General features: G+C 41.9%; 48 protein-coding genes and 1 pseudogene. 37 read left to right on the top strand and 12 right to left on the bottom strand.

What is annotated here, in order from left to right; translation table 11 throughout:
• The 3 genes and pseudogenes from I1A59_RS02545 to I1A59_RS02535 form a co-directional block, all read right to left on the bottom strand.
• Positions 1-349: pseudogene (locus tag I1A59_RS02545) on the bottom strand (IS4 family transposase); the annotation flags it as partial.
• Positions 350-365: 16 nt separating this feature from the next.
• Positions 366-878: a hypothetical protein gene (locus I1A59_RS02540; RefSeq protein ID WP_196091250.1), complete on the bottom strand. Its 513-nt coding sequence runs from the start codon at positions 876-878 to the stop codon at positions 366-368.
• A gap of 101 nt (positions 879-979) precedes the next feature.
• Positions 980-2,656, bottom strand: a complete 1,677-nt coding sequence (locus I1A59_RS02535; RefSeq protein ID WP_196091249.1) for an NFACT RNA binding domain-containing protein — start codon at positions 2,654-2,656, stop codon at positions 980-982.
• A gap of 186 nt (positions 2,657-2,842) precedes the next feature.
• On the opposite strand from I1A59_RS02535, the gene trpX reads away from it, so the two are divergent.
• Entirely contained in the window at positions 2,843-3,856 is a 1,014-nt protein-coding gene (gene trpX, locus I1A59_RS02530) for a tryptophan ABC transporter substrate-binding protein (protein WP_196091248.1), read from the top strand.
• Between the two features lie 561 nt (positions 3,857-4,417).
• On the opposite strand, the gene I1A59_RS02525 is transcribed toward trpX, so the two are convergent.
• The gene (locus tag I1A59_RS02525) at positions 4,418-5,176 is read right to left on the bottom strand and encodes an ATP-binding cassette domain-containing protein (protein WP_196091247.1); all 759 of its coding nucleotides are present in this window, start codon (positions 5,174-5,176) and stop codon (positions 4,418-4,420) included.
• Positions 5,173-6,039, bottom strand: coding sequence for an ABC transporter permease (locus I1A59_RS02520; RefSeq protein ID WP_196091246.1), 867 nt, complete (start codon positions 6,037-6,039; stop codon positions 5,173-5,175). Before I1A59_RS02520 ends, I1A59_RS02525 begins: the two co-directional genes overlap by 4 nt.
• Before the next feature lie 344 nt (positions 6,040-6,383).
• Between I1A59_RS02520 and I1A59_RS02515 the strand changes: the two genes are divergently transcribed.
• The 7 genes from I1A59_RS02515 to I1A59_RS02485 all read left to right on the top strand — a co-directional run bounded on the left by I1A59_RS02515 (position 6,384) and on the right by I1A59_RS02485 (position 17,821).
• Entirely contained in the window at positions 6,384-8,045 is a 1,662-nt protein-coding gene (locus I1A59_RS02515) for a ribonuclease J (RefSeq protein WP_196091245.1), read from the top strand.
• A 10-nt stretch (positions 8,046-8,055) separates the two neighbouring features.
• Complete coding sequence (locus tag I1A59_RS02510; RefSeq protein WP_196091244.1) at positions 8,056-8,832, top strand: alpha/beta hydrolase family protein; 777 nt, start codon at positions 8,056-8,058, stop codon at positions 8,830-8,832.
• A 51-nt stretch (positions 8,833-8,883) separates the two neighbouring features.
• Positions 8,884-9,561 (top strand): matrixin family metalloprotease, encoded by a 678-nt coding sequence (locus tag I1A59_RS02505; RefSeq protein ID WP_247644751.1) that lies wholly within the window; start codon positions 8,884-8,886, stop codon positions 9,559-9,561.
• Positions 9,562-9,763: 202 nt separating this feature from the next.
• Positions 9,764-11,698 carry a site-specific DNA-methyltransferase gene (locus I1A59_RS02500; RefSeq protein WP_196091243.1) on the top strand — a complete coding sequence of 645 codons (1,935 nt, stop codon included), beginning with the start codon at positions 9,764-9,766 and terminating at the stop codon, positions 11,696-11,698.
• A 3-nt stretch (positions 11,699-11,701) separates the two neighbouring features.
• Entirely contained in the window at positions 11,702-14,338 is a 2,637-nt protein-coding gene (locus I1A59_RS02495) for a DEAD/DEAH box helicase family protein (protein ID WP_196091242.1), read from the top strand.
• 15 nt (positions 14,339-14,353) lie between these two features.
• On the top strand, positions 14,354-15,835 hold the full coding sequence (locus I1A59_RS02490; protein ID WP_196091241.1) for an ATP-binding protein: 1,482 nt from the start codon (positions 14,354-14,356) through the stop codon (positions 15,833-15,835).
• A gap of 93 nt (positions 15,836-15,928) precedes the next feature.
• Positions 15,929-17,821: an ABC-F family ATP-binding cassette domain-containing protein gene (locus I1A59_RS02485; protein ID WP_196091240.1), complete on the top strand. Its 1,893-nt coding sequence runs from the start codon at positions 15,929-15,931 to the stop codon at positions 17,819-17,821.
• Between the two features lie 757 nt (positions 17,822-18,578).
• Here I1A59_RS02485 and I1A59_RS02480 read toward each other — a convergent pair.
• From I1A59_RS02480 to I1A59_RS02470, 3 genes are read right to left on the bottom strand one after another with little or no spacing between them, the layout of a single operon-like run.
• Positions 18,579-18,833, bottom strand: coding sequence for a LapA family protein (locus tag I1A59_RS02480; RefSeq protein ID WP_196091239.1), 255 nt, complete (start codon positions 18,831-18,833; stop codon positions 18,579-18,581).
• A gap of 8 nt (positions 18,834-18,841) precedes the next feature.
• Entirely contained in the window at positions 18,842-19,630 is a 789-nt protein-coding gene (gatD, locus tag I1A59_RS02475; protein WP_196091238.1) for a lipid II isoglutaminyl synthase subunit GatD, read from the bottom strand.
• Positions 19,630-20,970: a Mur ligase family protein gene (locus I1A59_RS02470; RefSeq protein ID WP_196091237.1), complete on the bottom strand. Its 1,341-nt coding sequence runs from the start codon at positions 20,968-20,970 to the stop codon at positions 19,630-19,632. Before I1A59_RS02470 ends, gatD begins: the two co-directional genes overlap by 1 nt.
• A 120-nt stretch (positions 20,971-21,090) precedes the next feature.
• Between I1A59_RS02470 and cdaA the strand changes: the two genes are divergently transcribed.
• The 7 genes from cdaA to I1A59_RS02435 all read left to right on the top strand — a co-directional run bounded on the left by cdaA (position 21,091) and on the right by I1A59_RS02435 (position 28,164).
• Positions 21,091-21,936, top strand: a complete 846-nt coding sequence (gene cdaA, locus I1A59_RS02465) for a diadenylate cyclase CdaA (RefSeq protein ID WP_196091236.1) — start codon at positions 21,091-21,093, stop codon at positions 21,934-21,936.
• Complete coding sequence (locus tag I1A59_RS02460; protein WP_196091235.1) at positions 21,933-22,637, top strand: CdaR family protein; 705 nt, start codon at positions 21,933-21,935, stop codon at positions 22,635-22,637. Before cdaA ends, I1A59_RS02460 begins: the two co-directional genes overlap by 4 nt.
• Positions 22,638-22,640: 3 nt before the next feature.
• Complete coding sequence (glmM, locus tag I1A59_RS02455) at positions 22,641-23,996, top strand: phosphoglucosamine mutase (protein ID WP_196091234.1); 1,356 nt, start codon at positions 22,641-22,643, stop codon at positions 23,994-23,996.
• Between the two features lie 258 nt (positions 23,997-24,254).
• A complete protein-coding gene (locus I1A59_RS02450; RefSeq protein WP_196091233.1) occupies positions 24,255-24,383 on the top strand; it encodes a DUF4044 domain-containing protein in 129 nt (42 codons plus the stop codon).
• 66 nt (positions 24,384-24,449) lie between these two features.
• Entirely contained in the window at positions 24,450-25,763 is a 1,314-nt protein-coding gene (gene obgE, locus I1A59_RS02445; RefSeq protein WP_196091232.1) for a GTPase ObgE, read from the top strand.
• 9 nt (positions 25,764-25,772) lie between these two features.
• Positions 25,773-25,922 carry a hypothetical protein gene (locus tag I1A59_RS02440; RefSeq protein ID WP_196091231.1) on the top strand — a complete coding sequence of 50 codons (150 nt, stop codon included), beginning with the start codon at positions 25,773-25,775 and terminating at the stop codon, positions 25,920-25,922.
• Between the two features lie 160 nt (positions 25,923-26,082).
• Entirely contained in the window at positions 26,083-28,164 is a 2,082-nt protein-coding gene (locus tag I1A59_RS02435; RefSeq protein ID WP_196091230.1) for an SH3 domain-containing protein, read from the top strand.
• 244 nt (positions 28,165-28,408) lie between these two features.
• Here the strand turns inward: I1A59_RS02435 and I1A59_RS02430 are convergent, their stop codons facing one another.
• On the bottom strand, positions 28,409-29,152 hold the full coding sequence (locus I1A59_RS02430) for an amino acid ABC transporter ATP-binding protein (protein WP_196091229.1): 744 nt from the start codon (positions 29,150-29,152) through the stop codon (positions 28,409-28,411).
• On the bottom strand, positions 29,149-31,335 hold the full coding sequence (locus I1A59_RS02425; RefSeq protein ID WP_196091228.1) for an ABC transporter substrate-binding protein/permease: 2,187 nt from the start codon (positions 31,333-31,335) through the stop codon (positions 29,149-29,151). Before I1A59_RS02425 ends, I1A59_RS02430 begins: the two co-directional genes overlap by 4 nt.
• A 146-nt stretch (positions 31,336-31,481) precedes the next feature.
• Between I1A59_RS02425 and uvrB the strand changes: the two genes are divergently transcribed.
• The 18 genes from uvrB (at position 31,482) to I1A59_RS02335 (ending at position 52,847) form a co-directional block, all read left to right on the top strand.
• Positions 31,482-33,470: an excinuclease ABC subunit UvrB gene (gene uvrB, locus I1A59_RS02420; RefSeq protein ID WP_196091227.1), complete on the top strand. Its 1,989-nt coding sequence runs from the start codon at positions 31,482-31,484 to the stop codon at positions 33,468-33,470.
• 104 nt (positions 33,471-33,574) lie between these two features.
• Positions 33,575-35,227 (top strand): DNA polymerase III subunit gamma/tau, encoded by a 1,653-nt coding sequence (gene dnaX, locus I1A59_RS02415; RefSeq protein WP_196091226.1) that lies wholly within the window; start codon positions 33,575-33,577, stop codon positions 35,225-35,227.
• Positions 35,228-35,829: 602 nt separating this feature from the next.
• Positions 35,830-38,934 carry a DNA polymerase III subunit alpha gene (locus I1A59_RS02410; RefSeq protein WP_196091225.1) on the top strand — a complete coding sequence of 1,035 codons (3,105 nt, stop codon included), beginning with the start codon at positions 35,830-35,832 and terminating at the stop codon, positions 38,932-38,934.
• 65 nt (positions 38,935-38,999) lie between these two features.
• Positions 39,000-40,022, top strand: coding sequence for a 6-phosphofructokinase (pfkA, locus tag I1A59_RS02405; RefSeq protein WP_196091224.1), 1,023 nt, complete (start codon positions 39,000-39,002; stop codon positions 40,020-40,022).
• Positions 40,023-40,062: 40 nt separating this feature from the next.
• Positions 40,063-41,565: a pyruvate kinase gene (gene pyk / locus I1A59_RS02400; protein ID WP_196091223.1), complete on the top strand. Its 1,503-nt coding sequence runs from the start codon at positions 40,063-40,065 to the stop codon at positions 41,563-41,565.
• A gap of 284 nt (positions 41,566-41,849) precedes the next feature.
• Positions 41,850-42,014 (top strand): hypothetical protein, encoded by a 165-nt coding sequence (locus tag I1A59_RS02395; protein ID WP_196091222.1) that lies wholly within the window; start codon positions 41,850-41,852, stop codon positions 42,012-42,014.
• A 5-nt stretch (positions 42,015-42,019) separates the two neighbouring features.
• A complete protein-coding gene (locus I1A59_RS02390; protein WP_196091221.1) occupies positions 42,020-42,628 on the top strand; it encodes a GNAT family N-acetyltransferase in 609 nt (202 codons plus the stop codon).
• 23 nt (positions 42,629-42,651) lie between these two features.
• The gene (locus I1A59_RS02385; RefSeq protein ID WP_196091220.1) at positions 42,652-42,972 is read left to right on the top strand and encodes a putative heavy metal-binding protein; all 321 of its coding nucleotides are present in this window, start codon (positions 42,652-42,654) and stop codon (positions 42,970-42,972) included.
• A gap of 210 nt (positions 42,973-43,182) precedes the next feature.
• On the top strand, positions 43,183-45,675 hold the full coding sequence (locus tag I1A59_RS02380; RefSeq protein ID WP_196091219.1) for a bifunctional 2',3'-cyclic-nucleotide 2'-phosphodiesterase/3'-nucleotidase: 2,493 nt from the start codon (positions 43,183-43,185) through the stop codon (positions 45,673-45,675).
• 148 nt (positions 45,676-45,823) lie between these two features.
• Positions 45,824-46,384, top strand: a complete 561-nt coding sequence (gene lepB, locus I1A59_RS02375) for a signal peptidase I (protein WP_196091218.1) — start codon at positions 45,824-45,826, stop codon at positions 46,382-46,384.
• A gap of 3 nt (positions 46,385-46,387) precedes the next feature.
• The gene (locus I1A59_RS02370) at positions 46,388-47,029 is read left to right on the top strand and encodes an amino acid ABC transporter permease (protein ID WP_196091217.1); all 642 of its coding nucleotides are present in this window, start codon (positions 46,388-46,390) and stop codon (positions 47,027-47,029) included.
• Between the two features lie 9 nt (positions 47,030-47,038).
• Positions 47,039-47,668 carry an amino acid ABC transporter ATP-binding protein gene (locus I1A59_RS02365; RefSeq protein ID WP_196091216.1) on the top strand — a complete coding sequence of 210 codons (630 nt, stop codon included), beginning with the start codon at positions 47,039-47,041 and terminating at the stop codon, positions 47,666-47,668.
• A gap of 11 nt (positions 47,669-47,679) precedes the next feature.
• Entirely contained in the window at positions 47,680-48,519 is an 840-nt protein-coding gene (locus tag I1A59_RS02360) for an amino acid ABC transporter substrate-binding protein (protein ID WP_196091215.1), read from the top strand.
• 159 nt (positions 48,520-48,678) lie between these two features.
• The gene (locus I1A59_RS02355) at positions 48,679-48,933 is read left to right on the top strand and encodes a bacteriocin (RefSeq protein WP_196091214.1); all 255 of its coding nucleotides are present in this window, start codon (positions 48,679-48,681) and stop codon (positions 48,931-48,933) included.
• Position 48,934: 1 nt separating this feature from the next.
• Positions 48,935-49,141, top strand: coding sequence for a bacteriocin BlpN (locus I1A59_RS02350; protein WP_196091213.1), 207 nt, complete (start codon positions 48,935-48,937; stop codon positions 49,139-49,141).
• Between the two features lie 917 nt (positions 49,142-50,058).
• Positions 50,059-50,448 (top strand): hypothetical protein, encoded by a 390-nt coding sequence (locus I1A59_RS02345; RefSeq protein WP_196091212.1) that lies wholly within the window; start codon positions 50,059-50,061, stop codon positions 50,446-50,448.
• A gap of 308 nt (positions 50,449-50,756) precedes the next feature.
• A complete protein-coding gene (locus I1A59_RS02340) occupies positions 50,757-51,494 on the top strand; it encodes a response regulator transcription factor (RefSeq protein WP_196091211.1) in 738 nt (245 codons plus the stop codon).
• Positions 51,495-51,506: 12 nt separating this feature from the next.
• On the top strand, positions 51,507-52,847 hold the full coding sequence (locus tag I1A59_RS02335; protein ID WP_196091210.1) for a GHKL domain-containing protein: 1,341 nt from the start codon (positions 51,507-51,509) through the stop codon (positions 52,845-52,847).
• 40 nt (positions 52,848-52,887) lie between these two features.
• Here I1A59_RS02335 and I1A59_RS02330 read toward each other — a convergent pair whose 3' ends face one another.
• Entirely contained in the window at positions 52,888-53,031 is a 144-nt protein-coding gene (locus I1A59_RS02330; RefSeq protein ID WP_196091209.1) for a hypothetical protein, read from the bottom strand.
• Positions 53,032-53,068: 37 nt separating this feature from the next.
• A complete protein-coding gene (locus tag I1A59_RS02325; RefSeq protein ID WP_196091208.1) occupies positions 53,069-55,219 on the bottom strand; it encodes a peptide cleavage/export ABC transporter in 2,151 nt (716 codons plus the stop codon).
• Between the two features lie 287 nt (positions 55,220-55,506).
• Here I1A59_RS02325 and I1A59_RS02320 point away from each other — a divergent pair, with 287 nt between their 5' ends.
• From I1A59_RS02320 to I1A59_RS02305, 4 genes are all read left to right on the top strand, one after another.
• Complete coding sequence (locus I1A59_RS02320) at positions 55,507-55,665, top strand: hypothetical protein (protein WP_196091207.1); 159 nt, start codon at positions 55,507-55,509, stop codon at positions 55,663-55,665.
• A 45-nt stretch (positions 55,666-55,710) separates the two neighbouring features.
• Entirely contained in the window at positions 55,711-55,869 is a 159-nt protein-coding gene (locus I1A59_RS02315; RefSeq protein ID WP_196091206.1) for a hypothetical protein, read from the top strand.
• 108 nt (positions 55,870-55,977) lie between these two features.
• Entirely contained in the window at positions 55,978-56,226 is a 249-nt protein-coding gene (locus I1A59_RS02310) for a Blp family class II bacteriocin (protein ID WP_196091205.1), read from the top strand.
• 22 nt (positions 56,227-56,248) lie between these two features.
• Entirely contained in the window at positions 56,249-56,443 is a 195-nt protein-coding gene (locus I1A59_RS02305; protein ID WP_196091204.1) for a TmhB bacteriocin enhancer peptide, read from the top strand.
• Positions 56,444-57,022: the final 579 nt, after the last annotated feature.

The raw sequence follows: 57,022 nt of genomic DNA, 5'->3' as shown, positions 1-57,022 counted from the left end.
TTGTAACAAGAACCTCATATTTTCCTTCACTTATCGGAAACTTTAAAATCCGAAAATGCAGTTCATAAAATTGAGGATCACTTCCATAACTAATAGAGTCCGAGAGGGAATCAAATCTGGAATTATGGGGTACAAATCGATATTTTTTTGGAGACTGTTTATAAAGATTTTTCATCTGTTTTGTCTGATTCCTAGACAATTTGATGGCAACTTCTTTTTCAATTGAGGTATCCGGTAAATGAAATCTTGATGCAAAAGATTCCAGACCATTCTGGACACGGATAATATATTTCCATCCTTTTTGCTCAAAATGTACCATAAGGTTGTAACTTTCATATCCTCTATCCATGATTACCAGAGCTGTTTCAAAAGGGAGACACCTCCATCATATCAATGACCGCTTGTCGCTCATCTACGCTTCTTTTATCTTGCACGATGACATCAGTATAAATACCTGTGTTAAGGTCATAAAATGCGTTCAGATGAATCAGGTTATACGGCTTATTTCCTTCACCAACTTGAAAAGAGGTTTTTGGATTTCTAGGAATATTCACGTCACTTCCATCTGCAGCTAGAATAGGGATTGAGTCATTTATAGGGATTTTTAAGGTGAATTCTTTGAATATTTTATGGAAAGCAATTGATTTTATCTTGTAGCGAGCTTGTACAAAAGCAGATTCCGTGATCCAAATATCAGCATCTAACAATTCTTTAGAAATAGATTTCCCGGACATGCCAAGGATTAGCTTCACCGTTTTATCGAGAGACAGTTCCCTATTACGAGTAAAATCAGATGGGTTTTGAATCAAACTTTCTCTATCTCGCTTTATCACAGCAGTAATACTATTTCGTAGTTGCTTCTTTACTTGATTTGGCATTCTATCCACCTCCTTGAGCCTAAGTATAGCAAAAAAAAGATTTCGAAAGCTCGATTTAAGAGCTTTCGAAATCCTTAACTTAATGACATTGGGCCCGAAGGTCAACCTTTTTTCGCTGCTTGACGCATGGATTCAATTTTTTCAGGATCTGGAGTGACGCGAAGGGTGGTTTGTCCGGTATAGGTGACAAAACCTGGGCGGCCACCTTTGGGTTTGTGAAGTTTTTTAACCGGCAGCATGTCGACTTGGATTAGGTTGGAATGGCGAGCCTTAGAATAATAAGCTGCTAGTTCGGCAGCATCTGTCTTAACTTCATCGGACGGGGCTGTGTTATTGGTGATGATCACGTGGCTGCCAGGGATGTCCTTGGCGTGGAACCAGAGTTGGTCTTTCTTAGCCAGTTTGAAGGTCAGTTTATCATTTTGCAGGTTGTTGCGACCAACCAAAATCAGGGTTTCCTGATCGCTCGCCAAGTAAGCTTCCGGCTTTTGCCGGCGAGCACGTTTGTCTTGACGACTTCGTTTGAAGAGGCCAGCAGTTACTAGCTCTTCCCGCAGTTCGGGGATGTCTTCGAGTCGCGCTTCACCGAGTAAAAATTGGACGCCTTCCAGGTAGTTGGCCCATTCTTGGCTCTCTTCAATTTGTTGGTTGAGATGGCGAATGGCTTCCTTAAATTTCTGATAGCGCTTGAAGTAGCGTTGAGCATTTTGATTGGGCGTTAGGGCTTTGTCCAAGGAAATAGTGATTGGCTCGTCGGTATAGTAGTTGTGCAAGGTTACTTGGTCTTGGTCATTTGGAACTTGACTGAGATAGGTGGTCAAGAGCTCTCCTTTTTGGCGATAGGATTCCGCCTTATCGGTGTCTGCCAATTCCTTTTCCAATTTTTCCAATTTGTCCAGAGTCTTTTTCAATTCTGAATCCACCCGACGAATAAGTTCGCCAGCCTGTTGTTGAACCCGATCTTTTTCGGCTTTTTCGGCAAAAAAGAAATCCAAGGTTTCAGATAAGGAGGAGAAGGACTGGTCTAAAGAGTCTGGAAAGGGAATTGAGGAGAAGGATTTTGTTGTCAAGCGTCCCTGACTTGGAGTCTGAAAGAAATGGCGGAAAGCATCGAGACGGGTCGAAGGAGGATCCTCCAACAGACTTTCTAGAGCTTGTGCAGTGTCCCGCCCCAATCCTTGAAATTGACCTTGTAGGGTCTTAGACTTGAGGTCAGTAGTCTGTAAGAAGGCGAAAAGTTCTTGGTCCTCAATGGTAAATGGATTGGCCCGCTCATCTGCTGGGGGTTGAATTGCCTGAGCGCCAGGGAGGATGGTTCGATAGGAGTTTTGACCAAAGCCAACGTGTTTAATAGCTTCTAAAATTTTATTCTGGGACTGGTCCATTAATAAGATATTGCTGTGTTTTCCCATGAGCTCAATTTGCAAGACGGCCGCTTGACTGTCTCCAATTTCATCTTTATTTTGAGTGGTGATTCGGAGAACTCGATCGTTTTCAACTTGTTGGATATCTTGGATAATGGCCCCTTGCAGATGCTTACGGAGCACCATGATAAAGGTAGAAGGACTGCTTGGGTTTTCAAAGGTCTGCTGGGTGAGTTGAATTCGGTTCATTGTCGGATGGACCGAAATCAGTAGGCGATGGTTCTTACCCTGGGACCGGATTTGGAGTAGAAGCTCTTGGGCAAAGGGTTGATTAATTTTTTGAATACGTCCGCCAATTAATTGAGTTGCTAATTCTTGTCTCATATGGTGGAGAAAAAATCCGTCAAAAGACATAGGAACCTCCTTGATTCTAGTCTTTTGATTATAGCAAAAAAAGTGCCAATAGAAAAAACTCTGACTTGACTTTTGCGTTATTCTTGCATAAACTGGGAGTAATTGATGCTGCTTGCACTTCGAATGAATGTTACTTATTTTTGAGATGTGTAAGTCTATGTTTAACGGAGATGAGAAGGAGAATCTATGAAAAATAAAGCCTTATTGACGACCTTGTTGGCCTTTTTTGTACTCCTCGGAGTAGGAGTAGGGCAAGAACTAGGATGGTTCTCCTTTACAGGTCAGAGCCCAGCTGCCAAGGCAAAATTGGGAGTTCTTCAATTTGTTAGCCACCCTTCCTTGGACGAAATTTACCAAGGAATTCAGGCTGGATTGGAAGAAGAGGGCTATGGGGAAGAGAAGTTGGATATCCAATTTCTCAATGGCCAAGCAGACCAGAGCAAGTTGACCTTGATGAGTCAACAATTGATTGAGGGAGGAAATCAGGTCCTCTTGGGAATTGCGACACCGGCGGTCCAATCCTTGGCCAATGCGAGTAAAGATTTGCCAATTATCATGGGAGCTGTTTCGGATCCAGTTGGTGCTAAATTAGTAGAAGATCCAGAACATCCAGGTGGCCTAGTGACAGGGGTTTCAGACCAAAACCCAGCAGTCCAACAGGTGGCTCTCATAAAGGAGCTAACACCTAATGTAAAAAAAGTTGGAGCCCTCTACTCTAGTGGCGAAGACAATTCTAAGTCGCAAGTTGCGGAGTTTAAAGAAGCTGCTGAAAAAGCAGGTTTAGAAGTCGTGGAACAGGCTGTTCCCTCGACCAATGAGCTCAATCAGGCTGTTGGAGTTTTAACCAGAAAAGTCGATGCCATTTGGGTTCCAATTGATAACACCATCGCCTCAGCCTTCTCCACGGTTGTAGCCGCAAATCAATCGGCTAAACTCCCTCTCTATCCAAGTGCAGGCGCAATGGTTGAAGCGGGTGGACTAGCTTCGGTTGTAGTGGATCAATTTGAACTTGGTCGAGCTACTGGAAAAATGACAGCTCGTGTTCTCAAGGGAGAAAAACCAGGGGACATTCCTGTTGAATTTTTCTCTCAAGGGAAACCAGTCCTTAATACCCAAGTTGCTCAAGAACTTGGGATTCGTATCCCAGAAGATATTAAAAAGGATGCTCAATTAGTGGAGACCAGTCAAACAGAAGAATGATTCTTTTGTTGGGACTGGACAAATAATACTCGAAACAATTCGAAATCTGAAAAGGCAATCCGATGAAGACAGAACTGAGGGTTCGGCGAAGAGGATTAACACATTCAGATTTTGAAATGTAATGAGTATAGTCTTTTAGTTTGCTTTTAGTACAAGGCAGCGAGTCGCAGGCAGTACTAAAGTACGGCAAGACGAGCTAACACAGTAACAAAAGATAAACTAAAAGAGTATATCATTTATTTGCAGAGGTTGGTACTATCTAGTCCAGCCTCTTTTTTCAACCAAAAAACCCAGCCTGTCATGGTACGACGGGCTGAGTTTTGAGGGATGCACATGTTATCCAAGGTTAATAGCATTGGGAAATTTAGATGATTTCTGCCTGTGTTTTTTATTAGGGAAGTAAGTTATAAGGAAACACAGGTAGAGAGGCGGGATAACATGTAACACCAGGTTAGCTATTATTGAAAGTAACGCTTGTTCATTGGAATCATCCCCTTCAATAAGCTATATTCAGTATACTATATTTTTCAAAAACCTACAATGATTTTAGGGGTGAATTTTTTAATCAAAGAATTGATAATAATCTTGAAGGCTTAGTTGAGCCTTTTCTTCTTGATTGAGGTCTTTGATGATGCGTCCGTTTTCAAGGATGAGCAGTCGGTTACCGTAGTGGAAAGCATCTTCCATACTGTGTGTAATCATAAGGCTAGTCAGATGCATTTCCTCAACAAATTGTTGGGTCAATTTCATCAAGTCCTTACTGGTCTTAGGATCCAGGGCAGCCGTATGCTCGTCCAGCAAAAGGAGATCTGGTTTTTTCAAGGTAGCCATTAGCAGGCTGAGGGCCTGCCGTTGGCCGCCAGATAAGCTCTGGACTTCGGTGTCCAGGTGTTGGTCCAGACCGTTGGGGATTTTTTTCAGCAACTCCTTGAAATAATTCAATTTTTCCTTGAGTTTCCGAGGGCTGAGGTTACGGTTTTCCCCTCGGTAGTAAGCAATCAACATGTTTTCAGCCAGGGTCATCCGCGGCGCTGTCCCCATTTTGGGATCTTGAAAGACCCGAGAAATGTATTGGGCCCGTTTGGCGGGACTCCAGTTGGTGACATCTGTATCGTGGATGAGAATTTTTCCACTGGTCAGGGGCAGAGTTCCTGCGATAACATTGAAGAGCGTTGATTTTCCAGCACCATTTCCCCCTAAAACTGTTATGAAATCTCCTTCATAGATGCTTAAAGAGACCTGGTCGAGGATGACGCGCTCCTCTTCCAGTCCATTTTGAATGACCTTAGTGGCATCCTGTAGTTCAATAATTTTTTTCATGCGTTCAATCGAACTCCTTTCAAAATGGATTTCCGAAGTTGAGGGACAATAAGGCAGAAAGCCAAAATAAGGGCATTGTAAAGGCGAAGATAGTTGGTGTTAAAGCCAAGTGCTAGTACCACCCAAATGAGGATTTGGTAAATAACAGCCCCCAGACCAATCGAAAGGAGGCGTTCCGGGAGGGTCACATTCTTAAAGAGGACTTCTCCGATAATAATGCTCGCCAAACCAATTACGATGATCCCGATTCCACGAGAAATATCTGCATACCCTTCCTGTTGCGCAACCAAGGCTCCAGCAAGACCAATCATGGCATTGGAAAGAATCAAGCCCATGACCTCCATCCGAGGTGTCTCAATCCCAAAACTCTGGGCCATGTCGGGATTGTCCCCCGTTGCAATAAAAGCCTGACCTAGGCGGGTATTGAGAAAATAAATGATGGCAGCTAAGAGCAGACTGAAAACCACAAGTCCCAGTACCACATTATTGATTCGATCTGTAAAGGGGAGGCAGGACTGGAGTAGGGATTGATTGAGCAGGCCTAGATTAGACCGCCCCATGACCATGAGCATGATGGAATGACAGGAGGTCATGACTAAAATTCCTGCCAAAATAATGGGAATCCGCCCCTTGGTATAGAGCATACCTGTGATAAAGCCAGCCAAAGCTCCAGCTCCGGCAGCGGCTAGAGTGGCCAATAAAGGATTCACCCCCGTAGTGATCAGACTGACTGCGACCGCTCCTCCTAGTGGAAAGCTTCCCTCCGTTGTCATATCCGGGAATTTGAGAATCCGAAATGTGAGGTAGAGGCCCATTCCTAAAACGGCCCATAACAAGCCTTGTGAGATAACAGATAGAATCATAGACTCCAACCTTTCTTTTTTAATCTGCTTCCATTGTACCAAAAAGTATACAGCGAGAGTGGACGGTCTGTCTAATACTCATTAAATTTCAAAATCTGACCTTGTCAAGCCTGACGATGAACTTATTGATTGCATGCTTTGAACAATCTACACCGGCTTTCCTAGCCATCTCTTTGAAAGATTCGAGACTTCCAATTTTGAAGGAAGTTAAGTATAAATCATCTACTTTTACGGATTGGGCAAGGAATGGAATAGAAAAAAAGGGCAAAATATAGTATAATGGGGAGGTTCATCACAGGGTGAAATAACTACAATTTATGAAAAATCTATTTAAAGGAGGATTTATGTCAGACATTAAAATTACGGCTCTTGGCGGAGTTCGTGAGAACGGAAAAAACTTTTATTGGGCAGAAATTGATGAAGCCATTTTCATTTTAGATGCCGGCCTTAAATATCCAGAGAATGAGCAGCTTGGAGTGGATGTGGTCATTCCCAACCTAGATTATTTAATTGATAACAGCGATCGGATTGCTGGGGTCTTCCTAACCCACGGACACGCCGATGCCATTGGGGCTCTTCCCTACCTCTTAGCGGAAGTTCAGGTTCCTGTTTTTGGATCCGAGTTGACTATCGAATTGGCCAAGCTTTTTGTCAAGCGCAACGACCGAGTGAAGAAATTCAATGATTACCATGTCATTGATGAAGATACCGAGATTGATTTTGGGCAGGCGACAGTGTCCTTCTTCCGGACCACACACTCCATTCCTGAGAGCTTAGGAATTGTCTTGAAGACGGACCAAGGTCAGATTGTTTATACTGGTGACTTTAAATTTGATCAAGCCGCTAGCCCAGCCTATGCTACTGATTTTGGTCGTTTGGCGGAAATTGGCAAAGAAGGGGTTTTGGCTCTCTTAAGTGATTCCGCTAACGCGGATTCCAGTATCCAAGTGGCTAGTTACAGTGAGGTGGGCGAGGAAATTTCACAAACCATCGCGGATTGGGAAGGTCGGATTATTGTCGCAGCTGTTGCCAGCAACCTTTCCCGCATCCAACAGGTGTTTGATGCTGCTGTTGAAACGGACCGCAAGGTGGTCTTGACTGGTTTTGACATTGAAAACATTGTTCGGACAGCTATCCGCTTGAAAAAATTGACCTTAGAAGACGACAAGGTTTTGGTTAAGCCTAAGGATATGGGTCAGTATGCTCCGGAAGAATTGATTATTCTGGAGACAGGACGGATGGGAGAGCCCATCAATGGACTTCAGAAAATGGCTCAGGGACGACACCGTTATGTTGAGATTACAGATGGCGATTTGGTCTATATTGTAACCACTCCTTCTGTGGCCAAGGAAGCAGTTGTAGCCCGTGTTGAGAATATGATTTACCAAGCGGGTGGTGTGGTTCGTTTGATTACCCAGAACTTGCGCGTGTCTGGTCATGGGAATTCGCGCGACCTACAACTCATGCTTAGCCTCTTGAAACCCCGCTACCTCTTCCCTGTTCAAGGAGAATACCGCGATTTGGTTGCCCACGCCAAAGCAGCCATGGAGTTGGGAATGTCCTCCAATCATATTTTCCTTATGAAAAAAGGGGATCAATTGGAATGGGACGGACAAGACTTTGTCTTTGCAGGATCTGTTCCAGCTGCAGATGTCTTGATTGATGGAAACGCCATTGGGGATGTTGGCAATGTGGTTCTTCGGGATCGCAAGGTCTTGTCAGAAGATGGCATCTTTATTGTTGCCATTACTGTAAACCGCAAGCAGAAGAAGATTGTGGCAAAGGCCAAGGTTCATACACGAGGCTTTGTCTATGTCAAGAAGAGTCGGGATATCTTGCGTGAGTCAGCAGAATTGGTCAATCAAACGGTTGAAGAATATTTGAACCAACCAAACTTTGATTGGGCTGAACTAAAAGGAGCGGTTCGGGATAATCTATCCAAGTACCTCTTTGAACAAAGCAAGCGTCGTCCAGCGGTCTTGCCTGTTGTGATGGAAGTGAAATAGGAGAACATACGTGGCACTATTGCATTTTCAATATAAATCTGAAGTCTTGTCTATGAGCGTGGCAGTCAATTTGCTTTATCCAGACACTGCTTTGTATAACACTGAGATAGAGGACATTCCAGCCCTCTATCTTTTACATGGAATGAGTGGTGACGAGAACACTTGGCTGCGCCGAACTAGTATTGAGCGCTATGTCCGGAATACCAATTTAATTGTAGTCTTTCCGGATACCCATGATGGTTGGTACACCAACACCCCCTATGGCTATGACTATTTTGACGCCATCGCACTTGAATTGCCACAAGTCCTAGCCAAGCTCATTCCGAAAATGACTCGCAAGCGGGAGAAAACTTTTGTTGCAGGTTTGTCTATGGGGGGCTATGGAGCTATGAAACTGGCTTTGCAGACCAATCGTTTTTCCTATGCGGCCAGTCTATCAGGATCTTTAGATTTTCAAGATCTTGAGTCCCTAGTAGACGACTTCAGAGGGAGGACCTACTGGCAAGGAGTGTTTGGTCATCAAGTTTTTGACCAGGAGCACCCTGCCAATCTTCTGACCTGGTTAGAAGAAGCCGACCGAAAAACTAAACTCTTTATCTGGTGTGGTGAACAGGATTTTCTCTTCCCTGCTAACCAGCGAACCAAGCAAATTCTTGAGAAGGCAGGATTTGATTTAAGGTATAGCTCTAGCCCTGGGAAACACGAATGGTATTACTGGGATCAACAAATTCAAGAAGTCTTGAAATGGTTGCCAATCGATTATCAAGAAGAAGAGCGGTTGAGTTAAGTTATTTTTTAGCCTCCTGGTTTATACTATAGGGTCTAAGGAGGTGGAAATTTGTTTCTTATACGTTTTATTTGGAGATTCATCTCCACAATCTTCCACTTGATTTTTTCTTTGGTGAAGATGGTTGTTTGGACCATTAGTCTGGCTCTCATTCTTCTCTTTGTGGGACAATGGGTTACAGGTGGACAGTTACCTGTTTCGAGTTATGTGACAGAGCTGCCCCAACGATTTTTGAACAATCCAACTCAAATTCCTACGGATTTGACAACATCCAATTCGGATGAGCGTCATCGTTGGGATCAAAATCAGGCCTTGGTCTATATTTCCACAGAAGATAGCACCATGGTGTCTGCCTATCGCGATGCCATGCGCCAATGGAACCAAACGGGAGTCTTTCAATTTATTGAGACGGACGATGCTAGTCTGGCTCAAATCGAAGCGGGTGTTTATAACGATTCCCAGGTTTCAGCAGCAGGAGAAACGGAATCTCAAACCAATGTCTTGACCAATCGTTTGAACAAGGCCAAGGTGGGACTAAATGCCCATTACTTGTCCAATCCTTATTATGGATATAGCTATGAACGGGTGGTTAATACAGCTGCCCATGAATTAGGGCACGCCATTGGCTTGGACCATACTGACGAAGAATCCGTCATGCAACCAGCCGGTTCCTTCTATTCCATTCAAGACAGGGACATTGAAGTGGTTCGCCAACTTTATCAAGATTAAAGAAAGATACATTGACCTGGGAAAAGCTCCCAGGTTTTTTGATGTTTTGGTAATAATCCAGGGAATTTTGATTTGAACTTACGTTGGAAGTGCTATAATTATAATAAATAAAAAAGCGAAGGGTATACCCTTCATTTATTACATATGTAATAAATGAATACTCTGTAGCCTGTAGCTTTACTAAGTTGAAAGGTTGCTAAAAATGAAACAGGAATTAGAACGACTTCTATTGCAAAATGAGGATTTTATGGTGGAGAATTCACTAAACAAAAATAAATTAGCAGAATTGGCTAGACAATATAATTCTGACCTCCTAAATTTGTTAATGAGTAACGAGAAAATCTCACAACATTTCTTTTCTAAACTAGATACGAAAGTTTTTGTATTTAAAAAGGATGTGTTTTTACAATTTTTGAATAATAAAGAATTTCTTCCAAATAGTTTTACTGCATATAAGTCCAAAATTGGTTTGGCGACTGGAGATAAATTTATTTCGGAAAATCAAGAAGTTGTCCTGAATTTTCCCTACAAAGATTGTGTTCTTGAGGGGGGACAGACTAAAGACGATGCAAAACGTCAGGAAATCTTCTTTAATGAAACTCTGGCACCTGCTGAAATCAATCGTCTTTTGGATGATAAGGTCTTGACCAACTTCAAACGGTATGATGAAACTGGTGAGCACGAAGTAGAAGTACTCAATGATACCGATAACTTCATCATCAAAGGTAATAACCTCATTGCCCTTCACAGCCTCAAGAAACGCTTTGCAGGGAAGGTCAAACTCATTTATATTGACCCGCCTTATAATACAGGTAGCGACTCTTTTGGATATAATGATAGTTTTAATAGAAGTACATGGCTAACTTTTATGAAAAACCGTCTATCTATTGCCAAGGATTTACTAGAAAATGATGGAATACTGATTGTCCAAATTAGCTTCCATGAATTTCCATATCTCCGAGTAATGATGGATGAGCTCTTTGCTGAAGAAAATCATAAGATGGATGTTAATGTTCTCGTACGCCATCCGCAAAGAAGCTTAACAAGTGACAAAGAATTTAATGATGTTTTGGAATATGCATTGATATATAGTAAATCTGAAAATTTCAAGTTACCAAAACAAAAAATAGTTAAAACAATCGACGATTACCAATATGACTTTGATTTTCCTGAAAGTCCGCATGACAGTTTTCAAGTTGGAGACAAAACTATAAATGTTTACTTACCTGATGATGTTACAATTGTTAGAGCTAAAGGTCATATTGGTGGTTTAAAATCAATGTCAATTCGAGGTAGTATTCGAGAAAAAAATTCTAGTGGGCGATTCTATGTTGCTCATCTAGAAAAATTAATTGCTAAGTATCCTGAAGGAACCATTTTTACTGTCCCAGATATGGGGGATGATGGACGGGATTTTAGAATTTTTGAACTTCCAAAAAATGGGAATAAAAATGGATTTTACTATCCTGGGAAACCGCTGGGAAGCGAATACACATTAAAGCCTTATCCTAACTTTGTGGATTTTGTTCAGCAATATAACTCAGTGAACTCTGAGGGGGATGTACCTTTTAGAAATGGAAAAAAACCAGAAGAATATATTAAGTACTATATTGAAATGTTTACGGAGGATGGAGATATTGTCCTGGACTACCACCTTGGCTCAGGAACAACAGCAGCTGTCGCCCACAAGATGAACCGACAGTATATCGGTATCGAGCAGATGGATTATATTGAGACTGTTTCGGTGGAGCGACTGAAAAAGGTTATCGCTGGTGAACAAGGTGGCATCTCCAAAGCTGTCAACTGGTCTGGTGGGGGTAGCTTTGTCTATGCTGAACTGAAAAACGACGCTCAAGATTTCAAAAATGCGATTTTTGAGGCGACAACACCGGAAGAACTATTTGAACTTTTTGAGCTTGCGAAAAAATCTTCCTTCTTATCCTATCTCATCGACCCTAAAAAGTTGAAAAAGAATGAGTTTGAAAAATTTTCCTTGGCGGAACAAAAACAAATCTTGTCTGAAATCATTGATAATAATAACCTATATGTGAATTATTCTGATATTGATGATAGTGATTATCAGATTTCAGCAGCGGATAAAAAGCTCAATCACTCTTTCTACGGAAAGGAAAAATAAGCTATGACCTTTATCTACGAAAACTATGATACAGTCAGTCGGTCTGGCTTTAAGGACTTTCGGTCTGATTTGCCAGATTATCTCATGAAAAATTTGAAGCACCCCTTACGACCTTATCAGCAGGAAGCTATTGGACGTTATCTTCACTACAAAACAGATAATAATCGAGTCATTCCCGAGCAAGTTCTTTACAATATGGCGACGGGTTCTGGTAAAACTCTATTGATGGCGGCGGTTATCTTGGAGAAATACCAGCAAGGTGAGCGAAATTTTATTTTCTTTGTGAATAACGATAATATCCTGACGAAAACAAAGGATAACTTCATAGAAAGTGCTTCTGGTAAGTATCTTTTTGCTGAAAAAATTGTCATGGATGGACAAATCGTGACAGTGCGTGAAGTAACGGATTTTTCAGATAGCCGTGATGATAGTATTAATATTGTCTTTACTACTATCCAAAAGCTTCACCAAGATCTTAATACTCCTCGGGAGAATCGCTTGTCCTATGAGCAGTTTAAGGATATTTCGATTGTAATGTTGGCGGATGAAGCTCACCACTTGAATGCTGGTTTGAGTAAGTCGGAGAAAGATGACAATACTAGTTGGACTAGTACGATTGAAACGATTCAAAAGACTGCTAAAAAGTCCAGTATCTTTGAGTTTACTGCGACAATTGATCTAACAAACCAAGTGATAGCTCAAAAATATCAAAATTCCCTGTTGTTTAAGTACTCTTTGAAAGAGTTTCGTTTAGATAAATACTCCAAAGATGTACTCTTTCACTTAGTGGATGGTGATGTCAATCTTCGAATGCTTCAGGCAATCATCGTCAGCCAATACCGCAAGAAAATAGCCTTGAAAAACGGAATTAACTTAAAACCCTTAGTTATGTTTAAGTCGCAGAAAATTGCAGAAAGTCAAGAAAATTTGGATTCGTTTTTAGGTGTGTTGGATAGTCTTACTCCGGCTGATATTCAGATACAACGTGACCTCGTTTCAGAGTTGGAAGAAAAATCTAGTATTTTGAAAAAAGCTTTCTCCTTTTTCGAAAAAGTTGGCATTTCAGATGCTGATTTGATAGCAGAGCTTCAAGAAGATTTTCGAAAAGAACGCTTACTCTTAGTTGACGGCAAAAACAAGAATAAAGATAGTCTCAACCTCCTCAACACCTTAGAGCTACCAACAAATGAAGTCCGTGCAATTTTTGCAGTTGATATGCTTAATGAAGGGTGGGATGTACTCAATCTTTTTGATATTGTCAGACTTTACGATACTCGTGATGGAAAGACCACCAAAAAAGGATTTGTCGCTGGTAAGACTACAAATACAGAAAAGCAGTTAATTGGGAGAGGAGCTCGTTATTATCCGTTTGTTGTTGATAATAATTTGGCCGAGAAATATATACGTAAGTTTGATGATAATGAAAACAAAGAACTTCGTGTAATTGAACAACTCCATTATCATTCCTCTAATAATCCTCGTTACATTTCAGAACTAAAACAGGTTCTACGAGAATCTGGGATTTTCGATGATCAAAACCTAGAAGAACGTGAATTGAAATTGAAAGAATCTTTCAAAAAATCAAGAACTTATACGGATGGTGTTGTTTGGATGAATAAAAAACTTTCTTACAAGCAGATTCTTGAAGAACGCCAAGAGAGTTTATTTGATACGAACTTTATTCCGAAGTATTTTGAAGTTAAATTGCCAATACAAGTTGTGCAAGATATTGAAGCTTTTGGAGAAGTAGCTTACGTGACAGAATCTCTAGAATCTATTACCTTTAAATTTGATAAAGTTATTAGCAGTAATATTGCCAGGGCAGCTATTAATCGGAATAGTAAATTTAGCTTTGAAAACTTACAAAAGTCTATTGTTGGTCTTGGAAGTGTTTCTGACTTTATAAAGATACTTTCTAATACTGAAATACGAGTAGAGTCACAATATCAAATGATATCAGATTTCACTCCAGATGATAAACTTTTCATTACTGAAAAGCTATTACAAGCGATTGAGGAGGATATGGTCGTTATTGAAGAACGATTTTATGGTTCGGGTGAATTTGAGCAATATAAGATTAAAGAATTATTTGAAGATAATATATTGCGAAAATACACTATTAATCGACAAAATCAAGCTGAATTTGGTTTATCGCAAAAAAATCCAGCAGAAACTCAATATTTTGAAGACATAGATAATCTAGACTGGTACGCTTATAATGATAATTTTGGGACTAGTGAAGAAAAACTTCTAGTTCGTTTGATTAAAGATTTAATGACTGAACTCGAGGAAAAATGGACTGATATATATTTGTTACGAAATGAAAAAGCGGTGAGAATCTATAGTTTCGATAAGGGTCGAGCATTTGAACCAGATTTTCTTATGTTTGCTAATGATAAGAAGAATGGTAATGTTTCGTGGCAGATTTTCATTGAACCTAAAGGAAGTCAGTTTTTGGATGCTAATAATACTTTTAACAATAGTAAGGAAGGTTGGAAGCAGGAGTTTTTACAACAAATTTCTGAACGTGATGAAGCTAGAACTCTTATCGATGATAGCCGTTATCGTATTGTAGGATTGCCATTCTTTAATGAGAAGGAATCTAAAGAAGAGGTAAAGAAACGATTACGATTACTCTGATCTGGAGGTAAAAATATGTACATTTCTAAAATTAAATTAGAAAACTTTAAGAGTTTTAGTGGGGAGCATACAGTAAAGTTTTCTGAGGGGATTAATTTTTTTGTAGGTAATAATAATTGTGGGAAAACAACGATTTTTAAGGCAATAGAGTTTATACAAAGTGGCAAATATAAGTTAGATTTCATAACAAAGGGTTTAGAAGATAAAAATGTTGCTGTTGAAATTGAGTTTAAAGGAAGCGACCTTCATGAAATTATAAAAGATGAAAATTTAAACTTAAATAAATATAGTGATTATGTAATTGATAATGGAGATAGTACTTATAGTCTTCGGGTTTTGAGAACATCGCAAGAATGTGAAATAAAACAGGGAAAAAGAAAAGTGGCTTTAGATATATCTAAGGTGAGGGTTTATAATCCGAATTCAACAGAATCTGAAGAAATAAAGAAATTTGAAAATCCAACAGGAATTGATAAAACTATAACAGCATTATTTGATGCTCAGTTTATTTATTCGGATATAAAAAATGAGGACTACCAAGATTTTGGCAAGACTAAAATAATTGGTAAAATAATTAATGATATAACAAAAGATTTTCAGAAAGGTGATACCTGGAAACAATTTCAAGATGCCCATAAAAAGACTTTTGGAGATAATGGCTTGGGTAGAATTCTCGAAGGGGTTGCGAATAACATCTCCTCCGTGTTAAAAGAGCAATATGGAGATGGTGAAGTTCAATTTAATTTTGGATTACCAGAAATTGACAATTTCTTCAAAACGGGTAGTCTGCTCCTATCGGATAATGGTATTTCAACTTCAGTTTCGGAAAAAGGTACTGGAATGCAGCGTGCATTAGCTTTAAGTTTGATTCAAGTTTATGCTGGTGTTCTAGATAATAAAGAAGAGACAGTATCTAAGCCAATTATGTTTTTTATCGATGAGCCTGAGACATTTTTACATCCAAAGGCACAGGATAAACTTATAGAGTCGCTCAATAAAATTTCTGAAAAATATCAAGTTTTTATAACCACTCATTCTCCTTATTTATTGAAAAAATTTGATTGTAGAACTCAACAAATCAATATTTTTTCCAAGAATGATGAAGGGGGGAATTATGTATCAGATAAGCGAGAGTTAAATTTTTTCGGAGCTTCGTCACCAACTATTGGAGAGATAAACTATATCGCTTTTGGGGTAAATAGCGTAGAGTTTCATAATGAATTATATGGCTTTATTCAAGCTAAAGCAATAGACGAAGATGAAGATAATTACTTTGAAAAAAGTTTTGAACAATGGCTCGTCAATAAAGGCTTAATCCAAAACAAAAACTATTGTCGTTTATTAAAAGTAGGAGGAACTAGACAAGAATTTAAGACTCTTCCGACTTTCATTCGAAATATCATTCATCATCCAGAAAATCGAAATAATAAGTATACAGAAGAGGAATTGGAAGAGTCTACAGAATTACTTTTAAAGATTTTAGAAAGTTTAGTTTAAAAAACAGTATATTTTTAAATTGAGTAATTTGTTTTGGGATATGGATGTTATTATCATTTTGGACTGCTTTACGAGCTGTGCTATAATGGTTTTATGATTATTATGCAAGCGAGTAAGGTGGAACGTTCCTTTGCGGGAGACGTTCTCTTTCAAAATATTACTTTTCAGATTGGTGACCGTGACCGAATTGCCCTTGTGGGCCGTAATGGTGCCGGTAAGTCCACCTTGTTAAAAATTTTAGTAGGGGTGGAGGAAGCTACCTCGGGTGAGATTAGTCGCAAAAAGGACTTGTCCCTATCCTATCTGTCTCAGTCATCTTCCTTGGATTCCAACTTGTCTATTTACGAGGAAATGCTTAAGGTTTTTGAAGACCTGCGACAGGATGAGCAAACGCTGCGAGAACTGGAAGCAGAGATGGGCCAGGTGACAGGAGCGGAGCTAACTTCGTTAATGAGCCGTTATGATCAGTTGTCTGAGAATTTTCGACAGGCCGGTGGTTTTCAGTATGAGGCCAAGATTCGTTCCATCCTGAATGGTTTTCAATTCGATGAGAGCATGTGGTCCATGCCTATTTCGGATTTATCGGGTGGACAGAAGACACGGTTAGCTTTGGCGAAAATGCTCTTGGAAGAGCCGCAGCTCTTGGTTTTGGACGAACCAACCAACCACTTAGACATTGAGACCATTGCCTGGCTGGAAAATTATTTGACCAATTACCAAGGGGCTCTCTTGATTGTCAGTCATGACCGCTATTTCTTGGATAAGGTGGCGAATATCACTTGGGATTTGCGACCAAATTCTTTGGATCGTTATGTGGGAAATTACACCAAGTTTGTACAAGAAAAAGCCCAAAGGTTGGAAACTCAACGCAAGGAGTATGAGAAGCAGCAGAAGGAAATTGCTGCTCTGGAAGACTTTGTAGCCAAAAATCTGGTGCGAGCTTCGACTACCAAACGGGCCCAGTCTCGTCGGAAAAAATTGGAAAAAATGGATCGACTGGAAAAACCAGAAGGTCAGGAAAAAGCTGCCCACATCGCCTTTCCAATTGAACGCCCATCCGGGAATGTGGTCTTGACACTGGAAGAAGCAGCCATTGGTTATGAGGGTCAAGTGCTGTCCCAGCCGATTTCACTGGATTTACGGAAATACACAGCGGTCGCTGTTGTTGGTCCCAATGGAGTTGGGAAGACGACCCTCTTAAAATCCTTAAAAGGAGATTTGCCATTTATTCAGGGACAAGCACGCCTGGGGACGAATGTTGATTTTGGTTACTACGATCAGAATCAGGAGACCTTAAGTACCCGCAATACTGTTTTAGAGGAACTTTGGAATGATTTTCCGCAGAGTCCGGAGTTGGAGATTCGCAACCGTCTTGGTTCCTTCCTCTTTTCCGGGGATGATGTTCAAAAAACGGTAGGCATGCTTTCAGGTGGAGAACGCTCACGTCTGCTGTTGGCCAAACTCTCCATGGAAAAAAATAATTTCCTAGTCCTGGATGAACCGACCAACCATTTGGACATCGAGAGCAAAGAAGCTTTAGAACAGGCATTGATTGATTTTGAGGGAACCTTGCTCTTCGTGAGTCATGACCGTTACTTCATCAATCGCATTGCTGACCAAGTGCTGGAGCTAAGTCCAGAAGGTTCCCGACTTTTCCTTGGAGATTATGATTACTATCTTGAAAAGAAAAAGGAATTGGAGGTGCTAGCACAAGAAGCGGAGCCGGAGTTTGTTGAGGCTAAGGAGGCCAACAATCTCTCCTATGAGGAGCAAAAAGAGAGTCAAAAGGAGATTCGCCGACGCCAGCGGCGCATTGAAGAATTGGAGCGGCGAATGGAAGAGCTGAGCCGTATCCAAGCGGAGATTCAAGCAAGCATGCTGGAGAGCAATGACCCGGACCAGCTCATTCAATTGCAGGCCGAATTAGAACAAGCCCAGGCCGAGGAAGAAGAGGCATTGGAAGAGTGGGCAGAGTTGGGAGAATAAAATGTCAACATCAGAATAGACCTGATGAATTTACACTCGAAACAGTCCGAAATCTGAAACGGATTGTACTCCAGGAATTGGATTACAATTTATAGGTAATGAAGAGAGTGAGACAGAACGATTTTTACAAATATACTCTTTTAGTTTATCTTTTATTACTATGTTAGCTCGTCTTGCCGTACTTTAGTACTGTCTGCGACTCGCTGCCTTGTACTAAAAGCAAACTAAAAGACTATAAAATCGTTCGTTACAAGTCTTTGTTTCAAGTTGTAAGCTGAAACGGTTTCTCCCCAAACCGTTTCACACTCACCTCCGGTCTACAGGCATGTTGAATGCCTTTAGAGTTTCTAAATGAAATGAACGAAGTTCATGTCAATGTTGATTCGGTTACTTTCGGAGGTCAAAGAGTCAGGAATTGACTCTTTGAGTATCTGGATAAGAGAACATGAGATGTTCTAGCACTAAAAGCGAACAATTGGTATTTGCTTCGCTCTCCTATCTACTACCTCAAACAGCCTTTTAGCTGTTTGACCAATCAACCACTGCGTCAAAGTGAATTCACTAAGTAAAATAGGAAGGTTGAGACTTTTGTCCCAACCTCCATCAATCCGATGAAGATCATTCAACAGGTCTGGGAGACCTGTTGAATGTGATCAATAAGGCGTGCAAGGTCCGCGATCAATCAGTTCGGCGATGAGGCTTGACAAAGTCGGATTTTAGTATAAAGATAAGAAATAAGCCAGTCAATGCGACTGGCTTATTTCTTATCTTCGATTTTTGGAGTTTCTTCTCTGTTTTTCTTCATTTCTTTGACCGTTTTTTTACTTGGGCGGCTATAAAGCAGGGTGACGAGAGCACCGAGGATGAAGGAGAAGAGGATCACCAAAATCAAGGGGAGTTGGACTTTCGTGATGAGGAAGGAAACTTCCACCTCTTGAATATTACTGATGGAGAGCAGGGCAATCAAGAGGACGGAAAGTAGGGATAGATAGTAACGAAATTTCTGATTCATAAAATCTCCTAGTTGCTAAATTCAGCTTTGGATTTGGTATCGCTGAATTCTTGCGAGACTTCAAGGCCGAGAATGTCTTCAAAGTCGGCCAGTTGAATGTCGGGGTATTTCTGTTTGAGGGCCGTTGTAATCATACGATAAGCTAGATTAGCATTCCGAGAGAGGATAGGGCCATGGAAATAAGAACCGTAGACATTTCGATAGTGGACGCCTTCGCCTTCCTTGGTTTCATTATTGCCATTTCCATAAATGACCTTGCCTAGTGGCTTTTCATCATCTGCCAAGAAGGTTCGCCCCTGATGGTTTTCAAATCCGTAATAGGTTTCATTAAATTCCTCGTTACGGATTTTGATATCTCCGATAAAGCGATTGTTTTCTTGGTTCAACGTATAATGGCCCATGACCCCGATCCCTTCGATCCGCCGCCCAGAGGCTTCGATGTAATATTGACCGAGGAGTTGGAAACCGCCACAGATAGCTAAGACCACTCCGTCTTTGTCGTGGATGAAACGGTCAATACCATCTCTCTTGAGGGGGAGATCCTTGGATACAATCGCTTGTTCATAGTCCTGACCGCCTCCAAAGAAGACGATATCGTAGTCTTCAGGATTAAAGGGATCATCCAACGAAACAATTTCTACTGTTGCGGCAGCACCTAATTTTTCTGCCACATACTTAAGCATGAGAACATTGCCGTTATCCCCATAGGTATTCATCAAGTCTCCATAGAGGTGAGCGATGCGAATTTGGTAGGGATAGTCTTGGGGATTGGCACTTTGCAAAGAAACATAGGTCATTAGTTCATCTCCTTGGAAACAAGATGTTGGCTAGCCAAAAGTTCACGCATTTCTAGCATAGCGGTATAGGTTGCAAGAATATAGGCGCGTGGGGCTTCTTGTTGTTTGATAGCTTCTACTAAATCTTTGAGTTGGTCTAGCTCTGTCATCTGACTTTCAGGATAGCCAGCAACCCGAATACGGCGGCTAATCTCAGCGTGGCGGACACCACCCGTGAAGACATGTGGAACATCCATCTCTTGAATCCGTTCGAACTCGGCATCCCAGATCCAGCTAGTATCAATGCCATCAGCGTAGTTGGCATTGAGTAGGAAGGACATGGTGAAGGGCCCCGGTGCTAATTGAATCATTTCCAGAGCTTGTGTCGCACCAACAGGGTTTTTAATCAGCACAAGCGTACATTCCTTGTCCCCAATCTTAAAGGTTTCCTGCCGGCCAAAAACAGCTTTACTCTTGTCGAAACCTGCACGAATGGTGTCTGCAGGAATTTTGTAAAACTCCGCAACGGCTACGGCAGCTAAGGCATTATAAATATTGTAGAGACCACCAATGTTGATGCTGTACTCCTGGTCATCAATTTTAAAGCGGGAAGATTTCTCGCTTAGCTCCACCAACTCTGTCAAACGATAGTCTAGAGGCTTACGCGCAAAGGAACAGTTGGGACAGAAATAGTTCCCCAAGTTGGCGTAGGTAATCATCTTGTACTGTAAGATGTGCTGACACTTGGGACAGAGAATTCCTTCCGTATTGTAGTGAGCCAGATGAGCCTCTTCTTCCAAGTGGTCAAAACCAAAAGAGAGAATCGGGTTTGGCAAATCCACAGATTGAAAAATAGGGCTATCTCCGTTGACCAAGACAGTAGCCTCAGGCGCTTTTTTGATACCATCTAAAATGAATTGGTAAGTGGTGTAGATTTCTCCAAACCGGTCCATCTGATCTCGAAAAATATTACTGAGGACAAACAGGGACGGTTGGATATAATCACAGATTTTCGGAACACTGGCTTCATCAACTTCCAAAACAGCAATTTTCTTTCCATTTTTCTTTGGACTTTTGAGGAAAGTTGTGGTAATCCCGGTAATCATATTGGCTCCACTGGTGTTGGTCAGCACTTGGCCAAAGGCTTCTGATAGGATTCCAACAATCAGCGAAGTGGTTAGTGTTTTTCCGTTGGTTCCGGTTACCAAGACAATCTCATAGTCCTTGGCTAGTTGGTCCAAAATATGGGGGTCAAATTTAAGGGCAAGTTTTCCTGGCAGAGTGGAACCCCGACCAAGCATTTTTAAGGCAGTCGCACTCGTTTTTCCTGCTGCCATTCCAAGTAGTGTATTTAGTTTCATGAGATTATTTTATCATAAAAATCAGGATATGAAGCGGCTTGCGGTCTTGGTTCGCATGGCAAATCATGGTATAATTGTAAAGTTAATGTCGATCGATGAAAGGGAATGGAGGCTCAGGGCATGAATTTTAGGTATTTGGTAGATCCCCAATATTGGCAAAGCTTTTTCTCCAGCCCGTGGACCATTTTTGTACAACTTCTGGATATTGCTCTGGTGGCAGTGGCTCTCTATTTTGCCATTAAAGCTTTAGCAGGAACCAAAATCATGACCTTGGTTCGGGGGGTGCTTCTCTTTGTGGCCTTGCAGGTCCTAGCCAATTTGGTTGGTTTGACAACAGTTGCTTGGTTGATGAATCAGGTCGTCACTTATGGAGTTATTGCTGCTGTCGTTATTTTTGTTCCTGAAATCCGGACAGGTTTGGAACGTCTAGGGCGCACCTTGGATTTATTCAACATGCGGACCCATACATCGGAGGAAAAAGCGATTGATGCCTTGATGAAGGCGGTAACCTATATGTGCCCTCGGAAGATTGGGGCTTTAATTGCCCTAGAAGGGGCTCAAACCCTACAGGCTTACACGGCAACCGGAATTCCATTGGGGTCGGAAATCAGTGGGGAGCTCCTGATTAACATCTTTATCCCCAATACCCCTTTGCATGATGGAGCCGTTATTATCTCGGAAAATAAAATTGCAGCGGCTTCTGCCTATTTACCTTTGTCCGAATCAGGCAAAATTCCAAAGAACTTTGGAACCCGACATCGGGCAGCCGTGGGGCTTTCAGAGGTAAGCGACGCCTTAACAGTGATTGTATCGGAAGAAACGGGGGAAATTTCTTATACACGGAATGGAACCTTGGTTCATGATGTTAGTCCAGCAGAATTACGAGCGGTCCTGGAAGATTTTTACACTGTAGAGGAAGAAGGGAAGGATGGCCTGTCACAATGGTTAGGGAGGAAAAAAAGATGAAGCTTAATCGATCTTTCTTATATGCCTTACTTGCGACGTTCTTGTCATTGATTCTCTTTTTTTACGCGTCGTCCAGTCAGTATCAGACCCAGGCTAAAACCAGCGGAGATATTGCGACAGAGACCTATACCAATACCATCAAAGGGGTGCCCTTGGTCCTTCGCTATGACTCGGACAAGTACTTTGTATCTGGCTTTGCATCTGAGGTTACAGTGGACTTATCGTCCTCTAACCGGGTGCTCTTATCGACAGAAACACAAGAATCCTCGCGGACCTTCCGGGTAGTGGCTGATCTAACCAATGAGTCGCCTGGTTTGGTTGAAGTCCCTGTTACGATTGAGCACCTGACCAGTGGAGTGACTGCAAAGGTTGAACCAGAATCCATCAGCGGGACTATCGGTTTAAAAAAATCCAAGACTTTTAAGGTGGATTTAGCTAGCTTCTTAAGTCAAATTCCAGGTGGTGCTAGCTTGATGGTTGCAGATGATGACAAAGAAGTATCTGTGACAAGTAATGAAGAGCTATTAGCTCAAATTTCCGCTGTTCAAATGGTATTACCAGAAGACTGGGATCAAACCAAGAACTATAATGGTGAAGTGAGTTTACAAGCAGTAGATGCCAATGGGGAAATTGTCCCAAGTGTGATTGAGCCAGAGACAATTTCCATTCGCATTCAATTAAAAACTGAGGAGAAAAAATAAATCATGGGAAAATACTTTGGAACAGATGGTGTTCGTGGAGAAGCCAATATTGAACTAACGCCTGAATTAGCCTTTCGCTTAGGCCGCTTTGGTGGTTATGTTTTGAGCCAGCATGAAGAAGCGACCCCTCGTGTCTTTGTGGGACGGGATACTCGCATCTCTGGTGAAATGTTAGAGAATGCTTTAATTGCAGGGCTTCTCTCAGTTGGCATCCAGGTTTATAAACTCGGTGTGATTGCTACACCTGGGATTGCCTATTTGGTTCGGACAGAGAAGGCAAGTGCCGGAGTTATGATTTCTGCTAGCCACAACCCTGCCCAAGACAACGGAATTAAATTCTTTGGGGGCGATGGCTTTAAGTTGGATGATGAACGAGAATTGGAAATCGAGGCTCTCTTGGATGCTCCAGAAGATAAACTTCCACGGCCAAGTGCCCAAGGTTTGGGACATGTGATGGATTACCCAGAAGGTCTCCGGAAATACCAAGAGTTTCTCGTTTCCACAGGTACTCAATTGGAGGGTCTGCATGTAGCCTTGGATACAGCTAATGGAGCTGCTTCTACTAGTGCTCGTCAAGTCTTTGCAGATCTTGGAGCCCAACTAAGTGTGATCGGCGAAAAACCAGATGGTCTGAATATCAATGACCAAATTGGTTCTACCCATCCTGAAAAACTGCAAGAACTGGTTGTGGAAAAAGGAGCCGATCTTGGTCTGGCCTTTGATGGTGACTCCGATCGTTTGATTGCCGTTGATGAAAAAGGTCAAATTGTGGATGGTGATAAAATCATGTTTATCCTTGGTCAAGCTCTAGCTCAAGAAGGCAAGTTGGCTAAGAATAACATTGTGACCACTGTTATGTCTAATCTTGGATTCCACAAGGCTCTTGAAGCCCATGGAATTGACAAGGCTGTGACCGCTGTAGGGGACCGCTATGTCGTTGAAGAAATGCGCCGCTCCGGCTTTAACCTTGGTGGGGAGCAATCAGGGCATGTCATTTTGATGGACTATAACACGACAGGTGATGGCCAATTGACAGGGGTACAATTAACTAAGATTCTCAAAGAATCCGGTAAGACCTTGTCCGAATTAGCTGAACAAGTAACCATCTATCCACAAAAACTAGTGAACATTCGTGTGGATAACAAAATGAAAGATCAGGCTATGGAAGTTCCAGCTATTGCGGCCATTGTTGCGAAGATGGAAGAGGAAATGGCTGGCAATGGTCGTATCTTGGTTCGCCCAAGTGGAACAGAGCCACTTCTTCGGGTTATGGCAGAAGCGCCAACGGATGCAGAGGTTGACTATTACGTGGATACCATTGCAGCGGTTGTGCAAGAGGAAATTGGTATAGAAGCCTAGTTTCTCCTTGTTTTGCTAGGGGAAGCGTGATAGAATGAAACTAATAATACTCATTAAATTTTAAATTTTGACGTTGTCAAGCCTCCTTGATGAACTGATTGATTGCGTACTTTGCATGCTTTATCAATAATGTTCAACAGGTCTCCCAGCCCTGTTGAACAACCTTCATCGGCTTTCCTAGTCATTTCTTTGAAATTTTTCGAGTATTCTGATTTTGAAGATAGATAAGCAAGTATTTAAGTAGAAGAAGGAGTTATCATGGCGTTTGGTGACACAGGGAAACGGAAAAAATCTGCCTTTGAAAAATTAACCATGTTGGTTGTGATTATTATGGTTCTCGTAACAGTTGGAGCTATTTTCATGACGGCTATCTCTGCAATTATCTAGGAGTCAAAGACCGTGGAAGCCTAGGGGCAACCGTGGTCTTTTTTACCATGTAGGAGGAATTGGAAGATGAGTATGTTTTTAGATACTGCCAAAATTAAGGTGAAGGCAGGAAAAGGTGGCGATGGCATGGTAGCCTTCCGTCGCGAAAAATATGTCCCTAATGGAGGTCCTTGGGGCGGCGATGGAGGTCGCGGTGGCGATGTTATCTTTAAAGTAGATGAGGGTCTGCGGACCTTGATGGACTTCCGCTACAATCGTCATTTCAAAGCCCAAGCGGGTGAGAAAGGGATGAACAAAGGGATGCACGGTCGTGGAGCCGAGGACTTGTATGTTGCAGTACCTCCAGGGACAACTGTGCGAGACTTGGAATCTGGAAAGGTTTTGGCGGATTTGATTGAACAAGACCAAGTGTTCATCGTGGCGAAAGGTGGTCGCGGTGGTCGAGGGAATATCCGTTTTGCGACCCCTCGGAATCCAGCTCCAGAAATTTCTGAGAACGGGGAGCCTGGCCAAGAGCGAGAGTTATTGCTGGAATTGAAAATTTTGGCAGATGTCGGTTTGGTCGGTTTTCCATCAGTAGGAAAATCCACCTTGCTCTCAGTCATTACTGCTGCCAAACCTAAGATTGGTGCCTATCACTTTACGACCATTGTTCCAAATCTAGGGATGGTTCAGACCCCAAGTGGGGATTCTTATGCAGTAGCGGATCTTCCTGGATTGATTGAAGGGGCTAGTCAAGGAGTTGGGCTTGGAACCCAGTTCCTGCGTCACATTGAGCGGACGCGCGTGATTTGGCATGTCATTGATATGAGTGCGAGCGAAGGACGAGACCCTTACGAAGACTATTTGGCTATCAACAAGGAGTTGGAGTCTTACAATCTTCGTCTGATGGAACGGCCTCAGATTATTGTAGCCAATAAGATGGATATGCCAGACAGTGAGGAAAACCTTAGAACCTTTAAGAAAAAATTGGCAACCAACTATGATGAATTCGATGAGTTACCAATGATTTTCCCCATTTCCGGAATTAGTAAAAAAGGATTAGGTCCACTATTGGATGCCAGTGCAGATCTCTTGGCTAAAACTCCAGAGTTTCTTCTATATGATAGTAATGACATGTATCAAGAAGAAGCTTATTATGGATTTGACCAAGAAGAAGCGGCCTTTGAAATTTCGCGGGATGATGATGCTACATGGGTCTTGTCTGGAGCCAAGTTAGAAAAACTCTTTACCATGACTAACTTTGATCGAGACGAAGCGGTTATGAAGTTTGCTCGTCAATTGCGTGGTATGGGTGTTGATGAGGCCCTTCGCGAACGCGGGGCCCGCGATGGTGACTTGGTCCGCATCGGGAATTTTGAGTTCGAGTTTGTGGACTAGGAGGTTCTTGTGGGAGATAAGCCGATATCTTTTAAGGATGCTGATGGGAACTTTGTTTCAGCGGCAGATGTCTGGAACGAAGAGAAGTTGGAAGCCCTTTTTAATACGCTGAATCCCAATCGGAAACTTCGATTGGAGCGACAAGAGAAGGATGAATAATCATTTTGAGACCCGAAAGGGTCTTTTTTTTTGAAAAAATATTTCAAAAAACACATAAATAGGTGACAAAATTGTAAAACTTTGTTACAATTAACATACAAGGTAACAAAAATGTAATATTTGTTACAAAAAAGATTCCTTGAGATCAAGCGGGAGGTTAATGATGAAAGCCAAAGATTTGTGGAACCCAGTTCAACGTTATTCTATTCGTAAATACAGTGTCGGTGTTGCTTCGATTGCGATTGGGACTGTGCTTTTAGGAGCGGGTTCTACAGTCGCGGCTGACCAAGTTTCTGTGGAAGCACCTCTCGCTGTCACTCAGCAAGAGGTAGAGGGGGAACAAACTCAATCTCCAGTAGATGCGGTCTATGCTGCACCAGCTCAGCTTCAACCTCGTGCTATGCTTTTGACTGCGGACCAGGTGCAGGAATTTCCTGAACAGCCTGCTCAAGACTTGGCTCCAACTGGTTCCTATACCTTTGCGGAAACTGTTGGGGTAAAGAATGAATTGTCCGCTAAAGCTGAGATAGAATTTTACTTCCAAGCGGGAGATCAGGTTCGCTATGACCAGTTGCATAACCAAGAAGGCTATCAATGGTTGTCCTATAAATCCTATAGTGGACAACGGCGCTATGCTCCGATTGGTGTTCTCAATGCAGCACCTGTTGCTCCTCAAGTAGAAGAAAAACCAGAAGTAGAGGCAACTGCACCTTTAGCTGCTTCTGGTACTTATAAATTCGATGGCCGCTACGGCATCAAAAAAGAAGCACGAGTAGCCAGCCCGGATGTTGCCTACTACGACAAAGGTAGCTCTGTAGACTACGACAAGGTCTTAGAAGCAGATGGCCACCGTTGGCTCAGCTACCTCAGCTACAGCGGCAACCGCCATTACATTGCGATTGAAAAGCTGGTGGCAGCACCAAAAGTAGAAGCTAAACCTCAAGCGAAGCCAGAAACCAAGCCAGAAGTACCAAGCACATCTGCAGTGGGTATCCCCTCTTCTGGAACTTTCCGTTTTGATGGCCGCTATGGCATCAAAAAAGAAGCGCGAATAGCCAGCCCGGATGTTGCCTACTACGACAAAGGTGGCTCAGTAAACTATGACAAGGTCTTAGAAGCCGATGGCCACCGTTGGCTCAGCTACCTCAGCTATAGCGGCAACCGCTATTACATCGCGATTGAAAAGCTGGTGGCAGCACCAAAAGTAGAAGCTAAACCTCAAGCGAAGCCAGAAACCAAGCCAGAAGTACCAAGCACATCTGCAGTGGGTATCCCCTCTTCTGGAACTTTCCGTTTTGATGGCCGCTATGGCATCAAAAAAGAAGCGCGAATAGCCAGTCCGGATATTGCCTACTACGACAAAGGTGGCTCAGTAAACTATGACAAGGTCTTAGAAGCCGATGGCCACCGTTGGCTCAGCTACCTCAGCTATAGCGGCAACCGCTATTACATAGCGATTGAAAAGCTGGCGGCAGCACCAAAGGCTGAAGTCAAACCAGAAACCAAACCAGAAGAACCAAACACATCTGCAGTGGGTATCCCCTCTTCTGGAACTTTCCGTTTTGATGGTCGCTTTGGTATCAAAAAAGAAGCACGAGTAGCAAGTCCTGATGTTGCCTACTACGACAAAGGTAGCTCTGTAAACTACGACAAGGTCTTAGAAGCCGATGGCCACCGTTGGCTCAGCTACCTCAGCTATAGCGGCAACCGCTATTACATCGCGATTGAAAAGCTGGCGGCAGCACCAAAGGCTGAAGTCAAACCAGAAATCAAACCAGAAGAACCAAACACATCTCCAGTGGGTATCCCCTCTTCTGGAACTTTCCGTTTTGATGGCCGCTATGGTATCAAAAAAGAAGCACGAGTAGCCAGCCCGGATGTTGCCTACTACGACAAAGGTGGCTCAGTAAACTATGACAAGGTCTTAGAAGCAGATGGCCACCGTTGGCTCAGCTACCTCAGCTATAGCGGCAACCGCTATTACATCGCGATTGAAAAGCTGGCGGCAGCACCAAAGGCTGAAGTCAAACCAACCCTGCATCAAGGTCTTCCATCAGCCGGTACTTATACCTTTGGAGCAGAAGCATTGGTTAAAAATCAAGCTCAAATGTCTGCCCCAGCTGTAGCTCTTTATGAAAAAGGGATGTCTGTGAACTATGACAAGATTGTTCAAGCTGAGGGCCGCAATTGGCTCAGCTACATCTCAGGCTCAGGCATTCGTCGCTATGTAGCCCTTCCTTAGTAAAAATTTGATATCCCAAAACCCCCATGGAATTACCGATTCCATGGGGGTTTTGGGATTAATATACTTTGAAAATCAATCTTAAACTCATTGCATTTCAAAATCTGAATGTGTTAATCTTCTTCGCCGAACTATAGTTCAGCCTTCATCAGATTGATGGCAAGCGATGCTTGCTTCATTACCTATAAATTTTAATCCAATTCCTGGATTAAAATTCGTTTCAGATTTCGAACTGTTTCGAGTATTAAACGTTCAAGACTTTATCAAGGAAGTCTTTCAAACGTGGGTGTTGTGGGTTATCGAAGATTTCGTCTGGTCGTCCATCTTCGAGGAATTCACCGTCAGCGGTGAAGATAACCCGGTTGGCAACTTGGCGGGCAAATCCCATCTCGTGGGTAACAATGATCATGGTCATTCCTTGCTCAGCCAAGTCTTTCATAACATTCAAGACATCTCCGACCATTTCTGGGTCAAGAGCGGAGGTTGGTTCGTCAAAGAGCATGATTTCTGGTTTCATAGCCAAACCACGCGCAATGGCCACCCGTTGCTTCTGTCCTCCTGACAGGCTGTCAGGCATGGCATCCGCTTTTTCAGCTAGCCCGACTTTTTCCAAGAGTTCCATTCCCAAACTTTTGGCTTCTTCCAGTGACATACGTTTGTGTTCAACCGGCGCGAAGGTAATGTTTTCAAGAACGGTCATGTGTGGAAAGAGGTTGAAGTGCTGGAAGACCATTCCGATATCTTCCCGAACTTTGTCCACATCTGTTGTCGGAAGCGTGAGGTCTTGGCCATTTACAGTAATGTGCCCACTGGTTGCTTCCTCCAGCAGGTTGAGGCTGCGGAGGAAGGTTGACTTACCAGAACCAGAAGGGCCGATGATGCAGACTACATCTCCTTCATAGAATTGAGTGGTGATGCCTTTTAGAACCTCATTTTTTCCGTAGTACTTGTGAAGATCATTTACATCTATTTTCAATTGTTTACTCATTTACTGGTCCTCTTTTCTAGATGTTTCGCTAGGCGAGTGAGAGAAGTAATCAAGATGAGGTAAATCACAGCTAGGATTGCGTACATCCGGAAGCTTTGGTAGTTCCGTGCGATGATAATTTTACCTGTTTGGAAGAGCTCAACCAATCCGATTGCGGATACGATGGTTGTATCTTTTAGGGCAATAACAAACTGGTTGATGAAGTTTGGAAGCATAATCTTAGCAGCTTGGGGAAGAATGATCTTCCGCATAGTCTTGCTGTAAGAGATACCCAAACTGCGGCTGGCTTCCATCTGACCGGCGGGAACGGCTTGAATACCACCCCGTACAATCTCGGCGATATAAGCACCAGAGTTCAGTGACAAAGCAATCACACCGGCTACAAAGTCATTGATGGGTGACTGTTGACCCGTCATGCTTTCAATCAAGTTGGGGATACCCCAGAAAATGAATGCAGCAAGGATCATCAATGGAATTCCGCGAATCACATCGACAAAAATTGTAGCGGCAGTGCGCAAAGCAGGAACTGGGCTAACACTAAACATTCCGAAGATGATACCGATGACCATGGCAATGGCAAAGGAAATCAAAGTCAAGGAAATGGTAATCCATAGACCGTTTAGCAATTGCTTGTAGTTGTTTTGGAGCAAGCCCCAGATAGTTGTTTCGTCAACCGTAGAAGATTGATTGCTGCTTGCAGTTGACTCACCTAGGTATTTATCGAGGAGTTTTTCATATTCCCCATTTGCTTTCAAGTTGGCCAAACCATTGTTGAACATCTCGATCAATTCAGGGTTGGTTCCTTTTTTAACGGCGAAGCCGTATTGACCCACTGGGATTCCAGCGATTGGAGTAGCCAAGTCTTGGCCTTGGTTGATAGCATATTTGATGATGGGTTCATCATCCATGATGGCATCTACGGAGCCAGCATTTAAACTATCGTACATAGATGCAGCTTCTGAGAAGACTTTAATGTCGTAGCCGTACTTATCTTTGTTTTCGGTCAAGAAGTCGTGAGAAGCGGTACCGTTTTTCACCCCAACGGTTTTTCCTTTGAGGTCTTCATAGGAAGCGATGTCGCTGTTTTTCTTAACTCCAATAATGGCATTGGCAATGTAGTAAGGGTCGGAGAAGTCAAAAGTCTTCTTCCGTTCATCCGTAATGGACATTCCAGCTTCGATTCCGTCTGCTTGTCCTGCTTGAACTGCGTTTACCGCTGCATCAAATCCAGGGTTGGTGACAGAAATAGTGAAGCCTTGATCTTTAGCGATTGCTTGAATCAACTCCATATCGATTCCAGTGTACTCGTTGGAATCATTTTGGAAAACAAATGGTGCGAAGGAAGAGTCGCTGACAATCTTGTATTCGCTCTTGACCGGAGTTGCAGTTTGGCCGGCAGGTGTAGAGGTTTCAGGGATATTGGCAGCTACAGAGTTGCTTGAACCACCAGTCCATGTGTTGATGATTTGTTCTAGGCTACCATCTTCTTTCATTTCAGCTAGCGCTTCATTGAATTCCTCAACAAGGTATTCCTTATCGCTGCCTTTTTTAACACCGAAGGCAAAGCTTCCAACGGGTTCTCCGTCCATTAGAATTTCCAAGTTTTGACCTTGGTCGATGGCGTATTGGAGAACAGGTTTGTCATCCATGATGGCGTCAACAGCACCAGCCTGGAGGCTGTTGTTCATCAAATCTCCAGTGTCGAAGGTTTTGATTTCGTAGCCATACTTGTCTTTGTTGTCTTCAAGGAAGCGTTGAGCGGCGGTACCGTTTTTGACTCCAACGGTTTTGCCTTTGAGCTGGTTATAGTCTGAAATTCCTTTTCCCTTTAGGGTTGCGATAACCACCTTGGTATCGTAATAGGTGTCAGACATGGTGAACACTTTTTTACGTTCTTCGGTTGCGGTCATCCCTGCCATGATGGCATCGGCTTGGCCGGCTTGAACCGCATTAACAGCCGCATCGAAGCCAGGATAACTTTGTTCGTAGTTCCATCCTTTTTTCTCTGCGACTGCCTTGATGATATCGACGTCGATTCCTTTATAGACTTGATCTGAATCTTTAAATTCAAATGGTGCATAAGCGGTATCTGATACAATCTTAATGGTATCAGCTGCCTGCACGCCGCTTGTTACAAATAGTGGAAACAGAAGTAACAAGAGACTTAGAAGTTTTTTCTTCATTTCGGCATCTCCTTTTAGAATATTTTCAAATTATACCAAAAAGGACCAGAGGATGCAAATCGAGTGGGTTTTATGTCAGAACTTCTGACATATCAAAGTCAAGATTTCCCTGCCAAAAGATGGTAAAATAGGAGATGAGGTGTACTATGATTGAAAGAATAGAAGATAATCAATTTAAGCTGGTATCTAAGTACCAACCGTCTGGGGATCAACCCCAGGCGATAGAAGATCTTGTTGACAACATTGAAGGTGGAGAGAAGGCCCAAATCCTAATGGGAGCCACTGGTACGGGGAAAACCTACACCATGAGTCAGGTAATTGCCAAGGTTAATAAACCGACTCTGGTGATCGCCCACAATAAAACCTTGGCCGGTCAGCTTTATGGGGAGTTCAAGGAATTCTTCCCAGAGAATGCAGTCGAGTACTTTGTTTCTTACTATGATTACTACCAACCTGAAGCCTATGTGCCATCCAGCGATACTTATATCGAGAAAGATAGCTCCGTCAATGATGAGATCGACAAGCTTCGCCACTCAGCCACTTCGGCTCTACTGGAGCGGAACGATGTCATTGTCGTAGCTTCTGTTTCCTGTATCTATGGTTTGGGTTCCCCAAAAGAATATGCGGACAAGGTTGTCAGTTTACGGCCAGGTCAACTCATTTCACGAGACCAACTTCTCAATGATTTGGTAGAGATTCAGTTTGAACGCAATGACATTGATTTCCAACGGGGCCGTTTCCGGGTTCGGGGAGACGTGGTTGAAGTTTTCCCTGCCAGTCGTGATGAACATGCCTTTCGTGTTGAATTTTTTGGCGATGAAATCGACCGGATTCGTGAAATTGAAGCTCTTACCGGTCAGGTTTTGGGGGAGGTTGATCATCTAGCCATTTATCCCGCGACTCACTTCGTGACCAACGACCAGCATTTGGAGATGGCTATCGCCAAGATTCAAGCAGAGTTAGAAGAGCAGCTAGCCCTATTTGAGAAGGAAGGGAAGCTTCTTGAAGCGCAGCGTTTGAAACAAAGAACGGATTATGACATTGAAATGTTGCGTGAAATGGGCTATACCAATGGGGTGGAGAACTATTCACGGCATATGGATGGTCGTTCGGAAGGGGAGCCGCCTTATACCCTCTTGGATTTCTTCCCAGAAGACTTCCTAATTATGATTGATGAGTCGCACATGACCATGGGGCAAATTAAGGGGATGTACAATGGGGACCGCTCACGCAAGGAGATGTTGGTGAACCATGGCTTCCGTCTGCCAAGTGCCCTTGATAACCGTCCGCTGCGGCGGGAAGAATTTGAGCAGCACGTTCATCAAATTGTCTATGTCTCTGCGACCCCGGGAGATTACGAGATGGAGGAGACCGAAACAATTGTCGAGCAAATCATTCGGCCAACGGGACTATTGGATCCAGAAGTTGAGGTGCGTCCAACTCATGGGCAAATGGAGGATCTCCTAGGAGAAATTCATGAACGCGTTGCTAAGAACGAACGGATCTTCATAACCACACTTACCAAGAAAATGGCGGAAGATTTGACGGACTACCTCAAGGAAATGGGAGTCAAAGTCAAGTATATGCACTCGGATATCAAGACTTTGGAACGGACGGAGATTATCCGCGACCTGCGATTGGGAGTGTTTGATGTTCTGATAGGAATCAACTTGCTTCGGGAAGGGATTGACGTTCCGGAGGTTAGCTTGGTGGCTATTTTGGATGCCGACAAAGAAGGGTTTCTTCGCAATGAACGGGGGCTTATCCAGACCATCGGTCGGGCTGCCCGTAATAGCGAGGGGCACGTGATTATGTATGCCGACACCGAAACGGAATCCATGAAAAAAGCCATGAAAGAAACCGCTCGCCGTCGGGCCATCCAGATGGAATACAATGAAAAACATGGCATTGTTCCACAAACCATCAAGAAAGAAATTCGCGATCTGATCAGTGTCACCAAGGCCGCTCTACCAGAGCAAGAGGAGACACCAGATTTCGAAAGCATGAACAAAAAAGAACGCAAAGAAGCGATCAAGAAATTGGAAGAACAGATGCAGGAAGCAGCTGGTATTCTTGATTTCGAGTTGGCGGCACAAATTCGCGATATGATTCTGGAAATCAAGGCTCTGGATTAAGCCGAGTGAAATCTAAGTGTGATAAAACTAGGGATTGTCAATTTTTGAAGATTAGCAGTATCTGAGCTTATTAAATAGGAAGAAAAAAGAAAAGGAGGAAGCCGGTGTACCAAGCCCTCTATCGTAAATATCGTAGCCAGACTTTCTCAGAAATGGTGGGACAACCTGTTGTCTCTCAAAGTTTACGGCAGGCAGTGGCAACAGGGAAAATCAGCCATGCCTATCTGTTTTCAGGTCCCAGAGGAACGGGGAAAACCTCTGCTGCCAAGATTTTTGCCAAGGCCATGAATTGTCCCAATCAAACCGATGGGGAACCCTGTAACCATTGTGACATGTGTCAGGCGATTACCCGGGGCAGCTTAGAGGATGTCATTGAAATTGACGCGGCCAGTAATAACGGGGTAGATGAGATTCGGGATATTCGAGACAAGTCTACCTATGCGGCTAGTCTAGCTCAATATAAGGTTTACATTATTGATGAGGTCCACATGCTGTCGACCGGAGCTTTTAATGCTCTCCTCAAGACCTTGGAAGAGCCCAGTCCTGGCTTGGTCTTTATCCTTGCGACGACAGAATTGCATAAAATCCCAGCGACTATCCTCTCTCGGGTTCAGCGTTTTGAATTCAAGGCCATCAAAGAAGCTGATATCGTGGGACACCTTGATTGGATTCTCGATCAAGAAGGTATTGGCGCCGAGCAAGGAGCCCTTAGCCTCATTGCGCGCCGAGCTGAGGGAGGAATGCGGGATGCCCTTTCATTATTGGATCAAGCCTTGAGTCTTCTGGATGGTTCGGTCTTGAGTTTAGACTTGGTTGAAGAAGTCACGGGCTCCGTCAGTCTCCGGGCTCTGGATTCTTATGTAGCAGCTCTCCGCCTCCAAAATCTGGAAGAGGCTATGGATCATTTGCATACCATCCTTGATAGTGGGAAGCAGCCAGCTCGCTTCCTCGATGACCTCTTAGCGTATCTACGCGACCTTCTTTTAAGTCAATCAGGCCTTAGCTTTGCGGATCGCTCTCCCCTGTTTTTGGACAATCAAGAGTTGGAGCGCCCCCGCCTTTTGGATATGCTGGGGACCCTTCTCCAGGCCAACCAGACCTTGCGTCAGCTGAGCCAAGCTCGCTTAGCCCTGGAGATGATCACCGTTCAGTTGATTGACGGTCCAGCGGAAGAAAAGGAAGCCGGTCCCCAAGTGGCCCGGCTCCAAGCAGAGCTCGTGACCCTAAAAGAAGAAGTGATCCAGCTCAAAAGGATGGGAATCAGTCAATCTCAACCAGCAAAGGTTCCTCAAAGCGCGGCCCGCCCAGAAGCCAAGGTGAAAATTGATAAAACTCGCTTCACGAAAATTCTGGAAGAGGCTGTCGAAAATCCAGTTTTGGCTCGTGCCAACCTGACCAAATTGCAAGAGGCCTGGGGAGAAATCATCGAACGTCTATCAGGGGCTGACAAGGCCTTGTTAGAAGGTTCACAGCCTGTGGCAGCCAATGAACATCATGCCATCCTGGCCTTTGAATCAGCCTTTAATGCTGAACAGACCATGAAACGGGATAATCTCAATGTGACCTTCGGCAATATTCTCAGTCAGGCTGCTGGTTTCTCACCAGAAATTCTAGCGATTTCAATGGAAGATTGGCAGCAACTCCGGCAGGATTTTGCAGCGAAGAACCGCCAACAAAAGCAAGAAGAGAAGGAAGAATCTCCAATTCCGGAACAATTTTCATTTCTAGCGTCACAAGTTGTGATTAAAGATGATTAATACTCGAAATAGTTCGAAATCTGAAATGAATATTAGACTTCCTGCAAAACAGTGACGGAACTTGAGATTCATCGAAGTTATCACTTGAAAAAAGACTGAGTCGCAAGATATTTCAGTGTGGTTATGCGATATTTCCTGCTATGAAATTGGATCAAATACATTAGTTCCGCAAGAAGTCTATGAATCCAGGAATTGGATTCATATTTATAGGGAATAAAGCAAACATCGCTTGCCTTCAATCCGATGAAGATCGTCCAACAGGTCTGGGAGACCTGTTGAATCTTATCAATATAGTCTTTTAGTTTACTTTTAGTACAAGGCAGCGAGTCGTAGACAGTACTGAAGTACGGCAAGACGAGCTAACACAGTAATAAAAGATAAACTAAAAGAGTATAAGGCGAGCAAGGTAGACAATCAATTAGTTCTCAGTTAATAGAGTCTGAAAGAATAGGTATAAAAATCAAGATAGGCTGGGGCAAAAGTCTCAACCTTTCTATTTTAGTTAGTGAAGTCACTTTGACGCAGTGGAGCATAAATGAGAAAGAAAGCTCCGATGAGCTTGGTCAGGTCTTGGTTTTTGAAGAGTATGCATGGAGGAGTCTATGATTCAGTTAGATACACGATCCGTATATAGTTTTTTAGAAAGTAATCTGACCTTGAGCTCCTATGTAGCCAGAGCTAGGGATTTGGGTTACCAGAGTCTTGGTTTAATGGATCAGGACAATCTGTATGGGGCGTATGCCTTTTTAGAAATCGCTGAGCAAGCTGGTCTTCAAGCCTTAATAGGGATGAGTTTGACGACGCGTGTGGCCGAGCAAATGGTAGACTTGCGCCTACTGGCTCTTTCTACAAAGGGCTATCAGAATTTGCTCAAATTAGCGACTCAACGGAATCTAGGGAAAACAGCTTGGGAAGACTTGGTGGAATATACCCAAGATCTAGCCATCATTCGTCCCTACCAGCCAGATCAAGAGGACCTAGACCTTGGTCTTCCCTACTTTTTAGGCCTAGCTTTGGATAGTCCCCTTCCTGAAAGTGACCGCCCCTTGCTTCCGCTTCCTACCGTTCGGTATTTGGACTCTCAGGATTTGGAAGTTTTGCAGGTTATGGAGGCTATCAAGGCCAATCAAACATTGGTGGGTACCCCAGTTCCCTATCGCGGTCAAGGGTTGCTTCCAGCTCGCGAAGTTAAAGAAGCCTTTCAAACACGTTTTCCAGGTGCCTGGGAGAATCTAGCGCAGCTGGTTGATGGAATCCACTATGATTTGGATCGGAGTCTGAAATTGCCTCGCTTTAATCCTCAAAGACCTGCTGTGGAGGAATTGCGAGAGCGAGCGATGGCAGGTTTAGAAGCTAAGGGATTAGTGGAAACAGCCTATTTACAACGCTTGGATGAGGAATTAGCCGTTATCCATGAAATGGGCTTTGACGATTATTTCTTGATCGTCTGGGATCTGTTGGCTTTTGGCCGACGGCAAGGCTATTACATGGGGATGGGGCGTGGATCCGCAGTAGGAAGTTTAGTTGCCTATGCCTTGGACATCACGGGAATTGATCCGGTTGCCAAAAACTTGATCTTCGAGCGTTTTTTGAACCGAGAACGTTTCAGTATGCCGGATATTGATATTGATATCCCCGATATTCACCGGCCGGATTTTCTTCGCTATGTGCGGGATCGATACGGAAGCATGCACGCGGCACAGATTGTGACCTATTCTACCTTCGGAGCCAAGCAGGCCTTACGGGATGTCTTAAAACGGATTGGTTTGCCAGAGTTTGAGATTTCGGGCCTGACCAAGCAAATTCGTTTTGGAGAAAGTTTGCGCCAGGTGTCAGAACGGAGTCTGTCTTTCCGTAGACAATTTCAGGAACGGCCAGAGTTGGGCCGAGCGCTGCAACTGGCTATGCGACTAGAAGGCTTACCTCGGCAGACTTCGGTTCACGCGGCTGGGGTGGTGATGAGTGACGCAGATTTAACGGACTTTATCCCCCTAAAATTTGCGGAGGATATCTACATTACCCAGTATGATGCGGGAGCCATTGAGGATAATGGCTTGCTCAAGATGGATTTCTTGGGTCTACGAAATCTTACTTATGTCGAACGCATGCGGGATTTACTACTCAAGCTAGAGAGAATTGCATTAGAGCCAGCTCAGATTCCACTGGAGGATCCGGAAACCCTCAACTTGTTTGCGGCTGGGCGTACCAAGGGGATTTTCCAGTTTGAACAACCAGGTGCGATAAATCTTTTACGCCGGGTGCAACCTCAATCCTTTGAAGAAGTGGTTGCGACCACCAGTCTGAACCGACCGGGTGCCAGTGATTATATTGATAATTTTGTGGCTCGGAAACATGGTCGGGAAGCGGTAGCCTCGGTGGATCCAGCAGTGGCGGATATTCTGGCCCCGACCTACGGTATTATGCTTTACCAGGAACAGGTGATGCAGGTGGCCCAACGCTTTGCGGGTTTTAGTCTCGGGAAAGCCGATTTGTTACGGCGGGCCATGGGGAAAAAGAAACCGGAAGAAATGCACGCCATGGAGGCTGATTTTGTTGAAGGCGCCCTGCAGCAAGGCTATGACCGGGAGCGGGCTAAAGCTCTATTTGCGGTTATGGAGAAGTTTGCCGGTTATGGCTTTAACCGCAGTCACGCCTATGCTTACTCCGCCCTGGCCTTTCAGTTGGCCTATTTTAAAACCCATTATCCCCATATCTTTTTCCAGGTTCTTTTAAGTTCTGGCAACCAAACCTATCTGGAAGACGCTTTGGATGCCGGGTTCCAGATGCAGCCCTTAACCATTAATAGTATTTCACGCCGGGATCGGTTCCAGCATGGTGCTATTTACTTGGGGCTGGACCGCATCAAGGGCCTTCCGAAAGATTTCCAGAATTGGATTTTGGAGCAACAACCTTTTGCCGATTTGGAGGACTTCTTCCTTCGTATGCCCCACAATTACCAGAAAACCGATTTTCTCAAGCCTTTGATCCAGATTGGCCTTTTTGATCAGATGGCTCCCAACCGGGCCACCCTCTTGACCAACCTGGATCGCCTCCTTTTCTTCTACCAAGAGTTGGGTAGCCTTTTTGCAGATTCTAGCTATTCTTGGGAGGAAGTTGCTGATTTTTCTTCTTTAGAAAAATATCGAATGGAAGTGGAACTGTTAGGCGTGGGTCTGAGCCCTCATCCCTTAAAGGACTATCTTCAGGAAGCGGGGGCCGGGATAGATCGCATCGCCGACCTGCAAGTTGGGCGTACGGTAGAAATTCTGGCGGAGGTTTTGAATATCAGGGTTATTCGCACCAAAAAAGGCGAGCAGATGGCCTTTGTCCAAGTCACCGATACCCGCAATAAAATAGAAGTCATTGTCTTCCCAGAGGCTTTTCGAAAATTCAAGGACCTCTTACAAGAAGGAAGCTTGTTAAGGATCCGCGGGAAGGTGCAGGATAAGGATGGGCGGAAGCAGATTCTCCTAAATCAGGCTGAAATGCTGACCAAGGAGCAATTCTGGATCCTACTCCAAGATCATGAGCTGGATCAAGAAGTTGCCCAAATTTTGAAGGTACATCCAGGTCCCATACCGGTTATTTTACGTTATCAGCAAGGGAAGGAAACCTTGCAATTAGAAGGAGGCGTTTCCAAATCAGATCAACTGGTAAATGCCCTCGCTCCCTATGCTCTGAAAACGGTTTTTCTAGAAAAACGCTAGAATTTTAAAGTTCCCTGTGCTATAATGCTTACGAATGTAAATATATGAGAAGGAGCTCAAGCAGAATGAAACGTATTGCTGTTTTGACCAGTGGTGGTGACGCCCCTGGTATGAATGCTGCTATTCGTGCAGTGGTTCGTCAAGCAATCTCTGAAGGAATGGAAGTTTACGGTATCCAGGAAGGTTATGCTGGAATGGTTGCTGGAAAATTCATCGAATTGGATGCAGCTTCTGTAGGAAACATTGTTGGTCGTGGTGGTACCTTCCTAGGATCAGCTCGTTACCCAGAATTTGCTCAGGTTGAAGGGCAACTAAAAGGAATTGAGCAATTGAAAGCTCATGGAATTGAAGGAGTTGTTGTTATCGGTGGTGACGGTTCCTATCACGGTGCCATGCGTTTGACAGAACATGGCTTCCCAGCTGTTGGTGTACCTGGAACAATCGATAACGATATCGTTGGCACAGACTTCACCATTGGATTTGACACCGCTGTTACAACTGCCATGGATGCGATTGATAAAATCCGTGATACTTCAGCAAGTCACCGTCGTACCTTTGTTGTTGAGGTTATGGGGCGTAATGCCGGAGATATCGCGCTTTGGGCTGGTATCGCTTCTGGTGCGGACAACATCGTTATTCCAGAAGAAGATTTTGATATGAAGACTGTCGCAGCAACGATCAAAGAAAGCTACGAAAGTGGTAAGAAGCACAACATCATCATCCTTGCTGAAGGTGTGATGTCAGCGGATGAGTTTGGTGCTAAATTGCGTGAAGCAGCTGATGAGAAAGACCTTCGCGACCTTCGTGTGACTGAATTGGGACACATTCAACGGGGTGGTGCTCCAACTGCGCGTGACCGTGTCTTAGCTTCTCGTATGGGAGCACACGCGGTGAAACTTCTGAAAGAAGGCCGTGGTGGGCTTGCGGTTGGTATCCGCAATGAACAAATGGTTGAAAGTCCAATCCTTGGGACTGCAGAAGAAGGAGCCCTCTTCAGTCTTGCTGCAGATGGAAAAATCATTGTTAATAATCCACACAAAGCTGACCTTGAGTTGGCAGAATTGAACCGTCATTTGGCGACTTTCTAAGATATTAGCTTTATAAAATAAAAAGGAGTTCACAGATAAAATGAACAAACGTGTTAAAATTGTTGCAACCTTAGGACCAGCGGTTGAAATCCGTGGTGGAAAACGTTTTGGTGAAGATGGCTACTGGGGTGAAAAACTTGACGTTGAAGCATCTGCACAAAACATTGCGAAATTGATCGAAGCTGGAGCAAACACTTTCCGTTTCAACTTCTCACACGGTGACCACCAAGAGCAAGGTGAGCGTATGGCAACTGTTAAACGTGCCGAAGAAATCGCTGGCCAACGTGTTGGTTTCCTTTTGGATACCAAAGGTCCTGAAATTCGTACTGAATTGTTCGAAGGCGATGCTAAAGAATATTCATACGTAACAGGTGAAAAAATCCGTGTTGCAACAAAACAAGGAATCCAATCTACTCGTGAAGTGATTGCCTTGAACGTTGCTGGTGGTTTGGACATTTACGATGACGTTGAAGTTGGTCGCCAAGTCTTGGTTGATGATGGTAAATTGGGACTTCGCGTTGTTGGTAAAGATGACGCTACTCGTGAATTTGAAGTTGAAGTTGAAAACGATGGTATCATCGCTAAACAAAAAGGTGTAAACATCCCTAATACCAAGATTCCTTTCCCTGCCCTAGCAGACCGTGATAACGCAGACATCCGTTTTGGTCTTGAACAAGGAATTAACTTCATCGCTATTTCTTTCGTTCGTACAGCTAAAGACGTGAACGAAGTTCGCGCAATCTGTGAAGAAACTGGAAACAGCCATGTGAAGTTGTTTGCTAAAATCGAAAACCAACAAGGTATCGATAACCTTGATGAAATCATCGAAGCAGCAGACGGTATCATGATCGCTCGTGGTGACATGGGTATCGAAGTACCATTCGAAATGGTTCCAGTTTACCAAAAAATGATCATCACTAAAGTGAACGCTGCTGGTAAAGTGGTTATCACTGCTACAAACATGTTGGAAACCATGACTGAAAAACCACGTGCAACTCGTTCAGAAGTATCTGACGTCTTCAACGCGGTTATCGATGGTACTGACGCAACAATGCTTTCAGGTGAGTCTGCAAACGGTAAATACCCACTTGAGTCTGTAACAGCTATGGCAACAATTGATAAAAACGCTCAAACTCTCTTGAACGAGTATGGTCGTTTGTCAACTGTAAATTTCAGCCGTACTTCTAAGACTGAAGTTGTGGCTTCAGCCGTTAAAGATGCAACCAACTCAATGGACATCAAATTGGTTGTTGCTCTTACTGAATCAGGTAACACAGCTCGTTTGATTTCTAAATACCGTCCAGATGCTGACATCTTGGCTGTTACTTTTGATGAGTTGACACAACGTTCCTTGACTTTGAACTGGGGTGTTATCCCAGTGGTTACTGAAAAACCAGCTTCTACAGACGATATGTTTGAAATTGCTGAAAAAGTTGCCCTTTCAACAGGTCTTGTTGAATCAGGCGACAATATCATCATCGTTGCAGGTGTTCCAGTCGGAACAGGTGGAACTAACACCATGCGTATCCGTACTGTACGTTAATATCGATTTAAATTTTCTAAATCCCTTGGAAATAGGTTATAAACCTAGGTCTAAGGGATTTTTTTGAACGTGCTGTCTAGATAGTAATTCCAAAGTATTTCCTTTAAATATTTGAACTTTAAAAATAATCATCTAAGGTTTTGACTTACAAAATTTTAGTGCTTTTAAGTCTACAATTTATTTTGGATTGAGGAAATTTTATTCCTTAGTATAAGGTTTATACTTGAAAGAAATAAAATACTTTGGGATAATAATGTTAATTATAAGATTGAAGGGGAGTTTTAATGGCTACAAAGAGTTTTACAACTGATTTAATTTTTACTCGAGATTCGGCAGATAGCTTATTAACAGCACTCTCTGCAAAATCAGATATAAAATTTCAAGGTCCAACAAATGTTGAAGTAGTTACGAATCCTAAAACGATAAAAGAGATGTTTAAGAAAGGTTAGCTATATTGGGAATTAGAATTGTTTCATTAGAAGATCTTTTGGAAAATCTTAGGGGTGAGACTATTCAGGAAATTTTGAATACTTTTAAAAGTATCCATATTGCAGATCAAACACATGAAGTTGAAGAGTTTTTGCATCGAAAAGCTATCATCTTTCAAAAAACTGCGACGGCATCAACCTATTTAGTTTTTGAAAAGGAGTCCAGCATTTTATTAGGTTATTTTTCACTCGCGAATAAACCTCTAACAATAAGTAGGGTGGATTTTGAAAGTTTAAGTAGGACTCAGAGAAAACGATTTAGCAAATATGGTCGTCTAATCGGAGAGAAATTCCCAATTAATAGCTATCTAATTGGGCAAATAGGTAAAAATTATTCTAGAGAAACTGAAAGAGCACAATATGTGCTAAAAGGTCGAGAGTTACTGGCATTAGCCTATGATTATGTTTTAGCTGCTTCAAGACTAATAAAAGCAAAATATGTGTGGCTAGAATGTGAGAACATCACTGTTTTACGTAATTTTTATCAAGATTTTGGCTTTAGAGAAATTTCAAATTTTCAGTCAGAAAATGGTTTATGTGTTTTTATTCGGGAAATTAGTGAAGTTCCTCACTAACGTCATTAATAAAGGAGAAAACGATGATCGTTACAACAACCAATGCTATTGAAGGAAAAACGGTTCAGGAATACAAAGGAATCGTCTTTGGGGAAGTGATTACAGGTGTCAATATGTTTAAAGATATTGGTGCAGGATTGCGAAATGTCTTCGGTGGTCGTTCTAAAGGGTATGAAGATGAGCTCAAGTCTGCCCGGGAAGAGGCTATTGAGGAAATGAAAGAACGAGCAGCGCAAATTGGTGCCAATGCCATCATCGGTATGAAAATGGATTATGAAATCCTGGGTGCCGACAATGGAATGATGATGGTAACTTGTTCAGGAACAGCCGTTGTTACTCATTAATGGAACTGAAACAAAAGTCTACAATCAAGTGTGTAAAAAATACTAGATTGTAGACTTTTTGATTTCCAAACTGTAATAAACAACAACATATATAAAAGGAACGTTTGAGAAGTGATTGTCTAAAATGTTCGGAGATTACTGGTAAATTCTTGAATTGTGACGCTATATTGTTTATAATATTCAAGAATCGAACAGTTTTAGGAGGTTATCATGGTTCATTCATATTTGAAAAAGTCTGCGATGCTGTTAAGCCTGGCAGCAGCAGTGGCAGTTGCGGAAGAGGTTCAAGCGGATCAAGCAACGAATCCCCAATCTACAGTAGGGCAAGAAATGGCTAATCCAGCCTTACCGCAAGCGGAGATGCCTGTGACTCCCGATCCACTCTTGCAAGCCCCTGCGGAAGCAGCTCAAGGGCAGGATAATGGTGGATTGGCAATTGAGGAGAAAGCCCCTGAGGCTACAGTCTTGTCCAATCCTGTTCAGGAAGAACCAGTCAAACCACCTGTCGAAGGTCAACGAGTGGATATGCGAATTCTAGCAACGACCGACCTTCATACTAACTTGGTGAACTATGATTACTACCAAGATATGCAGGTTGAGACACTTGGCTTGGCTAAGACAGCTGTTTTGATGGAAGAAGCGATTGCAGAAAATTCCAATGTAGTTATCGTTGATAGTGGGGATACGATACAAGGAACACCTCTTGGAACCTACAAGGCTGTTGTGGATCCGGTTAAAGAAGGTGAAGAACATCCCATGTTTGCGGCCTTTAAGGAATTGAATTATGATGGAGCCGCTTTGGGGAACCATGAATTTAACTATGGACTTGACTACCTACGTCGGGTGGTAGCCTCTTCCAAAGTTCCGCTTTTGAATGCCAATGTGTTGGACGCTCAAACCAAGGAGCATCTCTTTACCCCTTATGTGATTGTTCCTAAAACTTTCAAAGATTCTGAAGGACAGTTGGTAACAGTTCATGTGGGCCTTACAGGAATTGTGCCACCTCAAATCATGAACTGGGATCGTGCTCACTTAGAAGGAAAAGTGATTGCTCTGGATGCTGTTCAAGCTGTAACTGATCTGGTTCCACAAATGCGGAAGGCTGGGGCGGATGTGGTTGTGGTCATGTCTCACTCTGGTATCGGAGATGATACCTATCTTGTTGGGGAAGAGAACATTGGCTACCAACTTGCAGGTATTCCTGGAGTGGATGCCGTTGCGACCGGGCATTCACACGCTAATTTCCCATCTGGAACTGGGACAGGGTTCTACTCAAAAATTAAGGGTGTAGATGATACCAATGGTAAAATCAATGGGATCCCAGTAACCATGGCGGGTAAATACGGGGATCACTTGGGAATCATGGACTTGAAATTGCACTACACCAATGGTGCTTGGCGGGTTGAGGAGTCTGGGTCAGTCCTTCGTAAAATTGATACCAAATCTAGCAAGGCAGACGAACGGGTCTTGAATTTGGCCAAAGAAGTACACGAAGCCACCATTCGCTATGTCCGTCAAGAAGTTGGACAAACTCCAAGTCCTATCCATTCTTACTTCTCCCTCGTTCAGGATGATCCTTCTGTTCAAATTGTGAATCAGGCCCAGCTCTGGTATGCCAAACTGGTTCTTGCGGGGACAGAAGAGGCTAACCTGCCCTTGCTTTCAGCAGCGGCACCTTTTAAAGCTGGGGCACGTAACGATCCTAACTCCTATACCGATATTAAGGCAGGGCCTTTAGCCATTAAAAACGTGGCGGATCTATATGTTTATGACAATGTTGTGGCCTTGCTTAAAATTAATGGTGCTCAGCTGAAGGAGTGGTTGGAAATGGCGGCTGGTCAATTTAATCAAGTTGATCCGACAAAAAAAGAACCACAAAATATGATTAACACCTCCTTTAGAACCTATAACTTTGATGTAATTGACGGTGTTACTTACGAATTGGATATTACCCAACCCAATAAATATTCTATTGGTGCGGAATTGGTCAATCCAACTGCTAGCCGGGTTCGCAACCTTCGCTACCAAGGAAAAGAAGTGATAGATGACCAAATCTTCATGGTTGTTACCAATAACTACCGAGCAAGCGGTCCTTTCCCAGGAGTGAAAGATGCCCAAGAAAGCCGCCTGCTCAACTTGCAAAATCGTCAAGCTTTGATTGATTACATTGTGTCTGAAAAAACGATTGATGCTCGTCCAAATCATAACTGGAGCTTTGCGGATACCATTAAGGATTTAGATCTTCGTTTCTTGACTTCCTTGAAAGCTAAAGAACATTTAGCGAGCAATCCGGCCATTTCTTTTGTGGGAATTTCAGAGACAGTCGAAGGATTTGGTGAATTCCGCTACCAATACAGACCGCTTGCGGAACCAGAGCAACCGGTTCAACCGGAACACCCCACAAAACCAGAACAGCCTAGTCAACCAACTAATCCGGCTAGCCCTAATCAGCCTGCAACTTCGGTTCAACCACTGACTCCAACAAAACCCAATAGGAGTCTAGATAGTCAAGAATCTCAAGTTCTAGCTAATCAACCAAGCTGGGCTTCAAAAGTTCAAGAATCAAACTTGCTTGCAGCTCAAAGTCCGTCTTCGGAAGCGACTCTTCCAAATACTGGCACCAAAGACTCTATCTGGATGAGCTTCGGTTTGGGGCTCCTTGCTTTACTGCCAGCAGGATTTGGGAAACGCAAACAAAAATGAGGAAATTATTGGGTAATTGACAATAAAAGTTCGTTAATTCCGAATAAGAAAGTGCTTATTTCCTGAAAAAAGAGGAGGTTTCTGAAAAGACCTCCTTTTTTTCTCCCTTCTTTCGTGATATAATAGGCGAAAGTAAAAAGGAGAAGACATGGTCAGAAGAGATTTATTTCGGAATATTTTTATTGTCTGTTTAATGGCGGTGGTCTTTGTACTCCTTCGTCTATTTTGGTTTACCCCCCATCACGTGAGTGAAAAAGATGTCCAGAAGGGTTTGGAAGCAGCTGATTATGTATTGGCGTTTAACCAAAATGAAATCCCCAATGAAAGTATCGTCTTATACGAAGTTGATCAAAAAGAATATGTTGGACGTGTCATCGCTCAAGATGGTGAAAGAGCAGTCTATATGGATGATGTTCTATATATCAACCATGAGGTCAAGGATGAGCCCTATATTCGTAGTATGAAAAACACCTATCAAGGAAAAACGAGTAACACTGGAAATCTATTTACAGAAGATTTCACCATTGAGTCCTTGACCCAGTCCAATCAAGATGTTATTGGGCAAGAGGAGTTTTTAATTTTAAATGACAATCGCCTCAACCATGATGACAGTCGTGAATTTGGCCTGATTCAAAAAGAACAAATTAAAGGCGTGATTAGCTTTCGTTTGACCCCCTTGGGGCGTTTCGGTTTTATAGATGTGGAGTAATAAATGGCATACGTTTTAGAAATTTTACCTAGTTTGTTGCAGGGTGCAACTGTCACCCTGCAAGTTTTTAGTTTAGTCTTGATTTTGTCCATTCCCTTAGGGATTTTAGTGGCCTTTATCATGCAAGTGGATTCCAAGCCCCTCCGTTGGTTGCTATCCATTTACATTTGGGTGATGCGGGGAACCCCTTTGCTGTTGCAATTGATCTTTGTTTACTATATTTTACCAAGTATCGGCATTCGAATTGACCGCATGCCAGCAGCGATTATCGCCTTCACCCTCAACTACGCAGCTTATTTTGCAGAGATTTTCCGTGGGGGAATTGATTCCATTCCTCAAGGGCAATATGAAGCTGCCAAGGTTCTTAAGTTCAGCCCCCTTCAGACAATCCAGTACATCATTCTTCCCCAAGTAACCAAGATTGTTCTGCCAAGTGTTTTCAATGAGATTATGGCCTTGGTCAAGGATACCTCTTTGGTTTATGCCTTGGGCGTTACGGACCTTATCTTGGTCAGCCGCACCGCAGCCAATCGCGATGCCAGCTTGGCCCCAATGTTCGTTGCTGGAGCCATTTACCTCATTATGATTGGGGTGGTGACCCTTGTTTCTCGAAAAGTTGAACAAAAATATGCCTATGATCGCTAAGGAGGCTGCATGCTAGAATTAAAAAATATTAATAAACGTTTCGGGGAGCGGCAAATCCTCAAAGATTTTAACTTGAATGTACCGGAGAAGAAAATCCTAGCCATCGTAGGTCAGTCAGGAGGAGGTAAAACCACCCTCTTGCGGATGTTGGCAGGACTAGAAACTATTGATAGCGGACAGGTGCTCTACAATGGGAAGGAAATCTCAGCCAGTGAGCTGGCGAGTATGAACCTCTTGGGCTTTGTATTCCAGGACTTCCAACTTTTCCCACACATGACCGTCCTCACCAACTTGACCCTGTCTCCGGTAAAAACCATGAACATGGATCCAGCTCAGGCCGAGCAAAAAGCTCGGCAACTTCTTGAGCGCCTTGGTCTGGAAGAACACGCAGACCACTATCCACATGCCCTCTCTGGTGGACAAAAACAACGGGTGGCCTTGGCGCGTGCCATGATGATTGAGCCTGAAATCATCGGTTACGATGAACCAACTAGTGCCCTGGACCCAGGACTCCGTCTAGAAGTTGAAAAACTGCTCATCCAAAACCGGGAAATGGGAATGACTCAAATTGTCGTCACTCACGATATGCAATTTGCTCAAAACATTGCAGACGAAATTCTCGAAGTGATTCCCCAATAGGAGGTTCGCCAATGAAACGTATCATCGGATTCCTAATCCTACTTCCCTTACTGCTTTTGACGGCTTGTAGTAGCCGGGTGACCGACCCTAAAACAGATGCCTGGGAAACCTACAAGGAACGAGGAGAGCTGACCATCGGCTTTGATAACACCTTCGTACCCATGGGCTTCCAAGAGAAAAATGGAGACAATGTCGGTTTTGATATTGACCTGGCCAACCGTATATTTGAAAACCAAGGCCTTAAAGTCAATTGGCAACCCATTGACTGGGACATGAAAGAAACCGAACTCAACAACGGTACCATTGACCTTATCTGGAACGGCTACACCCAAACCGAAGAACGGGCAGAAAAAGTAAACTTCAGCCTCCCTTACATGGCCAACGAACAAGTACTGGTGACCAAAAAAGCATCCGGTATCCAGACACCCGAAGCCATGAAGGACAAAGTCCTCGGAGCCCAAGCAGGTTCCTCTGGCTACCTCAAATTTGAGGAATTTCCAGACCTGCTCAAGCAGTATGTCAAAAACAACCGAGCAACCCAATATCAGAGCTTCAACGAAGCCTTGATTGACTTGGAGAACGACCGCATCGACGGCCTCTTGATCGACCGCGTCTACGCCAACTACTACCTAACCCAAAAAGGAGTCCTCGAAGTCTACAACGTCTTCCCCGTCGGATTCCCAGAAGAAGCCTTCGCAGTTGGCATCCGCAAAACCGATAAAACCCTCCAAGAACACCTCAACCAAGGAATGGTCCAACTCTATCAAAACGGCCAATTCCAAGAAATATCTGATAAATGGTTTGGAGACGACGTCGCCAGCAAGCAGCTAAAAGAAACCGCTAAGAAATGAGAAATAAAAGAATAATAGTGAGAGGGTGAAAACCCTCTTTTTTGACCATTCAGGACGTTTCAATGACCGTTTGGGAAATGGGGGAGGAGTGGGAGGTTTATACGGTATACTAATAGTGTCAAGTTGCAACGGATAAAAAATTAAAGAAGGAGAAAGATCATGATGGCACAAAATGTAAGTAACTATACTAAGATCAACCAAGTGAATTTGAGTCAAATTTATGGAGGAGTGAATAATTGGCAGACTAATGTATTGGAAGGTGGAGGTGCAGCAATTACAGGATGGGGACTAGGCGTAGCTGCTTGTTCTGCTACAGGTGTAGGTGCAGTTTGGGGGCCGGCATGTGGATATATTGGAGCCAAATTTGGTGTCAGCTTGTGGGCTGGTGTAACAGGAGCGACAGGAGGATTCTAAGATGGTAAAACTTATAAAAATCGAAAATTGTGACTTAATAACTATATATGGAGGAAATGCAGCTGGTGCAGCAGTTGTTGCAGGTATGGGCTGTATTAAACCTGGTATTAAACTGGGGGCAAGTGTAGGTGGTTTCTGGGGTGGAGTCATAGGAGGAGTTGGTGGAGCAGGAATATGTGGATATCTTGCATACACTGCTAGTTCTTAAAATGATGTTTGAAGTTTATTTTCTTTCAGCACTAATCTTTTATTGTCAAGGACTTTTATTTTATCGATGGTATAAAAGTCAATACAAATTAGATATATCTGAGTTATCCACGATAAATGTGTTTTTATTACTATATATTAGTAATTCCCAAAAAATATTTCTCATCCTTAGTTATGTGTTCTTTTTAATATTCCTTTTCAAACAGAAGCATTAGTGAAATGTTTAATAGCTAGTTGTAGATAAGCGAAGTGAGTTCCGATGCTTTTAACCTAAATTATTCATAGCTAAGGATAAAAACCGAGCAAGACATTTATTAAATAAAGGCTCTGCTCGGTTTGTTTTTTTCACCCATTGGGTGAAGTTTTAATCTAGATAAAATTGAGTTTCCCAGCTATCAATCATATAAGTGTTCAAACAAAAAGAAAGCAGGAAACCACCTGACAAGGTTATCAAATTATTCACACCAATTCAATTCTAACCTATCCATTTCTTTTGATGGAGGGAATCTAACAAATCTAGCCGGGATGGCTTTCGTTAAAGAATTTTTCATTATCTTGCTAAATTCCTAGAAATCGGGAATTCTGTGGTTCCGACAGCTCTTCTCGTTCTAAGTATTTCTAATGCATTGATTTCAGTTAATGAAATTCTGGCTAAAATTTTTGGAAGTATATCTCTTTTTATCTTTATCGTATATTTGAATATTTATGTATATGTAAAACTCTGTTCTAAATATCAATTTTTAAAAGATCGATTCCGAGATAGCAGACGTTAATTCTATACGCATTGGATTCCAAAAAATCAAATAGACTTAATTCAACTACGGTAAGAACGAAAATAAATCTGAGAATCCTTCAATATATAGTATATTGATTAGAGGCTAGTTAATGTGTTATTGAATTAGACTAAAAGGAGATATTATGAAAAATATTATTCGGTTTTCAATCATCGAATGCATTTCCATGCTTTTACTATATCTACTGGGGATTTCAGTTGGTTTTTCACTTACTAAGATTGCTCTTTTAGCTTTACTTAATTTTTCATATCAACTATTAGCTATGATTATGGTAAGTAGAACTTCAAGTGTTGTTCTTCCTTTAAAACAGGTATTTCAGAATTTAATGAATTATATTAAATATACTATTGTTATTCCGGTTTTAATTGTTTTTCTTCTTATCATACAAATGAAGACGATGTCTATCGAACTTCGATTTATATTTTTAAGTCTACTCATCATGGTCTATACAATCGGCTCTATTTTTTCCCTTAGCCCCACTTTTAAGCGAAAAAAACTTTTAGGCAAATGGTGATTACTTAAACTTGTTTAAAGTGGTCGAGATTTTTGGAGTAAAAAAGATTTGAAGGAGACCTAGGGAATGGAATTTAAATGTTTTATCATAGGCTTTGTGATTTGTTGTTTGTGTACACTATTTGATAACTCCCTTTATCCTGGAAAAACAAGATTAATTGACAAAAATTCATAAATTAGGTTAGGAAAACCTCTGGATGTATCTCAATCCAGAGGTTTTTGAGATGTAACAAGGTTGTTTGTGAAAACGAGATTATTATGATATTATTTGTCTGATATAAAAATTATGATTAGAGGAGGTCTTCCCATATGAATATTTTTATCTTAGAAGATGATTACCAACAACAAGGGCGGATGGAAAATCTCCTTTATCAATTGCAGGAAAAACATGCTTTACCAGTTAAACGGCTAGAGGTATATTCTAAGACAGATTTGCTTCTACAAGCTATTCGGGAAAAAGGGAGTCACCAACTTTTTTTCTTAGATATCGAAATTAAAGGAGATCCTTTAAAAGGAATGGATGTTGCGAATAAAATTCGTCAACAGGATTCTCAAGCGCTGATTGTTTTTGTAACAACGCATTCGGAGTTTATGCCCCTGACGTTTCGATATCAGTTATCTGCCTTGGATTATATTGACAAATCCTTAGATAAGGGAGATTTTGAAGCGCGTGTTGAAGCTGCAGTGCTCTATGCTCACAAACAAGATCGGCAAACTGTTGCAGATACTGCTTTTAATTTTAAGTCCAAATATCAACAATTCCAAATTCCTTTTGAGGATGTTTATTTTTTGGAAACTTCTTCAATTTCTCATCATGTCGTTCTCTACACAAAAACGGAGAGAATCGAGTTTTTCACTAGCATGAATGAAGTATTGAAACAGGAACCTCGACTACATAAATGCCATCGGTCCTATGCTCTAAATCCTAAGAATGTAGTAAAAATAGACAAAAAGGAAAGGATAGCTCATTTTCCTAACAATTTGACTTGTTTTATTGCAAGAACGAAGATGAAGGAGACTTTGGCTAAGGTGGAGAAAGAAGAATGAGGAGGGGTGCTGTTGACTAATATTTCAGGACACTTGATTACAGTTAGTTTATCTTTGATTTTAATGATGTTTCCTCATGTGCTTTCTGTATACATGATGTTAAAAATCAATAAAATTAAGCCTACATTACAGTTGGTTTTGAGGGGATTTTTTTTAAAGCTTATGGTGATGCTAATCTTGTCTCTCCTTATCGACAGTTTATCTGGGTATTTTTTATTCATTGATGAACCCTTGTTCTATTTATTGTTCTCTTATTATTTATTTCGAAATAGTCAAAAAAATCTTATCATTTTTTATGGTTTATTACCCGTTACCCTTCATAATATTTTTTATAGGTCTGTCGCATTCTTCATACTTCCCTTTTTTGGAATTGCCGATGGTGTAATAGGAGATGATTTAATCTTTACTCTGATACAGGTCTTATCTGCATTAATAGTCATATTGTTTATTCAGTGGTTAGATTATGATTTTCGAATTTTAAATGAAAGAAAGCTAGAATCTGATGACAGAATAATCATAGTTTTTTTAAACTGGGCTATGGGATTATACTTTCTAATAATGCAAAGTTTATCTTATCTTCAGTATGAAAAAATTTTTAATACCTTTGAACTGAGAAAGTTAATCATCATTATCTATCTCATTCTCTTTATGGGGATGATCAAACAATTAGATTCGCATTTAAAAGTAAAACTACAAGCAGAACTGAGTTTTCAACAGGATTTACATCAACGAAATTTAGAAAACTACAGCCTTCATATGGAGGAGTTGTATCGTGAAGTTAGAGGGTTCCGACATGATTACACAAATCTTCTGACTACCCTAAAAATGGGGATAGAGGCTGGGGATCTTGATCAGATTGAGGAGGTCTATCATTCGGTTTTAAAGGATACTGAGGAACGGATGCGAGATTCTCATTTTGATTTTGGACGTTTGGTCAATATTCAGGAGCCTGCTCTTAAAAGTCTGCTTGCTGCAAAATTTTCAGAGGCGAGTGATAAGGGATTGGAGATGCATTTGGAAATTCCAGCTCCGATTCAACCTAAGAGGATGAAATTGGTAGATTTGATTACAGCAGTTTCAGTCTTGGTTGACAATGCCATTGATGAGTCTGTATCAGAAATCTCCATTGCCTTTTTTGAAAAAGAAAATAGTCATGTTTTGATTGTTGAAAATTCAATTGAAGAAGAAGCGAAAGATTTGAAATCAATTTTTGATTTTGGCTATTCGACAAAAGGTGAAGAAAGAGGTATCGGTCTTTACAACCTTCTTAAAATGATTGAAAAATATCCAAATGTAGCAATCGAAACCCAGAGCAAAGACTATCGATTTACCCAAATTTTAAATATCTTTTAAATAAAAACTAGAAGCCCAGCTTGAACTGAGCTTCTAGTTTTTATTTTTGTTTACCGAGAGTGTATCTCTTTCCTTGTGATTTAAATAAATTATAGAATGAAGAAGGCCAGTCTCCGCCATTAATTAATTTTAATTCTGATTTTTTTAAATTTTGAATTTTTGGATTTGAAACTAAGTTTGACATTTTGTGTCCTCCTCGAAAATTATTATTTTAATTCGGATTACTTATTGAATAACTCATAATAGTAGCCCTTAAGCTGCATTAAGTTCCAATGAGATCCAGACTCGACAATCTTTCCATTTTCTAAGACAACAATTTTTGGTGTTCTCTCTGAAACTGTGAGTCGATGAGCTACGAAAATGATCGTTTTATCTTGTAACGATAAAAGATTATCCAGAACTTTTTTCTCTGTTAAGATATCCAGTCCATTTGTTGCTTCATCGAGAATGAGTACAGGAGCTTTGGTTAATAATGCTCTGGCAATCGCAATTCTTTGTTTTTGGCCTCCGGATAATCCACTATGATCGGTCAATTCTGTTTGATAAGCCATTGGCATTTTCAAAATATCCTGATGGATTTCAGCCAACTTACAAGCATCAATGATCTCTGTTTCATTTACATCTGTTTCGATACCTGAAAGTAAATTATCCAAAATGGTTCCGTTAAATAGAAAAGCTTGCTGCGGAACATAGTGAATATGCTGGCGTAGAATTTTCTTATCTATTTGATTTAACGGATGCTCGTTCATGTAGATGTTTCCGTTATAGGGGGTAAAAAAACCAACTAACATTTTGGCAAGTGTTGTTTTTCCAGAACCACTAACTCCAACTAAGCTTATCTTATCTCCTCTTTGGATTTCTAAATGAATATCGGTTAAGGTATCAGCGCCGAAACCATATCTGAAAGATAAGTTTTCAATTTTAATATTTCCATTAAGTGAACCAGGGATATAAGATGGATATGACGTGAACTCAGGTTTTACTTGATAAACTTCGTTCAATCGATTATTGGCGACTTGAGCTGTTTGTAGTTTTGTTTGTAATCGAATGACGTTTTCTAAAGGTGACGTAAAGTACCCTAATAAAGTATTAAAAGTAATGAGTTGACCTATGGTAATTTTGGAATCAATCACAAATTGAGCTCCTACCCAAAGAATAAGGACACTAAATAATAATTGTGTTCCTTGTTTTAAAACATCCTGTGTTATAGAGAATTTACTCAATCGTAATGATTTACTTAAATAGGTTTCAAAGTCAGTTTCAATTTTTTTGAGTCGCCCCTCTTCATTGGTTAATGCTTTTATCGTTTCAATCCCTGTTAAACTTTCGATAATACTTGAACTGACTTCAGAGTTGCTTTGCATCACTTCTAAATTCATTTTCTCAAAGGGCTTTACAAAGAAAACAATGATGATGGTATAAATTGGGATAGCAAGCATGGAAATCAGAAACAGTTGCAGATTTTGATAAATAAGAGCTCCACCAATTAAGAATAGCATTGTAACATCTAAAAAGAGGGACATCACTGAGGAGGCTAATGCATCAATAATTGAGTTTGCATCTGTAAATCGAGAAATAATGTCACCTGACTGTCTCGTTTCAAAAAAGGACATTGGGAGCTTTAAAACATGCCGGATGTAATTTAGAATGATATCTCTACTTAGTTTTTGATTTAAGTGGGTCAGTAGGTATTCCCGTGAAAAAAGGAATATTTGTTGTAATAAGTAGGATAGTGAGAGTCCGATTGTAATCATGCTAAGAGTTGAGATATTTTGCTGCGGAATAAGTTGATCTAGTATGAATTGCAGGTAGTAAGAACCGCCAATATTAATCATGGTTACTAGAATACTGGTTAAGATAGCCCCGAACACGATTCTTTTTTGTTTATAGATAAGAGGGAGTAATTGCTGAAGTCCCTTTTTTTCATCCTTGTGAGGCTGATAGTTTGTGCCTGGTTTTAAGAAGATAGAGACTCCAGTCCATTCTTTTGCAAAGTCGGACTTTGATTTTTTGGTAATCTTGACAGTCGGATCCGGATCACCGATTATAATATCTCCGTTACTAATCCCGTAAATCACATAGTAATGAAGAAGGGTTCCATTTTTTACGACATGAGCTATGAAAGGATAGGGGGTATCTTCTAAATCGAACAAACTCATATCTGCTTTTACAGCTTGTGTCTCGAAACCTATGGTTTCTGCAGCAGTAACAATTCCGAGTGCTGTAGTTCCATCTTTATTTGTTTTAGCTAGATCTCTTAGATGAGCGATAGAGTAGTCGGAATCATAGAATTTTGCAATTGAAGCTAAAACAGCAACACCGCAATCTCTAGCGTCTATTTGAGCTACAAAAGTTTTGTGAAATTGTTTCAAGCAAATCACTCCCTTAAATTATGGCTAAAATTCCTCGATTTGTTATAGATATAAGATAACATAAAAAGCGTTCGATTTAGGATAATTTCCTAAACGGTAGCTCAAACTTCCTGAACGGTCATTTCTGAAGTTAAAAAAGAGTTTTGAAGAGAATAACGAGATATTTTTACCGTTCAGGAAGTTTCAATGACTGTTCAGGAAATGGAGAAAGTCCAATTTAAAAAAATGATATAGTTATGGTGTCAGGTTGCAACAGGGAAAAATTAAGGATTGCGAGGTGTCTATACATGGATAAAATTATTTTTGAGGTTAAAAATGGAGCTAACAATATTAAGGTGAAATCCATAACTGAAGGCATTTTTGTATTGATATTACTACCTGGACTTATGGAGGGAATGTTTTATGTAGGGCGTTTGACTGGCGAGGCGATTGCAAGTTGGTTTTGAAATTATACTAAGTAAAACTGATTATGTGGAAATGAGGTTAGCACTATGATTGAATTTGAAGTTATTAAAAATAGTAATTCTGTAGAAATTTCTGAAGAGGGACTTCTGAGAGTTGCAGGAGGTGTTGGAAGGATAAGCGGTGGAGTAATTGATCTTGGAATTCGTTTCGGTAGTGGGTTAGTTTTCGGTCTTTTCAACCATTAATATATACTAGAAAAAGAAATTTAGGATCATTTACGTGTAATCTAAGGAGTATAACTTCTGTTGACCATGCCAATGGAATATTTTAAAAGAAATAGGAGGGGTTATTATATGGATAACTCAATTCAAAATCAATTTAAAATTATGAGCATATATGATATTGCAGCTGTTACTGGGGGATATTCTGGTAATGATTGCCTGAGAGATATGGGAGGATTTGTTCTGTCTGGTGCAGGTAGTGGTGCCTTATGGGGTGCTCCTGCAGGGGGTATTGGTGCTATTCCAGGTGCATTTGTGGGTGCTCATGTAGGAGCGATTGCTGGTGGTTTTGCATGTATGGGAGGAATACTAGGAAATTAGTTAATTGAAAGGGATAGTTTTTATGAATATTTATAAAGCCTTTAAGCCTTTGTCAGATATTACTTTATCCGATGTAAAGGGAGGTGACATTAACTGGGGCTCTGTTCTGGGACACTGTGTTGGAGGTGCAATCATTGGTGGCGCATTTTCAGGAGGTCTTGCAGCTGGAGTTGGCTGTGTTGTGGGTGGAGGAAAGGTGATTATAGGTGGACTATAAAAATCTGCTTTTCTTAATACTAATCTTGCCCAGCTTGCTGATAATATTGTATGGTATGAAGAAAAAAGAGCATAAACTAGTTATTGCTGGGCTGATTCCCCTTCTGTCTCTATTATCATCAATTATTGTTGATTGGATTTTTGGGTGAGAAATTATATTTTTAGTGGAACGTATTCAAATTAGTATTTTAAGACTTGAACTCTTTTCAGTTCATTATAATGGCTAAAGTTGATGGATTAATTGCATATGATCCAAATCGTTCAAGATACTAAAAAAGAAGGAAGGAGAGCTTATGAGTAGAGGTGATATACAATCTTGCTTACTGGTTCTCTATGTAGTCTACCTAGTTTTAAGCATTGCATTTAAGCGTTTTCGTAACAAAAACTATAGAGCTTGTTTGTTTATCTTTATTATTGCAGGATTGAATTTGATTGTAGGAGTAGGTGATGGAATGGATTTCAGTCAATATCTTGGACAGTTTTTGATAGAATTTTGTGCGTTCTAGGCGCCCCGTGGTTGCCTGGCCTCCTTTTTCTAGTTAGTATCTTTCAGAAACTAACTAGAAAAAAGAGGGTAAAT

This window comes from Streptococcus sp. NLN76 (assembly GCF_015686645.1).
Taxonomy (GTDB): Bacteria; Bacillota; Bacilli; order Lactobacillales; family Streptococcaceae; genus Streptococcus.
The sequence above is the reverse complement of the archived record's forward strand: the minus strand, read 5'-3'. Positions and strand labels throughout refer to the sequence as shown.

Coding starts and splice junctions, on each gene's coding strand:
- I1A59_RS02540 (WP_196091250.1), bottom strand. CDS start 878: ATGCCAAATCAAGTAAAGAAGCAACTACGAAATAGTATTACTGCTGTG.
- I1A59_RS02535 (WP_196091249.1), bottom strand. CDS start 2,656: ATGTCTTTTGACGGATTTTTTCTCCACCATATGAGACAAGAATTAGCA.
- trpX (WP_196091248.1), top strand. CDS start 2,843: ATGAAAAATAAAGCCTTATTGACGACCTTGTTGGCCTTTTTTGTACTC.
- I1A59_RS02525 (WP_196091247.1), bottom strand. CDS start 5,176: ATGAAAAAAATTATTGAACTACAGGATGCCACTAAGGTCATTCAAAAT.
- I1A59_RS02520 (WP_196091246.1), bottom strand. CDS start 6,039: ATGATTCTATCTGTTATCTCACAAGGCTTGTTATGGGCCGTTTTAGGA.
- I1A59_RS02515 (WP_196091245.1), top strand. CDS start 6,384: ATGTCAGACATTAAAATTACGGCTCTTGGCGGAGTTCGTGAGAACGGA.
- I1A59_RS02500 (WP_196091243.1), top strand. CDS start 9,764: ATGAAACAGGAATTAGAACGACTTCTATTGCAAAATGAGGATTTTATG.
- I1A59_RS02495 (WP_196091242.1), top strand. CDS start 11,702: ATGACCTTTATCTACGAAAACTATGATACAGTCAGTCGGTCTGGCTTT.
- I1A59_RS02490 (WP_196091241.1), top strand. CDS start 14,354: ATGTACATTTCTAAAATTAAATTAGAAAACTTTAAGAGTTTTAGTGGG.
- I1A59_RS02485 (WP_196091240.1), top strand. CDS start 15,929: ATGATTATTATGCAAGCGAGTAAGGTGGAACGTTCCTTTGCGGGAGAC.
- I1A59_RS02480 (WP_196091239.1), bottom strand. CDS start 18,833: ATGAATCAGAAATTTCGTTACTATCTATCCCTACTTTCCGTCCTCTTG.
- gatD (WP_196091238.1), bottom strand. CDS start 19,630: ATGACCTATGTTTCTTTGCAAAGTGCCAATCCCCAAGACTATCCCTAC.
- I1A59_RS02470 (WP_196091237.1), bottom strand. CDS start 20,970: ATGAAACTAAATACACTACTTGGAATGGCAGCAGGAAAAACGAGTGCG.
- cdaA (WP_196091236.1), top strand. CDS start 21,091: ATGAATTTTAGGTATTTGGTAGATCCCCAATATTGGCAAAGCTTTTTC.
- I1A59_RS02460 (WP_196091235.1), top strand. CDS start 21,933: ATGAAGCTTAATCGATCTTTCTTATATGCCTTACTTGCGACGTTCTTG.
- glmM (WP_196091234.1), top strand. CDS start 22,641: ATGGGAAAATACTTTGGAACAGATGGTGTTCGTGGAGAAGCCAATATT.
- I1A59_RS02450 (WP_196091233.1), top strand. CDS start 24,255: ATGGCGTTTGGTGACACAGGGAAACGGAAAAAATCTGCCTTTGAAAAA.
- obgE (WP_196091232.1), top strand. CDS start 24,450: ATGAGTATGTTTTTAGATACTGCCAAAATTAAGGTGAAGGCAGGAAAA.
- I1A59_RS02435 (WP_196091230.1), top strand. CDS start 26,083: ATGATGAAAGCCAAAGATTTGTGGAACCCAGTTCAACGTTATTCTATT.
- I1A59_RS02430 (WP_196091229.1), bottom strand. CDS start 29,152: ATGAGTAAACAATTGAAAATAGATGTAAATGATCTTCACAAGTACTAC.
- I1A59_RS02425 (WP_196091228.1), bottom strand. CDS start 31,335: ATGAAGAAAAAACTTCTAAGTCTCTTGTTACTTCTGTTTCCACTATTT.
- uvrB (WP_196091227.1), top strand. CDS start 31,482: ATGATTGAAAGAATAGAAGATAATCAATTTAAGCTGGTATCTAAGTAC.
- I1A59_RS02410 (WP_196091225.1), top strand. CDS start 35,830: ATGATTCAGTTAGATACACGATCCGTATATAGTTTTTTAGAAAGTAAT.
- pfkA (WP_196091224.1), top strand. CDS start 39,000: ATGAAACGTATTGCTGTTTTGACCAGTGGTGGTGACGCCCCTGGTATG.
- pyk (WP_196091223.1), top strand. CDS start 40,063: ATGAACAAACGTGTTAAAATTGTTGCAACCTTAGGACCAGCGGTTGAA.
- I1A59_RS02395 (WP_196091222.1), top strand. CDS start 41,850: ATGGCTACAAAGAGTTTTACAACTGATTTAATTTTTACTCGAGATTCG.
- I1A59_RS02385 (WP_196091220.1), top strand. CDS start 42,652: ATGATCGTTACAACAACCAATGCTATTGAAGGAAAAACGGTTCAGGAA.
- I1A59_RS02380 (WP_196091219.1), top strand. CDS start 43,183: ATGGTTCATTCATATTTGAAAAAGTCTGCGATGCTGTTAAGCCTGGCA.
- lepB (WP_196091218.1), top strand. CDS start 45,824: ATGGTCAGAAGAGATTTATTTCGGAATATTTTTATTGTCTGTTTAATG.
- I1A59_RS02370 (WP_196091217.1), top strand. CDS start 46,388: ATGGCATACGTTTTAGAAATTTTACCTAGTTTGTTGCAGGGTGCAACT.
- I1A59_RS02365 (WP_196091216.1), top strand. CDS start 47,039: ATGCTAGAATTAAAAAATATTAATAAACGTTTCGGGGAGCGGCAAATC.
- I1A59_RS02360 (WP_196091215.1), top strand. CDS start 47,680: ATGAAACGTATCATCGGATTCCTAATCCTACTTCCCTTACTGCTTTTG.
- I1A59_RS02355 (WP_196091214.1), top strand. CDS start 48,679: ATGATGGCACAAAATGTAAGTAACTATACTAAGATCAACCAAGTGAAT.
- I1A59_RS02350 (WP_196091213.1), top strand. CDS start 48,935: ATGGTAAAACTTATAAAAATCGAAAATTGTGACTTAATAACTATATAT.
- I1A59_RS02345 (WP_196091212.1), top strand. CDS start 50,059: ATGAAAAATATTATTCGGTTTTCAATCATCGAATGCATTTCCATGCTT.
- I1A59_RS02340 (WP_196091211.1), top strand. CDS start 50,757: ATGAATATTTTTATCTTAGAAGATGATTACCAACAACAAGGGCGGATG.
- I1A59_RS02330 (WP_196091209.1), bottom strand. CDS start 53,031: ATGTCAAACTTAGTTTCAAATCCAAAAATTCAAAATTTAAAAAAATCA.
- I1A59_RS02320 (WP_196091207.1), top strand. CDS start 55,507: ATGGATAAAATTATTTTTGAGGTTAAAAATGGAGCTAACAATATTAAG.
- I1A59_RS02315 (WP_196091206.1), top strand. CDS start 55,711: ATGATTGAATTTGAAGTTATTAAAAATAGTAATTCTGTAGAAATTTCT.
- I1A59_RS02310 (WP_196091205.1), top strand. CDS start 55,978: ATGGATAACTCAATTCAAAATCAATTTAAAATTATGAGCATATATGAT.
- I1A59_RS02305 (WP_196091204.1), top strand. CDS start 56,249: ATGAATATTTATAAAGCCTTTAAGCCTTTGTCAGATATTACTTTATCC.